This window comes from Kitasatospora sp. NPDC088346, from assembly GCF_044740765.1.
Lineage (GTDB): Bacteria > Actinomycetota > Actinomycetes > Streptomycetales > Streptomycetaceae > Kitasatospora.
In genome coordinates this window covers 1-41,647 of the sequence record NZ_JBIURH010000056.1, presented here as the reverse complement: position 1 = coordinate 41,647, position 41,647 = coordinate 1, and the positions used below count along the sequence as shown (strand labels likewise).

Annotated in this window: 35 protein-coding genes; 15 read left to right on the top strand and 20 right to left on the bottom strand. The window is 74.1% G+C overall.

The features are described from left to right. A partial coding sequence (locus tag ACIOFR_RS36800) for a hypothetical protein (RefSeq protein WP_401004333.1) occupies nt 1–183 on the top strand: 183 nt, incomplete at its 5' end. Between the two features lie 215 nt (nt 184–398). Here the strand turns inward: ACIOFR_RS36800 and ACIOFR_RS36795 are convergent. After that, on the bottom strand, nt 399–1,403 hold the full coding sequence (locus ACIOFR_RS36795) for a stage II sporulation protein M (RefSeq protein WP_401004332.1): 1,005 nt from the start codon (nt 1,401–1,403) through the stop codon (nt 399–401). A 296-nt stretch (nt 1,404–1,699) separates the two neighbouring features. Between ACIOFR_RS36795 and ACIOFR_RS36790 the strand changes: the two genes are divergently transcribed. Further along, nucleotides 1,700–2,659 carry an RDD family protein gene (locus ACIOFR_RS36790; RefSeq protein WP_401004330.1) on the top strand — a complete coding sequence of 320 codons (960 nt, stop codon included), beginning with the start codon at nt 1,700–1,702 and terminating at the stop codon, nt 2,657–2,659. Between the two features lie 7 nt (nt 2,660–2,666). On the opposite strand, the gene ACIOFR_RS36785 is transcribed toward ACIOFR_RS36790, so the two are convergent. From ACIOFR_RS36785 to ACIOFR_RS36775, 3 genes are all read right to left on the bottom strand, one after another. Further along, nucleotides 2,667–3,302, bottom strand: a complete 636-nt coding sequence (locus ACIOFR_RS36785) for a hypothetical protein (protein ID WP_401004328.1) — start codon at nt 3,300–3,302, stop codon at nt 2,667–2,669. Between the two features lie 291 nt (nt 3,303–3,593). Next, on the bottom strand, nt 3,594–5,042 hold the full coding sequence (gene ahcY, locus ACIOFR_RS36780) for an adenosylhomocysteinase (RefSeq protein ID WP_401004326.1): 1,449 nt from the start codon (nt 5,040–5,042) through the stop codon (nt 3,594–3,596). A 240-nt stretch (nt 5,043–5,282) separates the two neighbouring features. Beyond that, nucleotides 5,283–6,257 carry a cation diffusion facilitator family transporter gene (locus tag ACIOFR_RS36775; protein WP_401004325.1) on the bottom strand — a complete coding sequence of 325 codons (975 nt, stop codon included), beginning with the start codon at nt 6,255–6,257 and terminating at the stop codon, nt 5,283–5,285. A 216-nt stretch (nt 6,258–6,473) separates the two neighbouring features. Between ACIOFR_RS36775 and ACIOFR_RS36770 the strand changes: the two genes are divergently transcribed. Both ACIOFR_RS36770 and ACIOFR_RS36765 read left to right on the top strand, forming a co-directional pair. Further along, a complete protein-coding gene (locus ACIOFR_RS36770; protein ID WP_401004323.1) occupies nt 6,474–8,150 on the top strand; it encodes an FAD-dependent oxidoreductase in 1,677 nt (558 codons plus the stop codon). Between the two features lie 5 nt (nt 8,151–8,155). After that, nucleotides 8,156–9,613: an ATP-binding protein gene (locus tag ACIOFR_RS36765; RefSeq protein WP_401004338.1), complete on the top strand. Its 1,458-nt coding sequence runs from the start codon at nt 8,156–8,158 to the stop codon at nt 9,611–9,613. Here ACIOFR_RS36765 and ACIOFR_RS36760 read toward each other — a convergent pair. From ACIOFR_RS36760 to ACIOFR_RS36745, 4 genes are all read right to left on the bottom strand, one after another. Next, complete coding sequence (locus tag ACIOFR_RS36760) at nt 9,610–10,776, bottom strand: SIS domain-containing protein (RefSeq protein WP_401004322.1); 1,167 nt, start codon at nt 10,774–10,776, stop codon at nt 9,610–9,612. The two genes, ACIOFR_RS36765 and ACIOFR_RS36760, sit on opposite strands and share 4 nt — an antisense overlap. A gap of 33 nt (nt 10,777–10,809) precedes the next feature. Continuing rightward, nucleotides 10,810–10,992: a Trm112 family protein gene (locus tag ACIOFR_RS36755; protein WP_371497359.1), complete on the bottom strand. Its 183-nt coding sequence runs from the start codon at nt 10,990–10,992 to the stop codon at nt 10,810–10,812. A 120-nt stretch (nt 10,993–11,112) separates the two neighbouring features. Next, a complete protein-coding gene (locus ACIOFR_RS36750; RefSeq protein WP_401004320.1) occupies nt 11,113–12,498 on the bottom strand; it encodes a phosphomannomutase/phosphoglucomutase in 1,386 nt (461 codons plus the stop codon). Between the two features lie 91 nt (nt 12,499–12,589). Next, nucleotides 12,590–12,973 (bottom strand): DUF3499 domain-containing protein, encoded by a 384-nt coding sequence (locus tag ACIOFR_RS36745; protein WP_401004318.1) that lies wholly within the window; start codon nt 12,971–12,973, stop codon nt 12,590–12,592. 130 nt (nt 12,974–13,103) lie between these two features. Here ACIOFR_RS36745 and ACIOFR_RS36740 point away from each other — a divergent pair, with 130 nt between their 5' ends. After that, entirely contained in the window at nt 13,104–13,562 is a 459-nt protein-coding gene (locus ACIOFR_RS36740; RefSeq protein ID WP_401004316.1) for a metallopeptidase family protein, read from the top strand. 78 nt (nt 13,563–13,640) lie between these two features. Here ACIOFR_RS36740 and ACIOFR_RS36735 read toward each other — a convergent pair whose 3' ends face one another. From ACIOFR_RS36735 to ACIOFR_RS36725, 3 genes are all read right to left on the bottom strand, one after another. Beyond that, a complete protein-coding gene (locus ACIOFR_RS36735; RefSeq protein ID WP_401004314.1) occupies nt 13,641–15,260 on the bottom strand; it encodes a DUF5719 family protein in 1,620 nt (539 codons plus the stop codon). A 6-nt stretch (nt 15,261–15,266) separates the two neighbouring features. Continuing rightward, on the bottom strand, nt 15,267–19,136 hold the full coding sequence (locus tag ACIOFR_RS36730) for a glycosyltransferase (protein ID WP_401004312.1): 3,870 nt from the start codon (nt 19,134–19,136) through the stop codon (nt 15,267–15,269). 275 nt (nt 19,137–19,411) lie between these two features. Then, the gene (locus ACIOFR_RS36725; protein WP_145790473.1) at nt 19,412–19,684 is read right to left on the bottom strand and encodes a WhiB family transcriptional regulator; all 273 of its coding nucleotides are present in this window, start codon (nt 19,682–19,684) and stop codon (nt 19,412–19,414) included. Nucleotides 19,685–20,503: 819 nt separating this feature from the next. Between ACIOFR_RS36725 and ACIOFR_RS36720 the strand changes: the two genes are divergently transcribed. Genes ACIOFR_RS36720 through ACIOFR_RS36710 form a run of 3 tightly spaced genes read left to right on the top strand, consistent with a single transcriptional unit; the run spans nt 20,504 to nt 23,306 of the window. Next, nucleotides 20,504–21,025, top strand: a complete 522-nt coding sequence (locus ACIOFR_RS36720; RefSeq protein WP_401004336.1) for a cysteine dioxygenase — start codon at nt 20,504–20,506, stop codon at nt 21,023–21,025. Nucleotides 21,026–21,060: 35 nt separating this feature from the next. After that, nucleotides 21,061–22,020: a 2-phospho-L-lactate transferase gene (cofD, locus tag ACIOFR_RS36715; RefSeq protein ID WP_401004310.1), complete on the top strand. Its 960-nt coding sequence runs from the start codon at nt 21,061–21,063 to the stop codon at nt 22,018–22,020. After that, on the top strand, nt 22,017–23,306 hold the full coding sequence (locus ACIOFR_RS36710; protein WP_401004308.1) for a coenzyme F420-0:L-glutamate ligase: 1,290 nt from the start codon (nt 22,017–22,019) through the stop codon (nt 23,304–23,306). Before cofD ends, ACIOFR_RS36710 begins: the two co-directional genes overlap by 4 nt. A 31-nt stretch (nt 23,307–23,337) precedes the next feature. Here the strand turns inward: ACIOFR_RS36710 and ACIOFR_RS36705 are convergent, their stop codons facing one another. Further along, the gene (locus tag ACIOFR_RS36705; RefSeq protein ID WP_401004306.1) at nt 23,338–24,246 is read right to left on the bottom strand and encodes a DNA-3-methyladenine glycosylase family protein; all 909 of its coding nucleotides are present in this window, start codon (nt 24,244–24,246) and stop codon (nt 23,338–23,340) included. 129 nt (nt 24,247–24,375) lie between these two features. Then, nucleotides 24,376–25,527 (bottom strand): peptidoglycan recognition protein, encoded by a 1,152-nt coding sequence (locus ACIOFR_RS36700; protein ID WP_401004304.1) that lies wholly within the window; start codon nt 25,525–25,527, stop codon nt 24,376–24,378. A 101-nt stretch (nt 25,528–25,628) separates the two neighbouring features. Here ACIOFR_RS36700 and ACIOFR_RS36695 point away from each other — a divergent pair, with 101 nt between their 5' ends. The 4 genes from ACIOFR_RS36695 to ACIOFR_RS36680 all read left to right on the top strand — a co-directional run bounded on the left by ACIOFR_RS36695 (nt 25,629) and on the right by ACIOFR_RS36680 (nt 31,282). Next, nucleotides 25,629–26,420 (top strand): TIGR03089 family protein, encoded by a 792-nt coding sequence (locus ACIOFR_RS36695; protein WP_401004302.1) that lies wholly within the window; start codon nt 25,629–25,631, stop codon nt 26,418–26,420. 34 nt (nt 26,421–26,454) lie between these two features. After that, nucleotides 26,455–27,753, top strand: coding sequence for an LCP family protein (locus ACIOFR_RS36690; RefSeq protein ID WP_401004300.1), 1,299 nt, complete (start codon nt 26,455–26,457; stop codon nt 27,751–27,753). Nucleotides 27,754–27,883: 130 nt separating this feature from the next. Then, nucleotides 27,884–29,602 carry an LCP family protein gene (locus ACIOFR_RS36685; protein WP_401004298.1) on the top strand — a complete coding sequence of 573 codons (1,719 nt, stop codon included), beginning with the start codon at nt 27,884–27,886 and terminating at the stop codon, nt 29,600–29,602. A gap of 210 nt (nt 29,603–29,812) precedes the next feature. Then, nucleotides 29,813–31,282 (top strand): LCP family protein, encoded by a 1,470-nt coding sequence (locus ACIOFR_RS36680; protein ID WP_401004296.1) that lies wholly within the window; start codon nt 29,813–29,815, stop codon nt 31,280–31,282. Nucleotides 31,283–31,289: 7 nt separating this feature from the next. Here the strand turns inward: ACIOFR_RS36680 and ACIOFR_RS36675 are convergent, their stop codons facing one another. Both ACIOFR_RS36675 and ACIOFR_RS36670 read right to left on the bottom strand, forming a co-directional pair. Next, on the bottom strand, nt 31,290–31,913 hold the full coding sequence (locus ACIOFR_RS36675; protein ID WP_401004294.1) for an acyltransferase: 624 nt from the start codon (nt 31,911–31,913) through the stop codon (nt 31,290–31,292). Between the two features lie 55 nt (nt 31,914–31,968). Continuing rightward, the gene (locus ACIOFR_RS36670) at nt 31,969–33,009 is read right to left on the bottom strand and encodes a glycosyltransferase family 2 protein (RefSeq protein WP_401004292.1); all 1,041 of its coding nucleotides are present in this window, start codon (nt 33,007–33,009) and stop codon (nt 31,969–31,971) included. Nucleotides 33,010–33,149: 140 nt separating this feature from the next. Between ACIOFR_RS36670 and ACIOFR_RS36665 the strand changes: the two genes are divergently transcribed. Continuing rightward, nucleotides 33,150–34,703 carry an LCP family protein gene (locus ACIOFR_RS36665; protein WP_401004290.1) on the top strand — a complete coding sequence of 518 codons (1,554 nt, stop codon included), beginning with the start codon at nt 33,150–33,152 and terminating at the stop codon, nt 34,701–34,703. A 73-nt stretch (nt 34,704–34,776) separates the two neighbouring features. On the opposite strand, the gene ACIOFR_RS36660 is transcribed toward ACIOFR_RS36665, so the two are convergent. From ACIOFR_RS36660 to ACIOFR_RS36645, 4 genes are all read right to left on the bottom strand, one after another. Next, nucleotides 34,777–37,293 (bottom strand): ABC transporter permease, encoded by a 2,517-nt coding sequence (locus ACIOFR_RS36660; RefSeq protein ID WP_401004288.1) that lies wholly within the window; start codon nt 37,291–37,293, stop codon nt 34,777–34,779. A gap of 69 nt (nt 37,294–37,362) precedes the next feature. Further along, nucleotides 37,363–38,151, bottom strand: coding sequence for an ABC transporter ATP-binding protein (locus tag ACIOFR_RS36655; protein ID WP_401004286.1), 789 nt, complete (start codon nt 38,149–38,151; stop codon nt 37,363–37,365). 333 nt (nt 38,152–38,484) lie between these two features. Beyond that, nucleotides 38,485–39,039: an NADPH-dependent FMN reductase gene (gene ssuE, locus ACIOFR_RS36650; protein WP_401004284.1), complete on the bottom strand. Its 555-nt coding sequence runs from the start codon at nt 39,037–39,039 to the stop codon at nt 38,485–38,487. Between the two features lie 234 nt (nt 39,040–39,273). Next, nucleotides 39,274–39,351: a putative leader peptide gene (locus ACIOFR_RS36645; protein ID WP_401004335.1), complete on the bottom strand. Its 78-nt coding sequence runs from the start codon at nt 39,349–39,351 to the stop codon at nt 39,274–39,276. A 161-nt stretch (nt 39,352–39,512) separates the two neighbouring features. On the opposite strand from ACIOFR_RS36645, the gene ACIOFR_RS36640 reads away from it, so the two are divergent. Together ACIOFR_RS36640 and ACIOFR_RS36635 are read left to right on the top strand one after the other, a co-directional pair. Continuing rightward, nucleotides 39,513–40,904 carry an LCP family protein gene (locus ACIOFR_RS36640; protein ID WP_401004282.1) on the top strand — a complete coding sequence of 464 codons (1,392 nt, stop codon included), beginning with the start codon at nt 39,513–39,515 and terminating at the stop codon, nt 40,902–40,904. Nucleotides 40,905–40,983: 79 nt separating this feature from the next. Next, nucleotides 40,984–41,475, top strand: a complete 492-nt coding sequence (locus tag ACIOFR_RS36635) for a hypothetical protein (protein ID WP_401004280.1) — start codon at nt 40,984–40,986, stop codon at nt 41,473–41,475. Nucleotides 41,476–41,527: 52 nt separating this feature from the next. Here ACIOFR_RS36635 and ACIOFR_RS36630 read toward each other — a convergent pair. Next, the coding region (locus ACIOFR_RS36630) for an acyl-CoA dehydrogenase family protein (protein ID WP_268932840.1) at nt 41,528–41,647 on the bottom strand (120 nt) is incomplete at its 5' end.

Sequence of the window (41,647 nt, the reverse complement as noted above, 5' to 3'; positions counted from 1 at the left end):
GTTGACTTTTGGCACGCTGTTGAGTTCTCAAGGAACGGACACTTCCTTCGGACCGCCTTCCAGCGGGCCCTCCGGGCGCTTCGTTCTTTCGTGTTCTCAGCTTATCAGATGTTTTCCGGCCGTTTTACCGGCTTTCGTTTCTCCGATTTCCCGCTGAGGGGATTTCCTGCGACTTCGCAGTGAAGCTTATCAAAGCTTCGGAGTGCTCAGTCCCAGGGGGTTTTTCGCTTTGCCGGCCAACATCCGAATGGATGTGATGCCCAGGCTTGGCGGTGTCGTAGACACTACGCCCGGCACCGACCGTTGTCCAGTCGGTCCCAACCGTTCAAACCTACTAGCCGACCAGGACCACGTCAATGGATCTGGAGGGATGATCATGACCCTACCAGCTGCGACGGTCAGGCTGCGACCGGCTGGAGGTCCGCCCGGTCGGACTCCTCGACATCGCCGAACTCGCCCAGGGAGGCGGTCCGCCGGCCCAGCACGAGGGCGTAGAGGAGGAAGAGGACCTCGGCGATGACACCGATGGAGATCCGGGCCCAGGTGGGTAGGCCGGACGGGGTGACGAAGGCTTCGAGGATGCCGGAGACCAGCAGGACGGCCGTCAGGCCGATGGCCATGCCGATGGTGGCGCGGCCCTCCTCGGCCATGGCCGTGCGGCGGGTGCGCGGACCGGGGCTGATGATCGTCCAGCCGAGCCGCAGGCCCATTCCGGCGGCGACGAACACCGCGGTGAGTTCCAGCAGACCGTGCGGGACGAGCAGGCCGAGGAAGAGGTCGAGACGGCCTGCGGCGGCCATCATGCCTATTCCCACGCCCAGGTTGACCACGTTGCTCACCAGGACCGGGATGACCGGTATGCCGAGCAGGACGCCGTACACCAGGCACTGGGCGGCGATCCAGGCGTTGTTGGTCCACACATGGGCCGCGAAGGCGCTCGCGGGGTGCTCCGAGTAGTACGCCTCCGCCTGGCCGCCGGGCTTGGTGAGTTCCTGGAACGCCTCGGGGGTGGCGATGCTCTCGCGGACCTCGGGGTGGGTGCCGACCCACCAGGCGATCACCACGGTCAGCGCCAGCGAGAGCAGCGCGATCGGGATCCACCAGTGCCGCGAGCGGTACAGGGCGGCGGGGAAGCTCACCGCGAAGAACCGGCCGATGTCGCGCCAGGAGGAGGTGCGGGCGCCGGTGACCGCCCCGCGGCCGCGGGCGACCAACGAGGTGAGCCGGCCCTCCAGGATCGGGTCCGGGACGGTCGCCTGGACCTGCGCGAGGTGGCTGGTGGCCCGCTGGTAGAGGGCGATCAGCTCGTCGGCCTCCTCCCCGCTGAGACGGCGCCGCTTACTCAGGGCCTCCAGACGCTGCCACTCCGCCTGGTGAGTGGCGACGAAGACGTCCAGGTCCATGCGGCTCGCTCCAGGGCTGCGGGGTGACGGCGGGTGAGGACCGGGTGGGCAGGCTGCCGGCCCGGGTGCGCCTAGCTTGCCAGAGGCGGCCGCATCACCGACGGGCGATCCCGCGGTGATCGCCGCAGCCCCCGCCGGCCGCGGACCCGCCCCGCCACCCGCCGGCCGACCCACCGGCCCGCCCTGCCGGCCCGCCCCGGACCGGGACCAGTCTTCCGGGGCGGAGAGCGTGCCCGTACTGTTTGCCGCTGGGTGCACAGGGGGCTGGGCCGGCCGGCTGCCGAGGAACGGATCGGGTGGGTGTTGTGAGCGACCTGGTGACAGGTGAGGCGGTCGTCCTCGGGCTGAGGTCGGCGAAGCTGCCCAGCCGGGCGCTGGCCCGACTGATGGACGCGGTGGTCCAGCTGGTCGCGTGGATCATCACCACGATGATCGCGATAGCGGTGGCGGGCAACGCCGACGAGGCCGCGATCGCGGCCATCATGCTCTCGATATTCGTCTTCTACGCGGTCGTCCTGCCGGTGCTGGTGGAGACGCTGTCCAAGGGGCGTTCGCTCGGCAAGCTGGCCCTCGGGCTGCGCGTGGTGCGGACGGACGGCGGGCCGGTGCGATTCCGCCACGCGCTGGTGCGCGGGCTGGTCGGGGTCGTCGACTTCGGGCTGTCCGGCGTCCCGGCCGTGGTCACCTCCCTGATCTCCTCCGAGGGCAAGCGGCTGGGCGACATCTTCGCCGGGACCCTGGTGATCCGTGAGCGGGTGCCCTCGGCGGCCCGCGGCCACGGCGCGCTGCCGCAGGTGCCGCCGCAGCTCCTGCACGCGATGGGCACCGACCTGGTGGCGATGGACCTGTCCGCCGTACCGGACCCGCTGTGGCTCGCGATCCGCCAGTACCTCGGCCGGATCGACCAGCTCGACCCGGCCGTCGCCTTCGGCATGGCGCAGCGGTTGGCATCGGACCTTTCGGCACACATCGGCCGCGCCGTGCCGTACGGGGTCTCGCCGGCCATGTATCTGGGTGCGGTGCTCACCGAGCGGCAGCGCCGGGAGTGGGCGCGGGCCACGGCGCACTCCCAGCCGTACCTGCCCCACCAGCCCGCGCAGCCCTACCAGCCGCAGCCCGCGCAGCCCTACCAACCGCAGCCCGCGCAGCCGCAGCCCGCGCCTGCCCCCGCGCCCCTCCCGGTACCTGCCCAGCAGACCCCGCCGCAGGACCCCGGCCCGGCCCCCGCCGCGAGCGGCTTCGCGCCGCCCGCCTGACGTCCGCTCAGCCGCCGTACTCGGCCGGCCAGCGGTTGGGCGGGGACTCCAGTTCCTCCAGCTCGATGCCGGGTGCCGAGAGGACCACGTCGCCGGCCAGGTGCACCACCTGCTGTTCCCCGGTGGCGAGGTCGGCGACCTGGTAGCGGTCGACCCGCAGCGGGCCGCTGTCGGTCTCGTGGGTCTCGACGGCTTCCAGCTGCCAGCCCTGGTCGAAGGTCCGCGGTGCCAGCACGGGCTCGGTGAACGCGACCAGCCGGACCCGGGCGCTGCCGCCGGGCCGGAGGCGCAGCAGGCCGGCGGTGGCGATCAGGAACGCCGGCGAGCCGCCGCTGAAGGCGTGCGCCCGGTCGTGGCCCTCGACGGCCTGCGCGCCGGACGGGTCGTCGGCGTCGGTCCGGACCCAGGCCACGCCGTCCACCGCCCCGCCGCGCACCTGCCAGCCGCCGGCCCGCAGTTCCAGCCGGAGCGGACGGCTGCGGGAGTCGAGCGTGAGGTCGGTGGTGGCGATCGTGCCGCCGTCCGGGCCGTAGGTCTTGGAGACGTAGCGCCAGCCGGCCGGGCCGGGGGCGCAGCTGAACCGTTCCTCGCCCAGCAGGACGTGGTCGTGGGTGTCGTGGAGCGAGTAGCGGCCGTTGGGCATGGGCCGAAGCCTACGCGGGCCGGCCGGGTGGAAAACCGGGACGGCTACGCCCGCCGGGTGCTCGTCAACACGTTCCCGGCCGAGCAGCGCCCGGCCTGGTGGCGGCGGACCAGCGTGGGCGCGGACGGCCGGGACGTGGTCGTGCCCGCGTCCGATCTGGACGCGTCGCCGGACGTCCGGCGGGCGCCTCGACGTGCTCGGCTGACCGGCACGGGCCGCACGCGCCGGCGCCCGGCACCCCCTCCGCGGGGGTGCCGGGCGCCGGCTCCGTGCTGCTGGCAGCCGGGGTGATCAGTAGCGGTACAGGTCCGCCTTGTACGGGCCCTCGACCGGGACGCCGATGTAGTCGGCCTGCTCCGGGGAGAGCGTGGTCAGCTTGACGCCGAGCGCGTCCAGGTGGAGCCGGGCGACCTTCTCGTCCAGGTGCTTCGGCAGCACGTACACGCCGACCGGGTACTGCTCGGTCTTGGTGAACAGCTCGATCTGCGCGATGGTCTGGTTCGCGAAGGAGTTGGACATCACGAACGACGGGTGGCCGGTCGCGTTGCCGAGGTTCAGCAGGCGGCCCTCGGAGAGGACGATGATGGTGCGGCCGTCCTCCTTGCGCCACTCGTGGACCTGCGGCTTGACCTCGGTCTTCACCACGCCGGGGAGCTGGGCGAGGCCGGCCATGTCGATCTCGTTGTCGAAGTGGCCGATGTTGCCGACGATGGCCTGGTGCTTCATCCGGGCCATGTGCGAGGCCATGATGATGTCCTTGTTGCCCGTGGTCGTGATGAAGATGTCGGCGATCTCGACGACCTCGTCCAGGGTGGTGACCTGGTAGCCGTCCATCGCGGCCTGGAGGGCGCAGATCGGGTCGATCTCGGTGACGATGACCCGGGCGCCCTGGCCGCGCAGCGACTCGGCGCTGCCCTTGCCCACGTCGCCGTAGCCGCAGACGACGGCGACCTTGCCGCCGATCAGGACGTCGGTGGCGCGGTTGATGCCGTCGATCAGCGAGTGGCGGCAGCCGTACTTGTTGTCGAACTTCGACTTGGTGACCGAGTCGTTGACGTTGATGGCCGGGAACAGCAGCTTGCCGTCGCGGTGCATCTCGTACAGGCGGTGGACACCGGTGGTGGTCTCCTCCGTCACGCCCTTGATCGTCGCCGCGATCTCGGTCCACTTGGCGGGCGAGTCCGCCAGGGTGCGGTTGAGCACCTCCAGGATGAGGCGGTACTCCTCGTTGTCCGCGGTGGACGGGTCCGGGGCCTCGCCGGCCTTCTCGAACTCGACACCCTTGTGGATCAGGAGGGTGGCGTCACCGCCGTCGTCGAGGATCATGTTCGGGGTCTGGCCGTCGGGCCAGGTGAGCGCCTGCTCGGTGCACCACCAGTACTCCTCCAGGGTCTCGCCCTTCCAGGCGAAGACCGGGACACCGGCCGGGTTCTCGGGGGTGCCCTCGGGGCCCACCGCGATGGCCGCGGCGGCGTGGTCCTGGGTGGAGAAGATGTTGCAGGAACACCAGCGGACCTCGGCACCGAGCGCGGTCAGCGTCTCGATCAGGACGGCGGTCTGCACGGTCATGTGCAGCGAGCCGGTGATCCGGGCGCCGGCCAGCGGCTGGGCGGCCGCGTACTCCTTGCGGATCGACATCAGGCCGGGCATCTCGTGCTCGGCGAGCTGGATCTCCTTGCGGCCGAACGGGGCCAGGGAGAGGTCGGCGACCTTGAAGTCACCGGTGGGGTTCGACGACATGCGGGGGCTCCTCGCTGCGTTGGGCCTGGGAACGGGTGTGCTGAGCTGCAGAGCGGCCGCGGGTGGGGCCCTCTGCTGCGGCACAATCCGTCGGAGGACCTCTCTCCCTCGACCCGCACCACGGTACGGCCCGACCGCCATCAGCAGCGACGTTTGGCTCTGCCGACGAATCTACACCGACCGGGCGGTGCGCCGGGGCGCACACACCCGGTTCCGGTCACGGCCGGGGCCGCGCCGGGATCAGTACGCCGAGGGGCCGGGGCCGCCGGGGGTGGCCTCCGGGTCGGGGCCCGCGGCGGCCTTCTCGGCGCTGTAGATGTCGGGCTCCAGGTAGATCGCCCGGGCGATCGGGACGGCCCGCCGGATCCGGGCCTCGGCCAGGTCGATGGCCTCGGCGATCCGGGCGGCGGTGTCGTCGGCGTGCACGCCGATCTTGGCGGCCACCAGGAGCTCCTCCGGGCCGACGTGCAGGGTGCGCATGTGGATCACGTCGGTGACCGAGTCGTGGTCCACCAGGGCGTCGCGGATCTGCGCGACGACGTCCTGGTTGGCCGACTCGCCGACCAGCAGGGACTTGGTCTCCACCGCGAGAACGACCGCGATCACCACCAGCAGGATGCCGATCGCCAGGGTGCCGATGCCGTCCCAGATCCCGTTGCCGGTGATCACCGTCAGGCCGACGCCGAACAGCGCGAGCACCAGGCCGATCAGCGCGCCGGTGTCCTCAAGCAGGACGACCGGCAGCTCCGGGGCCTTGGCCCGGCGGATGTACGAGGTCCAGCCGTGGGTGCCCTTGTCCTTGACCGCCTCCCGGTAGGCCGTCAGGAACGACCAGCCCTCCATCAGGATGGCGAAGACCAGCACGCCGACCGGCCAGTACCAGTTGTCCAGCTCGTGCGGGTCGTGGATCTTCTCGTAACCCTCGAAGCAGGCGAACAGGCCACCGACGCTGAACAGCACCACGGCCACCAGGAAGGCGTAGACGTAGCGCTCGCGCCCGTACCCGAACGGGTGCTGGGCGTCCGCGTCGCGGGCCGCGCGCTTGCCGCCGACCAGGAGCAACACCTGGTTGCCCGAGTCGGCGACCGAGTGGACGCCCTCCGCGAGCATCGAGGAGGAGCCGGAGAAGGCGAAGGCCACGAACTTGCTGGCCGCGATCGCCAGGTTCGCGGACAGCGCCGCGACCAGTGCCTTGGTGCCGCCTTCGGTACTCATGCTGGGGTCGGGTCCCTCCGACGGGGCCGGGGCAGTCCGGCCGTGGATTGTCGAGCGCACATTATCCCGGTGGCACCGACGGGCCTTCGTCCGCCCGCCGCTCCGAGAGGCAGCACCGGGCCGTCCGGGCAGAGAATCGGTTCGGGGCGGCGGGCCGCGGACCGGCCGGGCGAGGGGGGGCCGGAGCGGGCGGACGACGCGAGAGCAGGGACGGCCATGGCTGAGACCGGCGAGGCACCGAGGGCGGTGATCCTCACCGTCGACGACGACCCCGGGGTGTCCCGCGCGGTCGCCCGCGACCTGCGGCGCCGGTACGGCGGCGACCACAGGGTGGTGCGGGCGGAGACCGCGGCGTCGGCGCTGGACGCCCTGCGCGAGATGAAGCTGCGCGGCGACCTGGTCGCGGTGATCCTCGCGGACTACCGGATGCCGCAGATGAACGGCATCGAGTTCCTCGAACAGGCGATGGACGTCTACCCGGGGGCCCGCAGGGTGCTGCTGACCGCGTACGCGGACACCGGCGCCGCGATCGACGCGATCAACGTGGTCGACCTCGACCACTACCTGCTGAAGCCCTGGGACCCGCCGGAGGAGAAGCTCTACCCGGTGGTGGACGACCTGCTGGAGACCTGGCTGGCCTCCGACCACCGCCCGGTGCCGGAGACCAAGGTCGTCGGCCACCGCTGGTCGGCGCACTCCTCCGAGGTCCGGGAGTTCCTGGCCCGCAACCAGGTGCCCTACCGCTGGTACGCCTCCGACGAGCCCGAGGGGCGGCGCCTGCTGGCGGCCGCCGGCGAGGACGGCCTGCGGCTGCCGCTGGTGGTCACCCCGGACGGCGAGTGCCTGGTCGAGCCGGACGGAACGCAGCTCGCCGCCCGGGTCGGCCTGGCGACCGACCCGTCGTCCGAGTTCTACGACCTGATCGTCATCGGCGGCGGCCCGGCCGGCCTGGGCGCCGCGGTCTACGGCGCCTCCGAGGGCCTGCGGACCGTCCTGGTCGAACGCACCGCCACCGGCGGCCAGGCCGGTCAGAGCTCGCGGATCGAGAACTACCTGGGCTTCCCCGACGGGGTGTCCGGCGCGCAGCTGACCGAACGCGCCCGGCGCCAGGCCGCCAGGTTCGGCGCCGAGATGCTGACCGCGCGCGAGGTCACCGGGCTGGAGGTGAACGGCGCCTCGCGGACGGTGCGCTTCTCGGACGGCTCCGCGATCTCCGCGCACACCGTGATCCTGGCGACCGGCGTCTCCTACCGGCAGCTGGACGCCCCCGGGGTGGCCGGGCTCACCGGTCGCGGGGTCTACTACGGCTCCGCCCTCACCGAGGCGGCCGGCTGCGCCGGCAACGACGTGTACATCGTCGGCGGCGCGAACTCCGCCGGGCAGGCCGCCGTGTACCTCGCCAGGGGCGCCCGCTCGGTGACCGTCCTGGTGCGCGCGGACTCGCTGGCCCGGTCGATGTCGCACTACCTCGTCCAGCAGATCGCGGAGGTGCCGTCGATCGGCGTGCGCACCGCCACCGAGGTCGTCGAGGCGCACGGCACCGACCACCTGGAGCGGATCACCCTGCGGGACACCGCGACCGGCCGCACCGAGCAGGTCGACGCGCAGTGGCTGTTCGTGTTCATCGGCGCCGCGCCGCTGACGGACTGGCTGGAGGGCGTGGTGGTCCGCGACGGCCGCGGCTTCGTGGTCGCCGGGCCGGACCTGTCGCCCGGCGGGCACCCGCCCGCGTCCTGGCCGCTGGACCGGGCACCGTACCACCTGGAGACCAGCGTCCCGGGCGTCTTCGTGGCCGGCGACGCGCGGTCGGAGTCCGCCAAACGGGTCGCCTCGGCGGTCGGCGAGGGTGCGATGGCCGTGATGCTGGTCCACCGGTACCTGGAGCGACTGTGACCGCCGTGACCCCGCCGCCGGCCGGCTGCTCCCCCGAGGAGCTGCGCACCCTCTTCCTGTTCGAACGCCTCACCGCCGACCAGCTGGACTGGCTCTGCCGCGAGGGCCGGGTGGAGCGGACCGGGCCCGGCCCGGTGTATGCCGAGGGCGAGCCCGCGACCTGCTTCTACGTCCTGCTCGACGGCACCATCGTGCTGTCACGGCGGGTCGGCGCGGACGACATCGAGGTGACCCGGACCGCCCAGCGCGGGGTGTACGCGGGGGCCTTCCAGGCGTACCTCGGCGACCGGGTCCCGCAGACCTACACCAGCTCGCTGCGGGCGGCGACGCCCGCGCGCTTCTTCGTGCTGTCGGCCGGGGCGTTCGCCCGGATGATGAGCGAGTGGTTCCCGATGGCGGTCCACCTGCTCGAAGGGCTGTTCCTCGGTGCCCGGGTGACCCAGGAGGCGGTCGGCCGCCGGGAGCGGCTGCTCGCGCTCGGCTCGCTGTCGGCCGGCCTCACCCACGAGCTGAACAACCCCGCGGCCGCCGCGCTGCGGGCCACCGCGGCCCTGCGCGAGCGGGTGGCCGGGATGCGCCACAAGCTGGGCGCGCTGGCCACCGGCAGGTACCCGCAGGAGGGCATGGAGGCGCTGGTCACGCTCCAGGAGGACGCCGCCGACCGGGTCGCCGCCGCGAAGTCCGTCACGCTCGGCCCGCTGGAGGCCGCCGACCGCGAGGACGCCCTCGGCGACTGGCTGGAGGAGCGGGGCGTCGCCGACGGCTGGCAGCTCGCCCCGGCCTTCGTCCAGGCGGGCCTGGACAGCGACTGGCTCGGCCGGGTGGCGGCCACGGTCGGCGACGACCGGCTGGAGGGCGCCGTGCGCTGGCTGCACTACACCGTCGAGACCGAGCTGCTGATGAACGAGATCGAGGACTCCACCACCCGGATCTCGGTGCTGGTCGGCGCCGCCAAGCAGTACTCGCAGCTGGACCGGGCCCCGCACCGGGTGGTGGACGTCCACGAGCTGCTCGACAGCACGCTGCTGATGCTCGCCGGCAAGATCCCGTCCGGGGTCGCGGTGGTCCGCGACTACGACCTGGGGCTGCCGAGGATCCCCGCCTACCCCGGGGAGCTCAACCAGGTCTGGACGAACCTGATCGACAACGCGCTCTCCGCGATGGCCGGGTCCGGCACCCTCACCGTCCGCACGGCCCGCGACCACGACCGGGTGCTGGTCGAGTTCGGCGACACCGGGCCCGGGGTGCCGGAGGAGATCCGCAACCGGATCTTCGAGCCGTTCTTCACCACCAAGCCGGTCGGCGAGGGCACCGGGCTCGGGCTCGACATCTCCTGGCGGATCGTGGTCAACAAGCACCACGGGGACCTGCGGGTCAGCTCCGAGCCGGGCGACACCCGCTTCCGGGTGCTGCTCCCGCTCGCCGACGCGGAGCCGGACGCCGTCGCGCCCGCTGCGCCCTAGCCGGCGAGGCCCAGGTAGACCGCGGCGAAGTCGGTCAGCCCGACCAGCTCGGCCAGCGCCTGCAACGGGTCCTCCAGGCTGGACGTGAACTCCGTCAGCCGGACCTCGTGGGCGTCGGCGAGCCGGCGGGCCCGGGTCACGCTGTGGCCGGCCTCGGTCAGCTCCTCCACACCGGGAGTGTGCCGCAGCAGCACCACCTGGAGCTGGAGCGCCTCGGGCTCGTCCACCCGGTCGCGGAAGAAGTCCTCCGGGTCGGAGCCGCCGCCGAGCCGGCCGACGAACATCCCGCGGTGCGCGACCAGCACCCGTGGCAGCAGGCCCGGCAGCGCGGGCAGCCCGGCGCGGTCCGCCAGCACCGCCGCGAAGCGCTCGGCGGCGGCGCCGGTCACCGGCCCGGCGCCCCACACCAGCGGCACCGTCCCGGAGAGCTGGGCGGCCAGGGCCTTGGCCGGGTTGGTGTACGTCTGGGCGTCCGGGCGGCAGCGGACGGCGACCTCGTCGAGCCGGTCCGCGGCGGCGTCCAGCGAGCCCGGCGGGAGCTGGGTGACGCCGGTCCGCTCGGCGAGCGCGAGCAGCGGGGTCAGGAAGGCCCAGAGGGCGGCCGGGTCCTCGGTCGGCAGGTCCGGCTCGTCGGCGCGCGGCTGGTCGCCGTCCTCGACGGTGCTCGGCGCGTACGGCAGGGGCAGGCCGCGGACCTGGAGGGCGGCCTCGGCCAGCGGGCTGTGCTCGGGCGCGATCACCGCGATCGCGCAGCCGCGGGTGTACGCCTGCTCGGCCAGCGAGATCAGGCCGCCCTCGATGCCCTGGGGGGAGGCCAGCACCACCAGGTCGAGCGGGCCGACCCAGCCCGGGAGCTGCCAGCCGAGGCCGGAGGTGAACTCCGGGCCGGCGGGCCGGGACTCGGCCGGGGGCAGCGACAGGACCTGGCAGTTCGGTACCGCGAGGGAGGCGAGCACCGCGCCCGCGGTCAGGACGCTCCCGCTGCCGGCGACCACGACCGTCCGGGGCCGCCCCTCGGGCCGCAGGCCCGCCAGGCCGGCCGCGTCGGCGAGCCGGGCCGCGATCCGGATCCGGGCGCCGACCGCGGCCAGCGAGAGCAGTGCGTGCTGCCGGTCGGCCCGCAGCAGGGCGGCCGGGTCGTCGAGCAGGGATTCGTCGAGCATGCGGCTGGCCTCCAGCGGGTGACCGGACGGGTGTCAGGAGGGGCGGCGGGCCTCGTCCAGGAGGAGTACCGGGATCCCGTCGCGGACCGGGTAGACCAGACCGCAGCTCTCGCCGGTGCAGCGCAGCTCGTGCTCCTCGCCCTGGCCGCTCTCGGTCAGCGGGGCGTGGCACTGCGGGCAGACCAGGATCTCCAGCAGGGAGGACGGCAGGCTCATGGCGTAGGGCTCCAGGTTCGTGCGGAGGCGGGCGGGTACGGCGGTGCCCCGACCGGTAGCCACACTACCTGCCGGGGCACCCGCGCAGTCAGCGCCTCGGCGATCTTTCCGCCGGGTCCGTCAGGCCCGGACCAGCGCCAGGACGGCGTCCCGCACCTCGGCCATCCGGGCCGGGTCCTTGGCCTCGACGTTGAGGCGCAGCAGCGGCTCGGTGTTGGAGGCGCGCAGGTTGAACCACCAGTCGCCGCCGGCGACGGTGAGGCCGTCGAGCTCGTCGACGGTGACGCCCGGCTGGTCACCCCAGGCGGCGCGGACGGCCTCGGTCCTGGCGTGCTGGTCGGCGACGGTGGAGTTGATCTCGCCGGAGGCGGCGTACCGGTCGTAGCGGGCGGTCAGCTCGGAGAGCGTGCCGTCCTGGCCGCCGAGGGCGGCGAGCACGTGCAGGGCCGCCAGCATGCCGGTGTCGGCGCGCCAGAAGTCGCGGAAGTAGTAGTGCGCGGAGTGTTCGCCGCCGAAGATCGCGTCGGTGCGGGCCATCTCCTGCTTGATGAAGGAGTGGCCGACCCGGGTGCGGACCGGCTCGGCGCCGAGCTCCTCGACCACCTCGGGGACGGTCCAGGAGGTGATCAGGTTGTGGATGACGGTCGGGCGGTCCTCGCCGGCCGCGCGGGCGCGGGCGATCTCGCGGGCGGCGACCAGCGCGGTGATCGCGGACGGCGAGACCGGCTCGCCGCGCTCGTCCACCACGAAGCAGCGGTCGGCGTCGCCGTCGAAGGCCAGGCCGAGGTCGGCGCCGGCCCGGACCACCCCGGCCTGGAGGTCGACCAGGTTCTTCGGGTCGAGCGGGTTGGCCTCGTGGTTGGGGAAGGTGCCGTCCAGCTCGAAGTACATCGGCACCAGGTCGAGCGGCAGGCCGGCGAAGACGGTCGGCACGGTGTGGCCGCCCATGCCGTTGCCGGCGTCCACGACCACCTTGAGCGGGCGGATCGCGGTCAGGTCGACCAGCGAGCGCAGGTGCGCGGAGTACCCGGCGAGGCTGTCCTGCGAGCTGAGCGTGCCGGAGACGGCGTCGGAGCCCGGGACGGTGACGGCGCCGTCGGCGTCCAGCCAGGACTCCACCAGCTCGCGGATCTCGTCCAGGCCGGTGTCCTGGCCGACCGGGGCGGCACCCGCACGGCAGAGCTTGATGCCGTTGTACTGGGCCGGGTTGTGGCTGGCGGTGAACATCGCGCCGGGCAGGTCCAGGTTGCCGCTGGCGTAGTACAGCTGGTCGGTCGAGCAGAGGCCGATCTCCACCACGTCCGCGCCGTGGGCGGCGGCGCCCTCGGCGAAGGCCCGGGACAGGCCCGGCGAGGAGGGCCGCATGTCGTGGCCGACCACGATCGCCGACGCACCCACCACCCGGACGAACGCCGCGCCGAACGCGCGGGCCAGGGACTCGTCCCACTGGTCCGGCACCACACCCCGGACGTCGTAGGCCTTCACAAGCTGCTTGAGGTCCCGCACCTGACTGCTCCTGATGTGTGTCTGCTCGGACGAAAGGGCAGCGTACCCGCAGTGGGAGGGGCCGATCGTGCCGAGCGGTGCCTCGGGGCGGTCAGTTGTCTGGCGAGCGCAGCACCCGGAGGTGGCCGCGGCGCCCGGACTCCCCCTGGTCGCCCGCGCCGGGGCGGCCCTGACGGGGCGTGCGGTCCTGCGGGCGTTCCTGCGGACGGGCGGCCTCGCGGACGGCGTTGGCGAGCGCTTCCAGGTCGTCGCTGCTGCGGCGCAGCGGGCCGGCGTCGGCGGCGAGCCGGACGACCTCCCAGCCGCGGGGCGCGGTCAGCCGCTCGGCGTGCTCGGCGCACAGGTCGTAGCAGTGCGGCTCGGCGTAGGTGGCGAGCGGCCCCAGGACGGCCGTGGAGTCCGCGTAGACGTACGTCAGCGTCGCGACGGCCGGTCGGCCGCACGCGGTCCGCGAACAACGACGTACAGAGCTCACGAGGGTGGACGGTACCGCACTCCCGCCGAGCCCGCGACGACCCGCCCCCGGTACGCGCGGTGTGTCGCCGTCACGCGGGGTGGCGGAATGGTCCACTTCCGGGCGGCCAAGGGCTACGCTCGACTCTGATATGGACAGCTCCGCACCCCAGCCCCCGGCGTCCCCGGCCGGGCCGCCGCGCCGCTCGCGGCACCGTGACCGGCACGGCCGCGGCCTGCGCGGGCCGTTGGCACCGCCTCAGGTGCCGATCTCGTTGACCCGCTCGGAGGTCTTCGACGACTACGTCCGCGAGTCGGTCGAGCGGCTGGAGCGGCGCTGGCCGCAGCTGGAGGAGGTCGAGTTCGCCGTCCTGGAGGTCCCGGTGCCCGCCGAGGGTGAGCCGGAGTCCGACGGCGTACCGCTCGGGCGGGTGATTCCGGCGGCGAAGGGCCGTCGCAGCCGGATCGTGGTCTTCCGCCGGCCGGTGGAGATCCGCGCGAAGTCGCGCGAGGACCGGGCCGCGCTGGTGCACGAGGTGCTGATCGAGCAGGTCGCCGAGCTGCTCGGGCTGTCCCCGGACGCGATCGACCCGCGGTACGGCGAGGACTGACACCGGGGTGCGACGCCGGCGGCCCGCCGCCCGGGGTCGGGTGGCGGGCCGCGGGCGGCGCTCGGCGCGGTGGCCGGGTCAGCGGTCCAGCAGCACGCCCGGGTCGCCCTGGGTGTGCGGCAGCCGCACCGTGCTGTGGTCGTCCGCGAACTCCTGGATCGTGAACATCGGCACGTCCTTGACCGGGATCGTGAGCATCCGGGCCGCCACCACGGGCCCGCCCGAGACGGTCTCCAGGGTCACGCCGAAGACGCCGTTGAGGCCGGCCGGGTCGGGGACGTCCAGGGCGACGGTGGCACCGGCCGGCACGGACATCTCCTTGGTGGCCGGGGTGCCGCCGCCGCTGCCCGCGGAGGTGGTGACGCGCACCTTGCCCTCCTCCTCGCCGGTCGAGGTCAGCAGCAGCTGGCTCTGGTTGCCGCCGCGGTTGTCCGCGATGCTCGCCCGGGCGCCGATCGGGGCCGCGCCGGACAGCCAGGCGGCGTCCGACTTGCCGTTCTTGGCCCGGTCGACCCGCACTCCGGCGATCACCGGGGTGGGGTGCGCCGGGTCGCTCGGGGTCAGCCGGATCGCGCCGACCTCGCCCCGGGTGACCACGCCCAGGTCGACGGCCTCCACCATGCCCGCCTTGACGTGCACGGTCTCGTGGCCGGCCGGGGTGAACCAGCCGTTCTTGCCGGAGACCTGGACCTTCAGGTCGGCGTCGTCCTCGCCGGGCGCGCCGACCACCAGCCGGGCGCCGGTCGCGTCGGCGGGCAGGCCGGGGATCACGACCCCGGAGGCGGGCGGCACGGAGGGCTGCAGCCAGTCCGCGGCCTTGCCAGCGTCCACGGCGTGCAGGCCGGCACCGACCCGGCCGCTACGCACCCGCACCTGCACCACCAGGTCGTCCACGCCCGGCGCCACCGAGCTGAGCCGCAGGGCGTCGGAGGTGCCGGGGGCGATCGCGATGCCGTTGGCGGCGTCGTTGTCGATCGGGCCCTTGGGGCCGTAGAGCTTCAGGTCGACCACGGCCGGGCCGGCGTCCGCGTTGACCAGGCTGACGTAGTCGACCCGGCCGGGCACGGTGCTGGCGCCGGCGAACCAGAAGCTGGTGCCGGAGGCGGCGCAGGTGACTCCGGACAGGCCGATGGACTGCGGATCGGTGACGGTGGTGGTCTGGGAGACCGCGAAGCCCGGCGCGAGCGCACCGGTGGCCACCGCGGCGGCGCCGGGCGCGAGGTCGCCGTTGAGGGCCGCACCGGTGGCCGGGACGCCCGCCTTGGTCAGCGGCAGCCGGGCCTCGGCGCCGGTGGCCGGTGCGTCGGCCGAGGCGCCGGCCGCCGGCGCGGCCGCGGGGGCCGCCCCGGCGGTCTGCGGGGTGACGTCGTTGAGCGCCGCGGCGCCGCCGGTGGCCGAGCCGCCGAGCGGGGTGTACGCGGTGAAGGCGGTGCTGCCGGTGACGCCGTGCAGCGGCTGCGGGCAGACCACGGACGTCCGCTCGACCTGGGCGGTGACGGCGCCGCCCGCCGTCCCGGCCGCGGTCGGGGCGACCGGGGGACGCAGCTCGGCGATGCCGAACACCACGCCGAGGACGGCGGCCCCCGCGAGCAGCGAACGGCCGGTCCGGCTGCCGCCGGCCAGCGCGCCGACGGCGAACTCGGGCTTCTTCAGCGCCGGGGCGGTGAGCTTGGGCGCCTTGAGGCTGGGCTTCTTCATCGCGGGTCAGCTCCCCGATCCGTGGTGGTGCGGGTGACCGCCGTTGCCGTAGGGGTCGTTGCCCTCGGGGTACGCCTGCGGGTAGCCGCCGCCCGGCGGCTGCTGCCCGGGCTCGGCCGGGTAGCCCGGGTACTCGGTGTAGCCGTACTGGGGGTACTGGCCGTACTGGTCGGGGTACTGCCCGTCGGGGTACTGGCCGTCGGCGTACTGCCCCTCGGCGTACGGGCCGCCGGCCGGCTGCTGCTGCTCCGGGTAGGCGGGGTAGCCGTACGGGTCGGCGGCGGGCTGGTACGGGTCGTTGCGGTACGGATCGCCGCCCTGGTACGGGTCGGAGGGGTACGGCACGGCCTGGTAGGGATCGGCCTGGTACGGGTCCGCGTACTGCTCGGTCTCGGGCGTGAAGTCCTCGACGGGCTCCGGCTCGCCGCCCGCCTGCGCCGGGATCGTGGCGTAGACGCCGGTCTCGGACTCGCCCTCGCCCTCCCCGCGCTCGGCCATCCGGCGGGCCCGGCGGCTGCCGGGGGCCGGGGCCTGCGCCTGGACGGCGGCGGCCAGTGCCTGGGCGGCGGCGACCTCCTCGGGGAGGTCGTCGTCGTTGTGGTTGCGGCGGCCGGGCAGGGCGAGCACCAGGACGGTGACGCCGAGCAGCAGCTGCAGGGCGATCCAGCCGGTGTGCGTCAGGCTGGAGTCGCGGGTGACGTCGAGCCGGCCGCCCTCGGCGGGCAGTCGGAAGCCCTGCGCCCAGCCGTCCAGGGTGACCGGCTCCAGCGGCTTGCCGTCCAGGGTGGCCTGCCACTTGGGGTCGGCCTGTTCGGCGAGGCGCAGCTGGCGGTCGGCCGGGCCCGCGGGGAGGTCGGTCCAGATGTCGTGCTCGCCCGCGGGCAGCGCCACCGGGACGCCCTTCGGGGTGACGATCACGGCCCGGGCGCCGGGTGCGCCGGTGATCTGCCAGAGCGCGACGCCGTTGCCCTGGTTGAGCCGGGTCAGGCCGGGGGTGGTGTCCAGGACGTCCCGGACCTTGGCGATCATCGGGTCCTTGACCTCGATGTACTCGACGCCGTAGCCGGCCAGCGCGGCCGCCTGGTCGCCGCCGGAGCCGGCCAGCAGCTGGCTGCTGAGCCGGGTGAGGTCGCCGCCGGCGTCGGTCTCGACGGTGCCCTCGGCCTGGCCGAGGCTCAGGCCCGCGCCGCGGACCAGGGCGTAGGAGACGGCGGACGCGTCGGCGGGCCCGGCCAGCACCAGGGTGCGGGCGCGGTCGGTGGTGCCGGCCTCCTCCGCGATGAACGCGGGGAGCTGCGGCAGCGCGCTGCGGGTCAGCGGGCCGTCGGCGCCGGCCACGGCCCACCACAGGGCGGTGCCGAACGGTGCCAGCACCGCACCGGCGACCACCACGGCGGCGACCGGCTGGCGCCAGCCGAAGGCGATGCCCGAGACGCGGGCGTTGGCGCCGTCGGCGCCGATCGCCGCGGCGGCCAGCAGGGCGACGCCGGTGAGCAGGGTGGCCGGGCCCGCCCAGGCGGCCGCGGCGGGGCCGCCGGAGGCCGGGGTGACGGCCGTGCCGGCCACCGCGACGGTGAACAGCAGGCCGGCGCCGGCGGCGGCCCAGGCCGCGAGCACCGCCCGGCGGCGGTCGGCGCGCAGCAGCGCGGCGAGGGCGGCGAGCACCACGCCCACCGACAGCCACACCGGGGGGACGCCGGCCCCGCCGGGGTTGACCAGGACCAGGCCGAGCGGCGAGGCGGACGGGCCGTTGAAGCCGGCCACCCCCGCCTCCAGCAGCAGCCGGGAGGGGTGCGCGAGGACGTGCAGCGACCAGGGGGCGAGCACCAGCACCGGCACGCCGAGGATCACCAGGATCCGCAGGCCGAGCAGGCGCAGCGCCTCGCCGCCGGAGCCGTACGCGCCGCCGCGCAGCACCGCGTGGGCCAGGGCGGCCACGCAGAGCGGGACGGCGATCGCCCAGGCGAGCGGGACGAAGGCGGTGCTCAGGGTGAGCATCAGCACCGTCATCCAGGTGGACCGCCAGCCGGGCCGGGCGCCCTTGGCCGCGGTCTCCTTCCGGATGCCGAGGCCGGCGCTGATCGCGGCGGCGCGGGCCAGCGGGGGCAGCAGCACGGCGAGGACCGCGGTGCCGATCCGGCCCTGGGCGAGCGCGCCGGTGGCCGCGGGCAGCAGGGCGTAGCTGGCGCTGGCCCAGGCGCGGACCAGCTTGGACTCGATCAGCGGGCGGGACACCAGGTAGGCGCTGACGGCCGCGAGCGGGATGGCGAGCACGACCAGCAGGGTCAGCGCCAGGTCGGCGTTGCCGAAGAGCAGCCAGGACAGCGCGGAGAGTACGGCCAGGTAGGGCGGGGAGGCCGCGGTGGAGCCGTTCCCGACGGGGTGCCAGGAGTCGGCGTACATCCGCCACAGGCCGGCGGCGCCGTCGGAGGCGGGCAGCAGGGCGCCGCCCTGGAGCAGACCGGAGCCGATCAGGCTGCGGCAGGCGACCAGCGCGAACAGCAGCAGCGCCGTGAAGAGCAGCGGTGCGGGCCGCTTGGCCAGCTTCTTGACCAGCGTGAACTGCTCGACCACCAGGTCGTCGGCGTCGTCGTCGCCGGGGCCGGACTCGACCGAGCCGTGCCGGCCCGCGCCCGGGTCCTCGCTGCCGCCGATGCCGAGCGAGCTGACGGCCTGCTCGACGGCGAGGCGGGCGGTGGCGCCGGGGCCCGGGAAGAGCGAGCGGTCGTCGCCGGGGTCGGCGGCCCGGGTGCGCTTGCGGCGTTTGCGGGCGGCCAGCAGCCGCGGCAGCCGGATCAGTTCGTGGCCGAGGCCGGCGATCTCGTCGAAGGCCTGCCGGGGGTCCTTGCCGACCAGGTTGGTGATCACCCGCAGCAGGGTGCCCAGCACCAGCCGCAGCAGGATGTACGGGAGCAGCGCGCCGCGGGTGTTGGCGAGCAGGGTGTAGACGGCGCCGGCCTTGTCCACCCGGTGCGGGTGGTCGGGGCCGCAGTCGATGGCGCGGCGTTCGCGGCTGGCGGCCTCGGCGTGCCGGAGCACGGCGTCGGGGGCGACCACGACCCGGTGGCCGGCGGCGTTGACCCGCCAGCAGAAGTCGGTGTCGTCGCGCATCAGCGGCAGTGCCCGGTCGAAGCCGCCGAGCTCCTCGAAGACGTCGCGGCGCACCAGCATGCCGGCGGTGGAGACGGCGAGCACCGGGCGGACCTGGTCGTGCTGGCCCTGGTCCTGCTCCCGGCGGTCGAGGCCGGTCCAGCGGCGGCCGGAGCGGGCGATGGTGACGCCGACCTCCAGCAGTTGCCGGCGGTCGTACCAGCTGCGCAGCTTGGGGCCGACCACGGCGGCGGTCGGGGTGGAGTCCGCGACCTGGAGCAGCCGGCGCAGCGCGTCCGTCTGGGGCTCGCAGTCGTCGTGCAGCAGCCAGAGCCACTCGACCGGGCGGGTCTCGCGCGGGCCGCCCCGGCCCAGGTCGTCCTCGTGGCCGAGCGGGTCGCCGTAGTCGTCCCAGCCGCCGGTGACCGGGTCGTAGCCGGACGGGTCGAGGCTGTACGGGAGGTCCTCGGCGCGCAGCGGCGCGCTGGCGGAGACGGCCTGGCCGACGGCGGTGCCGAAGCCCGCCCGGCGGCCGAGGACCAGCGGGCCGCTCTCCGGGAGCCAGTCGCCCAGGGTGTCCTGGAGCAGTTGCGGGGAGGTGTCGGTGGATCCGGTGTCGACGGCGAGGATGCGCTGCACCTGGCGGTCCTGGCCGAGCAGCCCGGCCAGCGCCTGCGGGAGCCAGCGGGCACCGTCGTGGGAGACGATCACGGCGGTGACGAGGTGGCGCGGGTACGCGGGCGGCCTGGCGGCGGCGAAGCCGCTCTGGTGGCTGTAGACGGTCATCGAGTGCGCGGGCCCCGGTTCCGGTGGGAGGGCGGTTGGTGTGCGGCGCCACCCGGGGCGGGCCGTTGGTCCGGGCACGGGTGGCGCAGCGCATGCCGGATGCCGGGCATCCGGATGGCGCACCACACTAACGGCTCAGGGTGGCCGCGATGCTCCCGGTCCTGGTGAAGATGTGGCCGGGAAAGGAGTACGGCATGCGAAAGCGCCCCACCGCTCGGGTGGGGCGCTGCCACGGGTGCGGGGCCGGGGGCCGCCGCGCGGGGATCCGGCCCCGGTCAGACCGCGCTCTTCTTGAGCCGGCGGCGCTCACGCTCGGAGAGGCCGCCCCAGATGCCGAACCGCTCGTCGTTGGCGAGCGCGTACTCCAGACACTCGGACCGCACCTCGCAGGCGAGGCAGACCTTCTTCGCCTCGCGGGTGGAGCCGCCCTTCTCGGGGAAGAAGGACTCCGGGTCGGTCTGGGCGCACAGCGCGCGCTCCTGCCAGCCGAGTTCCTCTTCGTCCTCTTCGATGCCCTCACCGATCAAAAGCTCAAAGAGCTCGCTCATCTGGCGCGCCTCCTCTGCCCCTCTTGGCGTCCCCGTGGTTGCCGTTGCCCGGAGCGGCGGAACGACACGAGTGAAATTACAGTTGCGTCACTCTGGCCCAGTCAAGCCGAGCTCTGGTATTGGGCCAAGGATTCACTCCCCGGAACCAAGCCGTTACGAATAGTCTACATATCCGGACAACCCGGACATTCGTAGCGACGGATGGCATATCGCCCCAGAACCACTCGCGGGCCGACGCGCCGTCAACGCCGACCGACCCGACCCCCTTCCGAGGGATGAGACGCGGGCGGCTCCGGCGCGGTTGCCTGGTCACCGGGCTGCCTTCCCGGCGATCTTCGCATCGAAACATAGAGGGTGATTTATCACCCCATCCGGCGGTTCAGTGGAGATGTGACCTGAATGTCCGCCAGCTCGGGTTGACACTTTCACCCCTCTTGCGGTCTCCTTGCACACATGTCAGAGTTCGCCGCCCACCGGAGCCGCCGCCAGGCCGCCCTCCGTCGCGCCGCGAACTCGCTCTGCTGTCGCCTCTGTTCCTGCTGTATCTAGGCGCCCGCGTCCCACCGCGCGCCGCCCAGGTAAGACCAGAGGCCGCCCGCGACAGTCCCCCTCGAACGTTCCGCGGACCCGGCTGACCCACCGAACCAGCCGATCCAAGGACGACCGACCGTGCGAATGCCCCGTATCCGCAAGCGCAACCGGGACCGTGCCAAGTTCTCGGTCCGGGCCGCGCACCGGCCCACCGCGGCCCCCAACGCCACCGCCTCCGCCCTCGCCTCTCTCGCGGCCGACCGCTGGGCCGACCGCTGGGCCGACGGTCTGAGCGACGTCTCCATCGCCGGCGACCCGCTGGCCTTCCCGCACCTCGCCCGCACCGACCTGCCGCAGCACCCCACCACCGTGGCGGGCTACGCCCGGCTGGTCCGGGAGATCGCCGCCGACCGCGACCGCTGGGCCCCGCTGGTCCGCTACGACGCCCTGACCCGCTGGTACGCCCGGCTGGAGACCGGCCCGGGCTACGAGGTCTGGCTGCTCAGCTGGCTGCCCGGCCAGAGCAGCGGCTTCCACGACCACGGCCGGTCCGCGGGCGTGATGACCGTGGTCGAGGGCGAGCTGGTCGAGCGCTCGCTGACCGACGCGGGCGAAGGCGCCCGGGTGCTCGCGCCCGGTAGCCGGCGGGTGTTCTCCGCCGGCTACCTGCACGAGGTGGTGAACGCCGCGCTGGAGCCCGCCGTCTCCATCCACCTCTACACGCCGGGCCTGGTGGAGATGAACCAGTACGGCACCGCCGCCCCCGGCCGGCAGGCCCAGCACGAGGACCGACGCCAGCACCAGGCCTGACGGGCCGCCACCGGACCGCCTGGCAGGATGAGCGCATGCGCATCGTGGCACTGGCAGGCGGAATTGGTGGGGCGCGCTTCCTGCGCGGGCTGAAGGAGGCCGTCGCCCCGGGGGACGAGATCACGGTCATCGGCAACACCGGTGACGACATCCATCTGTTCGGGCTGAAGGTCTGCCCCGACCTGGACACCGTGATGTACACCCTGGGCGGCGGCATCCACGAGGAGCAGGGCTGGGGCCGGGCCGGGGAGACCTGGTCCGTCAAGGAGGAGCTCAAGGCGTACGGGGTCGGGCCGGACTGGTTCGGTCTCGGCGACCGGGACTTCGCCACCCACATCGTCCGCACCCAGATGCTGGCCGCCGGCTACCCGCTGAGCGCCGTCACCGAGGCGCTGTGCGACCGCTGGCAGCCGGGCGTACGGCTGATCCCGATGAGCGACGACCGGGTCGAGACCCACGTCCGGATCACCGACGAGGCCGGCGCCCGGGCCGTGCACTTCCAGGAGTACTGGGTCCGGCTGCACGCCGCCGTGGCCGCCGAGGCGATCGTGCCGGTCGGCGCGGACACCGCGAAGCCGGCCCCCGGGGTGCTGGAGGCGATCGCCGCGGCCGACGTCGTCCTCCTCCCGCCGTCCAACCCGGTGGTCAGCATCGGGACCATCCTGGCCGTGCCCGGCATCCGGCAGGCCGTCACCGCGGCCGCCGCGCCGGTGGTCGGGCTCTCCCCGATCGTCGGCGGCGCACCCGTGCGGGGCATGGCCGACAAGGTGCTGGCGGCGGTCGGCGTGGAGTCCACCGCCGGGGCCGTCGCCCGGCACTACGGTCCGGACCTGCTGGACGGCTGGCTGGTGGACACCGCCGACCGGGACGCGGTCGCCGGTGTCGAGGAGGCGGGCATCGCCTGCCGCGCCGTCCCGCTGCTGATGACCGACGTCGCGGCGACCACCGCGATGGCCCGGGCCGCGCTGGAGCTGGCCGAGGAGGTCCGGGCGTGATCGCCCTGCATCCGGTCCACGGGCTGCCCGAGGTCGGCGCGGGCGCGGACCTCGCCGAACTGATCGCGAAGGCCGGCGAGTTCGAGGACGGCGACATCCTGCTGGTCACCTCGAAGATCGTCAGCAAGGCGGAGGGCCGCCTCCTGCGGGCCGACGACCGGGAGGCGGCGATCGACGCCGAGACCGTCCGGGTGGTCGCCCGGCGCGGGACCACCCGGATCGTCGAGAACCGCAACGGGCTGGTGATGGCCGCGGCCGGCGTCGACGCCTCCAACACCGCGCCGGGAACCGTCCTGCTGCTGCCCGAGGACCCGGACGGCTCCGCCCGCGCCCTGCGCACCCGGCTCCAGCAGCTCACCGGCCGCCGCCTCGCCGTGGTGATCACCGACACCTTCGGCCGCCCCTGGCGCAACGGCCTCACCGACGTCGCCATCGGCGCGGCCGGCCTGCCCGTCCTGGAGGACCACCGCGGCCGCACCGACAGCCACGGCAACCAGCTGGCGATGACCGTCACCGCCACCGCCGACGAACTCGCCGCCGCAGCCGACCTGGTGAAGGGCAAGGCCACCGGCACCCCGGTCGCCGTGGTGCGCGGCCTGGCCGGCCTGGTCACCGTCGAGGACGGCGAGGGCGCCCGGGCGCTGGTCCGCTCCCCCGCCGAGGACATGTTCCGGCTCGGCACCAGCGAGGCCGTCCGCGAGGCCGTCACCCTGCGCCGGACCATCCGCTCCTTCACCGCCGAACCGGTCGACCCGGCCGCCGTCCGCCGCGCGGTCGCCGCCGCCGTCACCGCGCCCGCCCCGCACCACACCACGCCCTGGCGCTTCGTGCTGCTGGAGAGCGCCGCGGTGCGCACCGCGCTGCTGGACGCGATGCTCGCCGCCTGGCAGCGCGACCTGCGCGAGCTCGACGGCTGGGACGGGGAGAAGGTCGCCCGCCGCACCGCCCGCGGCAACGTGCTGCGCGACGCGCCGTACCTGGTGGTGCCCTGCCTGGTGATGGACGGCTCGCACGCCTACCCGGACCCGCGCCGGGCCGCCGCCGAGCGGGAGATGTTCACCGTGGCGATCGGCGCGGCCGTGCAGAACCTGCTGGTCACCCTGGCCGGCGAGGGGTACGGGTCGGCCTGGGTCTCGTCCACCATGTTCTGCCGCGACACCGTGCGCGGGGTCCTGGACCTGCCCGCCGACTGGGACCCGATGGGCGCCGTCGCCGTCGGCCGCCCGGCCGAGGCCCCCCGGCACCGGCAGCCGCGCGGTGCCGAGGAGTTCGTCACGGTCCGCTGACGTCCCGCCGCCCGCACCCGCCGCAGCCGCCTCAGCGGCCCCGGTGGTCGTCCGGGGTGAGGCGCGGGCCGTAGCGGGGGGCCCGGGCGCCGGTCAGCAGGAGCAGCCGGCAGACCCGGTGGCGGTGCGGGCGGTAGGGCTCCAGCAGGGCGAGCATCTGCTCGTCGTCGCTGCGGGGCCGGCCGGCCAGCGCCCAGCCGACCAGGTCCGGCAGGTGGTAGTCGCCGACCGGGACGGCGTCCGGATCGCCGTTGCTGCGCTGCAGGGTCTCGGCCGCCGTCCAGGCCCCGATGCCGGGGACGGCGGTCAGCCGGGCGAAGGCCTGCGGTGCTTCGAAGCCGGCGGCCTCCTCCAGCCGGGCCGCCAGCCGGGCCGCGCGGACGACGGTGGCCGAGCGCTTCGGGTCCACCCCCGCCCGGTGCCACTCCCAGCTCGGGATCAGCGCCCACTCGCGGGCGGAGGGCGCGACCCGCAGCCCCTCCAGCGGGCCCGGCGCCGGGGTGCCGAAGTCGCGCAGCAGGATCCGCCAGGCACGGTACGCCTCGTCGCCGGTGACCTTCTGCTCCAGCACCGCCGGGACCAGCGACTCCATCACCAGGCCGGTGCGGCCGATCCGCAGCCCCGGGTGGGTGCGCTGGACCTCCCGCAGCGGCCCGGGCGGCAGCACCAGCCCCGACGGGTCGTCGGCCGCGCCCAGCAGCGCGGGCAATTGCCCCAGCAGCCAGTCGGCGCCGGGGCCCCAGGCCCGCCCCTCCACGCCGTCGCCGGACAGCGCGATCCGGAGGGTGCCGGGCCCGGCCGGCGTGCGGGAGGCCCGCCAGACCGCGCCGTCACCGGTGGTCCGGAAGGCGGGGTCCGCGGGCCCCCGGCGCAGCGGGAACAGGATCGCGGGCAGGTCGAGCGGGAATCCCGGCCGCCACCGCCGTACCGTGCCCGGCATCGCCGTCACCTCTTCCGCCGTCCGGACCACCTGCCGTCCGGACCACCTGCTGTCCGGACCGACCGCCGTCCGGGCCTTCCGCCGTCCGGAGTCGGGCCACCGGAACGATACGCCCGCGGCGCGGCCGGCTCAGCGGCCCTGGAGCTTGGCCGCCCGGCTGCGGATGTCGCCGAGTCGGCTGTAGAGGGTGCCTCCCGGGCACTCGGTGGCGAAGGCGTCCCGGTGACCGGAGATCGTTTTGAAGCTGACCGAGGTGCCCTTCTTGTACCTGCTGCCGTCGGAGGCGGAGACCAGCGTGGTCGAGCCGGCGGCGTCCTGGTCGGTCAGGCCGAGCTTCCAGGCGGCGATCTTGACGATGCCGTCCTGCTGGGCCTGCGGGGCGCTGGCGGAGCCGAAGCTGCCGATCGCGGCGACCCCGGAGCTGGCGGTGTTGAAGCCAAGGGTGTGGGCGCCGAGCACCGGCTCGATCACCCCGCCGGCCCGGCCCTCGAAGATGGTGCCGCAGCGGTCGACCAGGAAGTTGTAGCCGATGTCCCGCCAGCCGTTGGACTGCACGTGGTACAGGTAGATGGAGCGGATGATCGCGGCGCTGTCGGAGCAGGAGTAGTCGTTCGCGGTGTCGGTGTGGTGGACGAAGACGGCCTTCACGGGGTCGGTGTAGACGAAGCCGGGCTCGCGGATGGACTCGTCCGCGCCCCAGCCCGAACGGGTGACGATGCCGGGACGCGGCCCGGGGTGTTCGACGGACGGCAGGACCCGCTCGGCGGCGGTGGCGGACGACCCGCCGGACGCGGTGACGGCGGGGCCGCTGCCCGGGTCGACCAGCTCGGCCCGCAGGCCGGCCGGCAGCGGACGGCCGGCGCTGTGCACCCGGACGGCGACACCGTTGCTGGTGCCGACCCACAGGGGTGCGGTCGACCCGCGGCCGATCGGCTCGTCGGGGCGGTCGTCGGCCTCGACGTCGAGGTCGCGCCAGCCGCTCCACCGCCCGGTGGCGGCATTGCGGGTGCGGACCTGGACGGTGCCCTCCAACTGGGCGGTCGGGTCGTCCCAGCTGACGCCGACCAGGGCGAAGGACTTGGTGGACTGCGAGTCGAGACTGCGATCGGCGCCGTCCGCGGGGCCGCCGCTGCGTCGACTCTCGGTCAGGGGAAGGGCCGTCACCCCGCCCGGCGCCGCCCGGCTCTCCCCCGGGATCGCGTCCGCACCGGCGGCCACGGAGGGGAGGAGCAACAGGACGGAGGAGCCGGCAGCGAGCGCGGCGAACTGAGTAAACCTCATGAATCGGATATTGACGGCAAATCACTCATCCCGCCACGTCGAGCAACGCCGGTGATCACCCTCCCGGCGGAGCACTCCGAGGCCGTAGGCTGGACCGCACCATGACTGCGCCTTTCGCTGCCGACGCCCGTACCCCCGCCGAGCTGCTGAACGCCTATCTGCGACCCGGGCCCAACGATGCCGACTCCTCCCGCCCCCTGGTCACCTTCTACGACGACTCGACCGGCGAACGCGTCGAGCTGTCCGCGAGAACCTTCGACAACTGGGTGGCCAAGACCGCGAACCTCCTCCAGGACGAGCTGAACGCCGGCCCCGAGGACCGGGCCGCGCTCCTGCTGCCCGCCCACTGGCAGACCGCCGTCTGGCTGCTGGCCTGCTGGTCCGTCGGGGTCACCGTGATCCCCGGCGGCGAGCCGGCCGACGCCGACCTGGTGGTCAGCGGCCCGGACGGCCTCACGGCCGCCGAGGCCTGTACCGGCGAACGGGTGGCCCTCGCACTGCGCCCGCTCGGCGGCCGCTTCCCGCAGCGCCCGGACGGCTTCCTCGACTACGCCGCCGAGGTGCCGGGCCAGGGCGACCGCTTCGCGCCGTACTCCCCGGTCGACCCGCAGGCCCCCGCCCTGGAGACCAGCACCGACGGTCTCCCGCTCAAGCTGACCGGCGAGCAGACCGTCGAGCTGGCCCGGGCCGGCGCCGCCCGCCTCGGTCTGGGCCCCGGCGACCGGGTGCTCAGCACCCTCTCGTACGAGGACTGGACCGGCCTGGAGGCGGGTCTGCTGGCCCCGCTGGCGGCCGGCGCCTCGGTGGTGCTGTGCCGCAACTCGGACCGGCTGACCTCCGACCAGTGGGAGAAGCGGATCGAATCCGAACGGGTGACTCTGCGGCTGAGCTGATCCGGACCGCCGCGCCGGGGTACGGATCCCGGCGATGGCAGTGGAGCAGGAGGACGGCGAGCGCCCCCCGACCCCCCAGGGAGAGGGGCGCCGCCGTTTCCTGCGGCGGCACTGGCTGGCCCTGCTCGCCGGACTGCTGTCCGTGCTGCTGCTCCTCGGCGGCACGCTGGCCTGGCTCGCGTACCGCAAGCTGAACGGCAACATCGAGACCGACGCCGCCACCGTCACCCTGCTCGGACCGGAGTCGGACCGTCCGACCCGGACGGCGGACACCGCCGAGAACATCCTGCTCATCGGCAGCGACGACCGCAGCGGCGCCAACGGCGCGTACGGCTCCACGGCCGGGCAGCGTTCGGACACCGTGATCCTGCTGCACCTGGCGGCGGACGGGCGGCGGGCCACCGCCGTGTCCGTCCCGCGCGACGTGATGGTCACCGTGCCGCCGTGCGAGCTGCCGGACGGCACCCGGACCCGGGGCGGCCTCGCGCAGTTCAACGCGGCCTTCGACACCGGTGGCCCGGCCTGCACCATCCGGACCGTCGAGCAGCTGAGCGGCATCCGGATCGACCACCACATGATCGTCGACTTCACCGGGTTCAAGCGGATGGTGGACGCGGTGGGCGGGGTCGAGGTCTGCGTCCCCACCGAGATCCACGACCGGGACGCCCACCTGGACCTGCCGGCCGGACGGCAGCTGCTGCACGGCGAGCAGGCCCTCGGCTGGGTGCGGGTCCGCGAGAGCCTGGGCAACGGCAGCGACACCGACCGGATGGGACGTCAGCAGCAGTTCCTGGCCGCGCTGATCCGCAAGGTGCAGTCGCAGGGCGTCCTGCTCAACCCGACCAGGCTCTGGCCGCTGCTGGACGCCGCGACCTCCTCGATCACGGCCGACCCCGGGCTGAGCCGCCTCGGCGCGCTGTACGACCTGGCGCAGCGGCTGCGCTCGATGGCGCCCTCGGACATCGTCTTCCTCACCACTCCGCGGCGGCCCTACCGCTTCAACGCCAACCGGGACGAGTTCGTCCAGCCGCAGACCGACCAGCTCTTCGCGGCGCTGCGGGCGGACCGCGTGGTGGCGGTCCGGCCGAGCGCCGGCCCGAGCGCCGAGCAGAGCGGTGGATCCGGCGCACGCCCCGCGCCGGATCCGAGCGCCGGGCCCGGCCCGAGCACCGGCCGCACGCCCGGCCCGACGCCCCGCCCGACGCCCGGTGTGACCCCGGCGCCGACCGCCGGCAGCGGGCCGGGCACCCCCTCCGGCACCGGCGCCCCCGGGACGCCGGCACCGCTGGAGGGCCGGACCGCCGACCAGCCGGACGCCTGCGCGGCCGGCTGAGCCGCCGCCCGGTTGGGAACGTTATGTGAAGGCGGCCCAGGTGATTTCGCCCCTTTCGCCACAGATCGCACGTGTGGCAGCTGTCACACCGTGACCAATCCGGCGATGCCGCTCGTCTAGGGTGTCCGGGGTGAACAGCGGACACCGGCATCCGAACCACCTCGCGGACCCGTTCCCCCAGGAGGTCGACCCGGCCGATCAGTGGGTGCTCGACCCGCAGACCGGCGAGTTCCGCCTGAACCTGGACGGTCCCCCGCTGGCCGGTGTTCCGGCCCAGCCCGGTCCGGGACGGGCCGCCGCCCGGGCCCGCACCGCCGAGCCCGGCACCCGCCCGGCCCCGGGGCCGCAGGCCGAGCCCGGCCCCGAGGGCGGCGGCCGGGCCGCCCGCCGCCGCAACAGCCGCTCCAAACCTCGTGGCCGCCGCGCCCTCAAGTGGACCGCCGGCGTCGCCGCCCTCGTCCTGGTCGCCGGCTGCGGCGGCGCCTACTACGCCTACCAGCACTTCAACGGGAACATCAGCTCCGTCGAGGTGCAGGTGGGCAGCGAGGCCGAGCGCCCGCCGGCCGTCGGGGACGCGCTGAACATCCTGGTCATCGGCACCGACAGCCGGGTGGGCCTGGGCCGTGAGTACGGGGACGAGGGCAGCGCCGGGCACGCCGACACCACCCTGCTGTTCCACGTCGCCAAGGACCGCAGCAACGCGACGGTGATGAGCATCCCGCGCGACCTGATGCTGCCGATCCCGGAGTGCAGGACCGGCACCAAGAAGATCCCGGGCAGCGCCCGGGCGATGTTCAACACCAGCCTCGGTCAGGACGGCCGGGACCCGGGCTGCACCTGGATGACGGTCGAGCAGACCGCGAAGATCCGGATCGACCACTTCATGATGGTCAACTTCGACGCGGTGAAGAGCCTGTCCACCGCCGTCGGCGGGGTCGAGGTCTGCGCCGCCAAGGACATCAACGACCCCGACTCGCACCTGACGATGACCAAGGGCAAGCACGTGGTGCAGGGCGAGGACGCCCTCGCGTTCGTCCGCACCCGGCACGCGGTGGGCTTCGGCGGCGACCTGACCCGGATCCCGCTGCAGCAGCAGTTCATCAGCTCGATGATCCGGAAGATCAAGAGCAGCGACACCCTGACCAGCCCGACCAAGCTGTGGAGCCTGGCCGACGCGGCCACCAAGGCGCTCACCGTCGACTCCGGCATCGGCAGCGTGGACAAGCTCAAGGACCTGGCACTGGAACTGAGCAAGGTCGACACCAAGAACATCACCTTCACCACCGTGCCGGTGCTGGACGACCCCAAGGACCAGGGCCGGCTGGTCCTCAAGCAGCCCGAGGCCGGGCAGCTGTTCTCGATGATCGCCAACGACCGCTCGCTGACCGAGGTGCAGCAGGCCGCCGACGCCGCCGCCGCCCCGAGCGAGGCGCCCTCCCCGGCCGCCCCCGCGGCGCCGAGCGGACCGCCCGTGGACGAGGCGGCCGTCCGGGCCACCGTGCGCAACGGCACCGGGCAGGCGCAGCAGGCGGCCAAGGCCGTCACCCTCCTCCAGGGCAAGGGCTTCACCCGGGCCGCCACCGGCGGCAACGCCGAGGCGGCGGCCACCAGCACGGTGTCGTACCCCGCGGGCAAGGCCGACCAGGCCAACGCACTGGCCGCGGCGCTCGGTCTGCCGGCCGCCGCCGTCCAGCAGAGCTCCAAGCTCGGGCCCAAGGACTCCCTGGTGGTGGTGCTGGGTCAGGACTACACGGGCGGTGGAACGGCGGCCGCGGCCGCCGTTCCGACCGAGGCCCCCAAGGACCTCCAGCGGGTCCAGGCGGACGACACGAACGTCTGCGCGAAATAAAGTTCGTTCCGACTGCACACCATTCCCACCTCTCGCGCGTGTATACGAGTGGGGCCCACGGTCCGGGGCCCGCTCGGACGACGGGGGGCAGGTATGGACGAGGGCACGACGGCCGGAGGCGGCCGCGCCGCCGCCCGGCGGGCGGCGGGGCGTCGCGGGCGGCGCCGGCGACGGGCCCGGCGGACCGGTGTCCGCCGGTGGCTCAAACCGGTGGCGCTGAGCACCACCGCCTTCGTGGCGGTGAGTTGCGGCGCCGGCTACCTCTACCTCAGGCACCTGGACGCCAACATCCAGCACGCGCCGCTCGGCGCGGGCAACCCGCCGCCGCCGGCCGGCCAGGCCGACGCCGAGGGCCGGGTGGCGATGAACATCCTGATCATCGGCACCGACAGCCGCAAGGGCCTCGGCGGCGGGTACGGCGACCGCGAGAACACCGGCGCCGGCAACAACGACGTCAACATCGTGCTGCACGTCTACCCGGACAAGCGCGCCGCCGTCGCCCTCGACCTGCCCCGGGACACCCTGATCGACCTGCCGAAGTGCACCGACCCCGGTGGCCGGAGCTACCCGGCCAAGACCCACCGCCCACTGAACGAGGCGCTCGGCCGCGGCGGACCGGGCTGCGTCCAGGACACCGTCCAGTCCATCACCAAGCTCAAGATCGACCACTACGTGCTGGTCAACTTCCAGGGCGTCAAGGACATCACCGACGCCGTCGGCGGCGTGGACGTCAACCTCTGCCAGCCGATCAGGGACCGGGACTCCGAGCTCGACCTCCCGGCGGGCCAGAACAGGCTCAGTGGCGAGCAGGGCCTGCAGTTCGTCCGGACCCGGCACGCCGTCCAGGACGGTTCCTCGCTCGGCCGGTTCGCGATGCAGCGGGCGTTCCTCTCGGCCCTGCTGAGGAAGGTCACCGACCAGGGCACCCTGCTGGACCCGACCAAGGCCTTCCCGATGATCGACGCCGCCACCAAGTCGATCATGGTGGACGACCCGATCGCCGGTACCACCAAGCTCGTCGGCCTGGCCCACGGCCTGCGCAACATCAAGCCCGCAGAGGTCAGCTTCGTCCAGCCCCCGATGGCCTTCACCCCCGACGAGCAGGACCGGGACCTGCGGCAGAAGGCCAAGTTCGTCCAGCCCGGCGCCGACCGGCTGTTCGGGATGATCCTCGCCGACCGGACGCTGAACGGCACCGAGGACCACACCGGCGGCGCGGACCAGGCCGCCGTGCCCTCCCCCGCCACGCCCGCCGCACCGGCCGCGCCGGCCGCTCCGGCGGTGGACCCGGCCACGGTCACCGTGACGGTGCTCAACGGCACCCCGCAGTCCGGCCTGGCCGTCGGCACCAGCGACCGGCTCACCGCCCTGGGCTACCACTCCTCGCCCGGCACCGGGGCCGGGAAGAACGTGCGGACCAGCGGCGTCCGTTACCCCCGGGCCGACCAGAAGGCGGGTGCGCTCGCCGTCGCCGCGGCGCTCGGCCTGCCCGCGGAGGCCGTGACGGCGGGCGGCACCGGCCGGGCCGTGGTGGTCACCCTCGGCACGGACTACCGGCCGGACGCCGGCGGCAGCACCCCGGCGGCGCCCGCGGCCGCCCCCGCCGCGGTGCCCTCCGACGTCAGCGTCCACCAGGGGGACGAGAGCACGTGCGTCCAGGGCTGGACGGGGACGCACTGACCGCGGGTCAGGACACCGGCGCGAGCAGCCCGTCGCTCTCCAGGTACTCCTCGCCGGTGCGCGGGCAGCGCCACCGCCCGCCGCCGGCGTCCTCCAGCGGCTCGCCGGCCCGGCCCACCCACTTGATCCGCCGCGCAGGCACCCCGGCGACCAGGGCGAAGTCGGGAACGTCCCGGTGCACCACCGCACCGGCCGCCACCAGGGCCCAGCGCCCCACCGTCACCCCCGCGACCAGCACCGCCCGGCCGCCGATCGAGCAACCCCGGCGGAGCGTCACCCCGCGGGCGTGCCAGTCGTCGCCGCGCTTGAGCCGGCCGTCCACGTCCACCGAACGCGGGTACAGGTCGTTGGTCAGCACCGCCGCCGGGCCGATGAACACCCCGTCCTCGACCACCGCGGGCTCGTACACCAGGGCGTGGTTCTGCAGCTTGACCCGGTCGCCGATGCGCACCCCGGGGCCGACGTAGGCACCCCGGCCGATGATGCAGTCGGCCCCGATCTCGGCGTCCTCGCGCACCTGCGCCAGGTGCCAGACCGTGCTGCCCGGGCCGATCGCCGCCCGCTCGTCCACGTCCGCACTCGACTCGATCCGGACGTCCGCCCGGGCCGGCGCCCCCTCAGCAATCCCCATGGCGGGGACGATAGCGCCCCGGGCACCGGGCCCGGGGCGTTATCGGCGAGTCGGCTCAGCTGTTGTCGGCGGCCGGCGTCATCGGGGCCGGGGCGGTGCTCGCGATCACCCGGCGGGCCAGCGAGCGCGGCGAGGTGAGGAAGCCGAATCCCCAGCTCATGTGCATGGTGACGAGCGCCACCGGCAGCTGCATCCGGGCCTTGGCGGACATCCCGCGGGCCTGCAGTGCCGAGCCGCCGAGGATGGCGGCCAGGTAGCCGAACGGGACGGCCAGGAAGGCGGGGTGCACGGCGGCGCCGAGCACCAGGCCCGCGACCACCGCGGTCAGCGCGACCGGCGGCGCGAGGTAGCGCAGGTTGACCGAACCGCGGTGGTACCGGGTCACCACCCGGCGCCAGCGCCCGTAGTCCTTGTACTGCTTCGCCAGCGCCCGCACGCTCGGGCGCGGCCGGTAGGTGACCCGCAGCTGCGGGCTGAACCAGATCAGGCCGCCGTCCTGGCGGATCCGGTAGTTCAGCTCCCAGTCCTGGGCGCGGATGAACTCCTCGTTGTAGCCGCCGGCCTTCTCCAGCACCTCACGGCGGAAGACGCCCAGGTAGACGGTCTCCGCCGGGCCGGCCAGTCCGCCCGTGTGGAACGCCGAGTTGCCGACCCCGATCTTCGAGGTCATGGCCGCGGCGACCGCCTTCTCCCACTCGGTCTCGCCCTCGGCGTGCATGATGCCGCCGACGTTGGCGGCGTCCATCTCGTCGAGCAGCCGGACGGCGGTGCCGATGTAGCCCGGGGTCAGCAGCCCGTGGCCGTCCACCCTCACCACCACCGGGTGGCTGGAGCCGCGGATCGCGGCGTTCAGCCCGGCCGGGGTGCGGCCGGTGGGGTTGGGCACGGTGCGCACCCGGGGGTCGGCGGCGACCAGCTCGGCGGCGATCTCGTCGGTCCGGTCGGTGGACGGACCGAGGGCGATCACCACCTCCAGCTCGCCCGGGTAGTCCTGTTCCAGGATCCGGCGGACGGCGGTACGGAGGTGACGTTCCTCGTTGAGCACCGGCATGATCACGGAGACCGCCGGCAGCTCCTCAGCAGCCTTGGTGTTCATCGCGCCCCACCGTACCGGCGCGGGGTCGCCGTTGTCAGATGGGGGTTGGCGCTGACGTCCCACCGCGGCGATCCGGCTTCGCCCCGACGCGCGGCGCGCCCTGGGCCGCCGTTCGCCGGGCCGCCCCTACCATCCTGAGGATGCCCTCCACGCCAGCGCGCCGAAGCCGCCCGCCCCGCAGCCGGTGGGGCCAGTGGGCGGCGGGCGCCCTCTCGCTGGCGGTCCTGACCGCCTCGGGCGGGGGCTGGGCGATGGTGCACGGCGTCAGCGCCTCGATCGGCCGGGTGGACGCCTTCAGCGGCGACCACGAACGCCCCGAGGACGACGGGGCCATCACGTTCCTGCTGGTGGGGACGGACGAGCGCGAGGGCATCCCCGCGGCCACCCTGAAGGACGTCCTGCACGCGGGCGGCGAGTCCTGCCACTGCACGGACACCATGATGCTCGTCCAGCTCGCCGGGGACGGCGGCCGGGCCACCGTGATCAGCATCCCGCGCGACTCCTACGTGGACATCCCCGCCCACCAGGACCTGGCGACCCGCCGGCAGGTGCCGGCCGGCAAGGGGAAGATCAACGCGGCCTTCGGGATGGGCGGCGCGGCCCTCACCGTGCAGACCGTGGAGCAGAACACCGGCCTGCGGATCGACCACTACCTCCAGGTCGACTTCCTCACCTTCGTCAGCACCGTGGACGCGGTCGGCGGGGTGGACGTGTGCAGCGCCAAGCCGCTCAGGGACGAGTACTCGGGCCTGGACCTGCCCGCCGGCAAGACCCGGCTGGACGGGGCCGGCGCCCTGAAGTACGTCCGGGCGCGCTACGTCGACGGCAGCGCCGACCTGGGCCGGATGCACCGCCAGCAGAAGTTCCTCGCCCAGCTGCTCCGGCAGACCACCGCCGGGGACACCCTGCTCGACCCGGCCAAGCTGGCCCGGGTCACCGACACCGTCCTGCGGTCGGTCAAGGCCGACCAGGACCTGAGCAGCGAGGACCTGATCCGGCTGGTCGGCCGGCTCAAGGACCTCTCGGCAGCCGAGGCCGACTTCACCACCGTGCCGCTGGCCGTGGTCGACCACCAGGTCGCCGGCTGGGGCTCGACGGTGCTCTGGGACCGTCCCGCCGCCAAGGTGCTGTTCGACGCGGTGCGGCACGGGCGGCCGCTGACCGAACGGCCGGGCCACCCGCCGGCCACCGCCACCGCCACCGCCACCGCCGCGGGCCCTGCCGCCACTGCCGCTGCCGCTGCCGGCACCGTGCCGCCCGGGCAGATCCATGTCCGGGTGCTCAACGGCACCGGGGTGCAGGGCCTCGGCGCCCGGGTCGACACCGACCTGCACGCGGCGGGCTTCGCGACCACCGGAACGCCGGGCAACGCACCCGCGGCGGCCCGGACCACCGTGCGCTACGACCCGCGCTGGGAGGAGTCGGCACGGACGGTCGCGGCGGCCCTGCCGGGCGCCGAGCTCCTCGCGGTGGCGGATCTGGGGGCGACCGTCGAGGTCGTGGTCGGCGGCGACCACCACGGGGTCGCGGAGGTGCCGGCGACCGCGCCGCCCCCGGCCCCCTCCGCGCCGTCGACCTCCGCGCCGTCGACCGCCACGCCGGCGCCCGTACCGCCCGGTCCGTCGGTGGCCCGTCCGTCGGTGGCCGGTCCGTCGGTGGCCGCCGAGACCGGCTCGGAGATCAGCTGCCCCTGAGCGCCGTCCGGCGCCGGGCACGGCCGAGGGGCCGGGCACACGGCCCGGCCCCTCGGTGGTGCGGTGGTGCGGATCAGTCGGTGGCGATGGCCGCCAGGACGTTCATCCGGCCGGCCCGGAAGGCCGGGACGAGCGCCGCGAGCAGGCCGATCACCGCCGAGGCCACCAGGATGGACACGATCGTCCCGGTCGGAACGGTCAGCACGTCCAGCCCCTGGTCCGCCAGCACCCTGCGGGCGGTGACGCCCCAGGCGAGGCCGAGGCCGCAGCCGAGCAGGGCGCCGAAGACCGCGATCACCACGGACTCCAGCCGGATCATCCGGCGCAGCTGGCGGCGGGAGAGGCCGATCGCCCGCAGCAGGCCGATCTCCCTGGTCCGCTCGACCACCGACAGGGCGAGGGTGTTGATCACGCCGAGCACGGCGACCGCGATGGCGAGGCCCAGCAGGCCGTAGACCATGTAGAGCAGCTGGTTGACCTGGCTCTGCACGAGGTCCTTGAGCCCGGCCTGGTCCTGCACCTTGACCTGCGGGTAGGCCTCCAGGGCCCGTTGCAGGTCGGCGAGCGTGCGCGCCTTGTCGGCGCCGGCCGCGGCGGTGCCGAACATGACCTGGGTGGACGGCAGTTCGGCGGTGGGCACCACCTTCGTGACGGTGTCGACGGAGGTGAAGAACTGCTTGTCGAAGAAGGAGTTGCCGAGCTCGGTGACGGCCCCGACCGGCAGGCTCTGGGTGCGGCCCTGGCCGTAGTCCACCGTCACCTGGTCGCCGGCCTTGAGGTGGTGGCCCTTGGCGAAGTTCTCGTCGACCGAGATCCCGCCGGTGAAGACGTCCTCGGCCCGGCCGGAGGCCACCGGCATCCGGAACGCCTCCGCGAAGTTCGGCGTGACGGCCAGCAGTTGCGACTCGGTCTGCCTGCCGTCCGGGGTGGTGAAGGTGACCGGCATCGCCCGCTCCTCCACCAGCGCCTTCAGGCCCGACGTGCCACGGGCCGCGTCGGCCATCGCGGGGGTGAGGATGCCGTGTGCGGTGACGATGTAGTCCGCGCCGACCGACCGGTCGATCTGGGCGTTGACCGAGGTCACCATCGAGTTGGTGACCACCGAGGCGCCGGTGACCACGGCGAGGCCGATCATCAGGGCGGCCGCGGTCGCACCGGTACGGCGCGGGTTGCGCATCGCGTTGCGCTGGGCCAGCTTGCCGGACGGTCCGAACAGCGCCGGCAGCGCGGCGCCGAGGACCCGGACCACCCCGGTGGACAGCAGCGGGCCGAGGACCACGAAGCCCACCAGCGTGAGCACCACCCCGGCGCCCAGCGGCAGCCCGCCCTCGGCGGCCTTGTCGGCCAGGCCCGCGACGACCAGGCCGGCCGCGCCGAGCCCGGTGAGGACCAGCCCGACGACGGTGCGGATCCGGTTGGCCGAGGCCTCGGCCGGGGTGCCGTGGTCGCGCAGCGCGGCCATCGGCGAGATCCGGCTCGCCCGGCGGGCCGGGATCCAGGCCGCCAGCACGGTGATCAGGATGCCGACCAGGTACGAGGCGACCGGGACGGTCCAGGTGATCTCCAGCGAGGAGGCGTCCAGGTTCATCCCGGCCAGCTTCATCAGCTGGATGAGCAGGACGGCGAGGCCGAGACCGGCGGCCAGGCCGAGGGTGGAGCCGAGCAGGCCGAGGATCAGGGCCTCGATCAGCACCGAGCGGTTGACCTGCCTGCGGCTGCCGCCGAGGGCGCGCAGCAGCCCGATCTCCCGGGTGCGCTGGGCGACCAGCATGGAGAAGGTGTTGATGATCAGGAAGCCGCCGACCAGCAGCGAGATGCCGGCGAAGCCGAGCATCACGTACTTCATGAAGTCGAGGAAGGAGCCGACGCCCTTGGCGCCGTCGGCCTTCTGCTCGGCGGCGGTCTTGGCCTGGAAGTCGTTTCCGAGCGCGGCCAGGGCGTCCGACTTGAGCTGCTCGTCGGTACGGCTGCCGTCGCCGAACAGCTCGACCGAGGTGTAGGCGCTCTGGCCGAGCAGGGTGCTCTGGGCGGTCGGGGTGTCCAGGAACGCCAGCGCCGCACCGGGGTTGGTGGTCCGGAAGGTGGCGATGCCGGCGATGGTGAAGTCGTGGCTGCCGGTCTCGTTGATGATCCGGATCGCGCTGCCCAGGCCGAGGTGCGCCTTCTTGGCGGTGTCCGCGTCCAGCACCAGGTCGCCGGCGCCCTGGGGGACGTGGCCGGAGGTGATGTCGACGGAGTTGCGGGGTGAGTCGGTCCAGTTGGCGGTGATGGTGGGCGCGCCCTGGGTGGGCCCGATCTCCTTGTTGGCGACCGGGTCGATCAGGGCGGAGGTCTGGGTGAGGACCTGGCCGAGGGCGCTGCGGACGCCGGGCAGGCCGGCCAGCTGGGCCGCCGTGGCCACCGGAACGGTCCGGGCCTTGGCCCCGCTCGGCGGGCCGCCGGCGTCCTCGTCCGTCGGCCGCTGGACCGAGAGGTCGGAGGCCGTGGAGGCGAACAGCTTGTCGAAGGTGCTGGTGGCGGTGTTGGCGAACACCAGGGTGCCGGACACGAAGGCGACCGACAGCACCACCGCTATCAGCGAGAGGATCATGCGCCCCTTGTGGGCGAAGAAACTCCGGAGTGAGGTCTTGAGCAGCATGGGAGTAGTCCGACCTTCGAATCAGCTCGTGCGCTTGCCGTCGAAACGGCGCATGCGCTCAAGGACGGAGTCCGCGGTCGGGGCGTGCATCTCGTCGACCAGCGCGCCGTCGGCGAGGAAGAGCACCCGGTCCGCGTAGCCGGCGGCGACCGGGTCGTGGGTGACCATGACGATGGTCTGGCCCAGCTCGTCGACCGAGCGGCGCAGGAAGGTCAGCACCTCGGCGCCGGAGCGGGAGTCGAGGTTTCCGGTCGGCTCGTCACCGAAGATGATCTCCGGGCGGGCGGCCAGGGCGCGGGCCACCGCGACGCGCTGCTGCTGGCCGCCGGAGAGCTGGGTCGGGCGGTGCTTCAACCGGCCGGCCAGGCCGACGGTGTCGATCACCTGCTCCAGCCAGGCGGCGTCCGGCTTGCGGCCGGCGATGTCCATCGGCAGCGTGATGTTCTCCAGCGCGTTGAGCGTGGGGAGCAGGTTGAAGGCCTGGAAGATGAAGCCGATCTTGTCCCGGCGGAGCCGGGTGAGCTGCTTGTCCTTCAGCCCGGTGATCTCCGTGTCGCCGATCCAGATCCGGCCCTCGGAGACGGTGTCGAGTCCGGCCAGGCAGTGCATCAGGGTCGACTTGCCCGAGCCCGACGGGCCCATGATCGCTGTGAACCGGCCCTGTTCGATGTCCACGTCGACAGCGTCGAGCGCCGTCACCCGGGTCTCCCCGGCGCCGTACGCCTTGGTCACCTGGCGCGCACTGGCCGCCGTGGCCGCCTGCCCGCCGGGAAGCCGATCGCCGTGCACGGCCTTCGCTGCCGTCGTCACTGAAGTCTCCTCGTTGTTCCGGTCCACCCGTTGCCCCCCAAGCCTCGCGGCCGTGACCGGTGCACCGACATGGTGCTGGCACCCGTCCTCGGCCTGCGGCCGGCACCACCATCGGGTGGCGCGGGGGGATAAGGAACACGTTAGGAGAATCCGGGGGACAGAACCTCCTCCGCCGGGAGGAAGCCGGTGGGCCGGGAGATGTACGGGGTGTGCGACCGCTCCCCCTAGGGGATCGCGGAAACCGGGTGAGGGTCGGTCCGGACGGCGGGGGCCGGCACCCGGCCCCCGCCCGCCCGGCCCCGCCCCGGCGGGCGGGCCGCGACCGCCGCCGGATCAGCCCGCCAGGGCCGGCTCGGCCCGCCGCTCCAGCGCGCCGGCGAAGGCCTGCACCACCGGGGTGAGCAGCACGTCCGTCTCCCGCTCGATCGCGGTCGACCCGTCCTCGCGGACCGTGATGTGCCGGTCCAGCACGAACCAGCCCTGGGTGATGTGCCCGGCGCCCATCGCGCTGAGCACCGGGCGCAGCGCGTAGTCCACCGCGAGCACATGCGCCGTGGAGCCGCCGGTGGCCAGCGGCAGCACGGTCTTGCCGCGCAGCGCGTACTGCGGCAGCACGTCCAGCAGGGCCTTCAGCAGGCCGGAGTAGGCCGCCTTGTAGACGGGGGTGCCGATCACCACGGCGTCGGCCTCGGCGAACAGGGCCGCCGCGCGGGCCAGTTCGGGGTGGGAGAGGTCACCGGAGAGCAGGGCGTCGGCGGGCAGGCTGCGCACCTCGAACGGGACCACGTGGTGGCCCTGCGCGGCGAGCCGGGCGTCGACGTGGCGCAGCAGGCGGGTGGTGCGGGAGGTCGCGGACGGGGAACCGGAGACGGACAGGACGGTGGCCATGAGTTCACCTCGGGACGGGGCGGTGCCGGTCGGCGGGCACCGTGACGGGAAGCGGGTCGGCCGGCGCGGGACGGGTCCGGCGACCGCCGGGCGGTGGACCGGCGGCGCCGCGGGCGCGCAACGGGCGTCAGCGGGACGGGCTCAGCGCGCGACGGCGGGCGGGCGGGAGGCCCGGCCGGTGGCGCTCGGCGAGCGGGGAGGCAGCGGTGGCGCGGACTCAGCCACGACGCAGGTTCAGCCGCAACACAGCGCACCGGACACACGCACCAGGTCGACGTGCCGCCGACGCGTGAGGATCCGTCGCTGTTCCATGCCCGCCATGCAAGCACGCGCGTTTTGGGACGGTCAAGGTTGGTTCCATCAGCTGAACATTCCGCCGGAACGATCCGGGCCCTGCATCAGCTCTGTTACAAGCGGCCTCGCGGGCCACCCCGGAGCACTGAGGGCCCCGGGTTTCGGGCATCCTTCCCCACATGAACACGTGGCAGGAGGACCGCCCGGGCGGCGGCGGATACGGGTCGTACGGTCAGGGCCAGGGCGGTCCGGCGGGCCGGACCCCGGGGTACGGCGGCCCCCAGGGCGGTCAGGGCCACGACGGCTACGGCGGCCCGGGCGGCTCCGGCGGCCGGGGGTACGGCGCGGCCGCGGAGCCTCCGCTGCCGCCCGAGCTCAACCCGCGCGGCGCGGGGGCCCCGGCGCCGGCCGCGCCCCCGGCGCCCTCCGCGGTGCCCGGCAGACCGGTGCCCCGCCAGCACCCGGTCCGGCCGGCTCCCGGCGGCCCGAGCGGGCCGACCGGCCCCGGTGGTCCGACCGGTCCCGGTGGCCCCGGTGGCCCCGGTGCGCCGGTGGCGCCGCCGGCCGCGGGCCGCTCGCGCTGGCCGCGCCGCCGCAAGATCAAGGTCGCCGCGCTGGCCGTCGTCACCACCCTGCTGGTGACCGGCATCGGCACGTACTTCTGGGCCGACTCGCAGCTCAACCACGAGAACGTGCTCGCCGGGTACGCCGGCCGGCCCGCCGAGGGCAAGGGCACCAACTGGCTGATCGTCGGCTCCGACAGCCGGGCCGGGCTCTCCGACGCGGACGAGGACTCGCTGCACACCGGCTCCGCCGAGGGCAAGCGCAGCGACTCGATGATGATCCTGCACATCGGGGACAACGGGAACACGCTCATGTCGATCCCGCGCGACTCCTGGGTGCAGATCCCGGCGCACGCGGACACCGGCGGCAGCGGCAAGACCGTCCCGGCCTCCACGTCCAAGATCAACGCGGCCTTCGCCCGGGGCGGCGGCCGGCTGCTGGTGCAGACCGTCGAGTCCAACACCGGCATCCACATCGACCACTACGCGGAGATCGGCTTCGCCGGGTTCGTCGGCATCGTCGACTCGGTCGGCGGCGTGGACATGTGCATCGAGCAGGCCGTCTCCGACAAGGACTCGGGGCTGAACCTGAAGGCCGGCTGCCAGACCCTCAGCGGCTCCCAGTCGCTGGCCTTCGTCCGCCAGCGGCACCAGATGGCCGACCAGGACCTCGGCCGGATGCGCAACCAGCAGAAGTTCCTCGGCGCGCTGGCCAAGCAGGCGGCCTCCCCCGCCACCCTGCTCAACCCGTTCACCTTCTACCCGATGGTGAGCTCGGGCCTCGGCACGCTGATCGTGGACGAGGACGCCGGGCTGACCGACCTCGGCTCGCTCTTCCTGGCGATGAAGGGGGTCTCGGGCGGCGAGGGCAAGAGCATCACGGTGCCGATCGGCAACGCGGACTTCCACACCCCGACCGGTGAGTCCGCGGTCAAGTGGGACCCGGCCAAGTCGAAGCAGGTCTTCGAGGCGATGAAGAACGACAGCCCGATGCCCGACGTGAAGTAGCCACCGGACGTGGGTGGTTGACGGCCCGTCGGCGCGTCGCGGGCCCCCGGCGCGCGGGGATGCGATCACAATGTGGCCCATGTCGCTGGTGACCGCACTCATCTCCCGCCGCCGCCACCGCCTGCTCGGGCGGCTGGTCCGGGAAGTCCTCGCGCTGTACGGGATGGAGGTCCCGGCCGCCGTCGAGATCGGGCCGGGGCTGACCGTCTTCCACCGGGGTTTCGGGACCGTCCTGCACCCGTACACCACGCTGGGTGCCGACGTGACGCTCTACAACGGCGTCACCGTCGGCCGGGCCGACCCGTGGGTGCCGCAGGAGCAGAGCCCGATGCGGCGGGTGGTGCTGGAGGACGGGGTGGTGGTCTGCGCCGGCGCGAAGATCATCTGCAAGGAGGGCGTGCTCACCGTCGGCGCCGGGACGGTCGTCGGCGCCAACGCCGTCCTCACCCGCTCGACCGGCCCGAACGAGATCTGGGCGGGCGCGCCGGCCCGGTGCCTGGGGCTCCGGCGGTCGGCGGACCGGTCGCCCCGGATCCCCGGCGCGGCGCAGGGCGGGCCGGCGAGGCCCTGAACGGGCCCCCGCGCCGGGGGTCGGTGCGGGGGCCCGGGGCGTACCCGACCGGCTACGGCAGGTTGCGCGCCATCACGATGCGCTGCACCTGGTTGGTGCCCTCGTAGATCTGCGTGATCTTCGCGTCCCGCATCATCCGCTCCACCGGATAGTCCCGGGTGTACCCGTACCC

Bases quoted from the DNA above. Each gene is read 5' to 3' on its own strand.
- ACIOFR_RS36740 (WP_401004316.1), top strand. From the start codon at position 13,104: ATGGACAGCTCCGCACCCCAGCCCCCGGCGTCCCCGGCCGGGCCGCCG.
- ACIOFR_RS36660 (WP_401004288.1), bottom strand. From the start codon at position 37,293: ATGATCCTCTCGCTGATAGCGGTGGTGCTGTCGGTCGCCTTCGTGTCC.
- ahcY (WP_401004326.1), bottom strand. From the start codon at position 5,042: ATGTCGTCGAACCCCACCGGTGACTTCAAGGTCGCCGACCTCTCCCTG.
- ACIOFR_RS36700 (WP_401004304.1), bottom strand. From the start codon at position 25,527: ATGAGGTTTACTCAGTTCGCCGCGCTCGCTGCCGGCTCCTCCGTCCTG.
- ACIOFR_RS36635 (WP_401004280.1), top strand. From the start codon at position 40,984: ATGTCGCTGGTGACCGCACTCATCTCCCGCCGCCGCCACCGCCTGCTC.
- ACIOFR_RS36645 (WP_401004335.1), bottom strand. From the start codon at position 39,351: ATGGAACAGCGACGGATCCTCACGCGTCGGCGGCACGTCGACCTGGTG.
- ssuE (WP_401004284.1), bottom strand. From the start codon at position 39,039: ATGGCCACCGTCCTGTCCGTCTCCGGTTCCCCGTCCGCGACCTCCCGC.
- cofD (WP_401004310.1), top strand. From the start codon at position 21,061: ATGCGCATCGTGGCACTGGCAGGCGGAATTGGTGGGGCGCGCTTCCTG.
- ACIOFR_RS36735 (WP_401004314.1), bottom strand. From the start codon at position 15,260: ATGAAGAAGCCCAGCCTCAAGGCGCCCAAGCTCACCGCCCCGGCGCTG.
- ACIOFR_RS36770 (WP_401004323.1), top strand. From the start codon at position 6,474: ATGGCTGAGACCGGCGAGGCACCGAGGGCGGTGATCCTCACCGTCGAC.
- ACIOFR_RS36730 (WP_401004312.1), bottom strand. From the start codon at position 19,136: ATGACCGTCTACAGCCACCAGAGCGGCTTCGCCGCCGCCAGGCCGCCC.
- ACIOFR_RS36705 (WP_401004306.1), bottom strand. From the start codon at position 24,246: ATGCCGGGCACGGTACGGCGGTGGCGGCCGGGATTCCCGCTCGACCTG.
- ACIOFR_RS36755 (WP_371497359.1), bottom strand. From the start codon at position 10,992: ATGAGCCTGCCGTCCTCCCTGCTGGAGATCCTGGTCTGCCCGCAGTGC.
- ACIOFR_RS36760 (WP_401004322.1), bottom strand. From the start codon at position 10,776: ATGCTCGACGAATCCCTGCTCGACGACCCGGCCGCCCTGCTGCGGGCC.
- ACIOFR_RS36690 (WP_401004300.1), top strand. From the start codon at position 26,455: ATGGCAGTGGAGCAGGAGGACGGCGAGCGCCCCCCGACCCCCCAGGGA.
- ACIOFR_RS36795 (WP_401004332.1), bottom strand. From the start codon at position 1,403: ATGGACCTGGACGTCTTCGTCGCCACTCACCAGGCGGAGTGGCAGCGT.
- ACIOFR_RS36695 (WP_401004302.1), top strand. From the start codon at position 25,629: ATGACTGCGCCTTTCGCTGCCGACGCCCGTACCCCCGCCGAGCTGCTG.
- ACIOFR_RS36785 (WP_401004328.1), bottom strand. From the start codon at position 3,302: ATGCCCAACGGCCGCTACTCGCTCCACGACACCCACGACCACGTCCTG.
- ACIOFR_RS36775 (WP_401004325.1), bottom strand. From the start codon at position 6,257: ATGAGTACCGAAGGCGGCACCAAGGCACTGGTCGCGGCGCTGTCCGCG.
- ACIOFR_RS36640 (WP_401004282.1), top strand. From the start codon at position 39,513: ATGAACACGTGGCAGGAGGACCGCCCGGGCGGCGGCGGATACGGGTCG.
- ACIOFR_RS36665 (WP_401004290.1), top strand. From the start codon at position 33,150: ATGCCCTCCACGCCAGCGCGCCGAAGCCGCCCGCCCCGCAGCCGGTGG.
- ACIOFR_RS36670 (WP_401004292.1), bottom strand. From the start codon at position 33,009: ATGAACACCAAGGCTGCTGAGGAGCTGCCGGCGGTCTCCGTGATCATG.
- ACIOFR_RS36725 (WP_145790473.1), bottom strand. From the start codon at position 19,684: ATGAGCGAGCTCTTTGAGCTTTTGATCGGTGAGGGCATCGAAGAGGAC.
- ACIOFR_RS36675 (WP_401004294.1), bottom strand. From the start codon at position 31,913: ATGGGGATTGCTGAGGGGGCGCCGGCCCGGGCGGACGTCCGGATCGAG.